Source organism: Chromobacterium sp. Rain0013 (assembly GCF_015291765.1).
GTDB classification, from domain to species: Bacteria; Pseudomonadota; Gammaproteobacteria; order Burkholderiales; family Chromobacteriaceae; genus Chromobacterium; species Chromobacterium haemolyticum.
On record NZ_CP031514.1, the window covers coordinates 3,974,620 to 4,032,290 of the forward strand.

Below are 57,671 nucleotides of genomic sequence, written 5' to 3' on the forward strand. Positions count from 1 at the left end.
CAAATCCCATTATGAAAATGTTGTTTGACCCCTGTGGGCGTGTCCAGACGGAAGTGGTAGCCATAGGAAAGCGATACCAGCAGGAAGATCAACAGCCCCAACAATGCGCGAATCAATCTGTTCACTGCGGATGCGTAGCACAACAAGATCGTCACTAGTTCTACCGCCGTTAGGTTGATCATATAACCCCATTTGGAAGCTTCAATGTCGTCAGGCATGACGATGCTGATCATCACAAAAAACAGAAAAGCCGTGCATAGGTTTGAAACAAATGTGCTGGTTTCACGCAGGGTTTTCCTCTGTTGCTCTGTCAAGGTTTCCATTTTTGCTCCCGTTCAAGCTAGTCGGCGCCAAATCTCAGGGCCTCACCTCATTCAGGCGTCTGCGCTAAATTTTCGCTAACGCAAGCAAAGCAGCTTACATCACATGCGGTGTAGTTAGCTGCACTCAGCGGGATGCAACAAGAGTCCTGGTACCGCGAGAAGCATGGATGTACATGTCAAGCGCTAGCATGCGCGCGTGCTCTGCTTACCGCGTGCCATGCGCTTCTGCTCGCAGCAATCACAATAGTACAAATAATCAGAATCGAAATTTTTCTATATCAAACATATTGATTTGTAATGAAAATTTGCCTGCCGCCTCCTAGGCAGGGCTTTGCATTGCCTTGATCTTCGGGATGAGCTGTTGCTTTCTTCAATCTCGCTTTAGCCAGAGGAAATTTACAAGGCAGCCAGAAGTAGAGACAGCGCGGCATTCTTACGATAAATGCATTGCGGAGTACTAAATGAACAAGATTTACCGAGTGATATGGAGTGCAGTCAGCCAGCAGTGGGTGACAGTTTCTGAACTGGCCACCGCTCGCGGAAAATCCGGTGGTCGATCAGCCGTCGTGGCGGGCATGCTAATGCTGCCTATTCTCGCGATGGCGCAGGACTTTACACTGGGGAGCTTCGACCCGCACACCAACGACCACCAGGTTGGGGCCGTTGTTGTCAATGGAGGAGCTACCGCCAACCTTACAGGTTCACTAGGAACAGTCCTCAGCGGAAGCAATGGGGATCATACGTATACGACTTTACAGGCACTGATTGATGAAGGAAAGGTTAGTGGCGAGCTCGATGCTATCGGAGCGATGCGCCTTAGCACCTTTACGCCAGATTTGAACATCACCGTTGAGGACCCGGCGACAGGTAGCAAGCGCACTGTGTCTGTGATCGACAACAAGAAAATTGTTGAACTCCCACCTCTTCTTGGTAACCAACTGATTTCACTGGGTCAATCGAATGTCGCGCAGTACGTTGATCTACGATTAGGTTCTGTCGACAGTACCGGTGGTACGTTGAATATTAATCTGGTTAACGACTCCACGAGCAAGACCGTGGTTGCAAAGCAGACCGCGCTTGTCCTCGCCGATGGAAGCGGTCAGAACGTCAGCAGTGTCAACTGGAATTCGAAGAATACATTCAACTTTGATGCCAGTATGGTGGCAAATGCACCTGAAGGCCAAATTGCAGTCACCCGGGTGGCGAAATTTCCTGAGGATGGCAAGTTAACAGCGTACAACGGAACGCAGTTTCAGATGCAGAGCATCGCCGATCTTAAGGCGTACAACTCGTGGCTCATTGCCGAACTCGAGGCAGGACGCCTGGATCAGGCGAAATATACAAATGAGTTTTACAAATCCTTCAATACGACGACCGAATACATAAAGTACGAACTGCCTCCAGGCTCAGCCTCTGGTGAAATTACTGAAAATCGCGGTTATGTCAATGTGATTCGCGCAAGTGGAGCCAACGCCACTGGTACGTTGACGTCTAGCGGTGCTCTAACCGTGGATCGGGGAGGGGGGAGCCTAGGCGGCGTCATGCGCGCAGACAAGGGAGGAAAGATTGTCAATAATGGAATAGTTTCCCTAGTTAGGACGACGGGGGGACAATACGATGGGGATGCTTTTGTTATTAGTGATGCGGGTAGCCAGGGCATCAACAACGGGGTCATCAACATTGGCTTGACACTAAATGATGACGGTAGCATTGGTGCAACCGGTATCGCCTATGCTGTCGGCGCTCGAACGTCAAATAACGCGAAGTTTGAGAATGGCGCCGAAGGGATCATCAATGTTGCAGTGAATACGCGTGGGGATGGCGGCCTAGTCGAAGGCCTCCGAGTTGAATCCAATGCGAAGGCTTCAAACAGTGGTGCAATTAACGTGGGTGTCAACGGAACCACGGGTAACTTGTCTGGCGTGGTCGGAGCGAGAGTCCTAGGTGGAGGGGAGTTTGTCAATGAGCAAGGTGGGCTCATCTTTATTGGGCGTGGTCCTCAAACCCATATTGCGGATGAAACTTCTGATGTTTCGTTGACTACCGCAGCTAATGGCGTTGTCGCAGGTATATCGGTGGAGACCAATGGTATCGCCGAGAACATTGGCGAGATTGTTATCGGAACGCAGACTCAGCGGGGGACTGCCATGCGGTCCATGGGTACGGGCAACCGAGGCTCCTTGACCAACAGTGGCACCATCGAGATTCTGGGGGCCGTGCAGAGCGCAGCACCGGCTGAGAACATCGGGATGGCCGCAATCAACGCGATGAACGTGACTAACACCGGAACGATCAATGTAGGCAAGGCTGGTGAACTCGTCGTTAATTCCATCGCGATGAAGGCTTATGATCCTGGCGGCGGAGCGAGTAGGATCATTTCGACCGGGCAGGTCAACATGAATGGCGATGCTGCGCTTGATCGTCGCAACTATGGTGCTTGGGCTCAGGGTGATAAAGCAGAAATCGCTCTCAACGGCGGCTCTGTCAATCTCAACGGCGACGGTGCGATAGGGGTGCACGCACGCGAGGCTGGCAAGATAGTGGTCGACGGCGGGACGGTTAACTTCTCGCAAGGCGAAAGTCAAATCGGATTCTTCGCGTATGGCACGAACGCCAACGGCAAGGCCTCCACTATTGACATCAAGTCCTCGCCAGCCACCGGCCTGGAAGTTGCCACGGCTGGTTCGACGCTGTTTCGTATTGAGGATGGAGCCAAGATCATCAATTCTGTGGGAGCTAGGCTGATCGCCTCAGGTGAGCGTTCGACTGCGCTACAGGTGACGGGTGTGGGCTCAACGATCAATCTGGATGGTGCGGATATCACCGTATCGGGCGAAGGTGCTACGGCTCTAAAGCTTGAAGGCGGCGCGACAGGACAGATGAGTGGGGCGGCTAGGCTTGTGCTGAAGGATGGGAGTACCGCCGTAGTTGTGGATAACACCAAGCACGATCTTACTGGAAAGGCGGTAGGTGCGGCTCAGTCTATCTTCACTAACTACGCCAACGTGGAAGTCACTAACGCCACGGATGTAACGGCCTTCGTGGTCAGGAACGGTGGGCAACTGATCAATGCGGGCGACATTCATCTGTCGCATGGCACTGCCATCGAAGTGGTGGGCAAGGGCTCGACGGTGGTAGCCGGAGCCAAGGCAGGCAAGATCACTGTGGATGATGGCGTGGCGGGTATCCATGTGCATGGGGGCGCTTCTCTTAGCACGGCTGACACCATCACGGTAGATGGTGGTGCTTCCGGCATTCTGGTGGGGGCGGACGCCGGGAGTGTTGTGGTAACCGAAGGCGCGAGCATCACGGGCTTGGGGGCGGGTTACGGCAACCTGATCACTAATAAGGCAACGGCGGCGACTACCCTGGTGGATGGCGCGGTGCTGGAGATGCGGGGGTCGGGTGCGGCGCTGTTGACCGAGAATAACCTCGATGAGACCTCGCACGGCACTATCGTTGTAAGCAGCCTGCGCGGAGGCAAGGGCATTGCTTTGTCCATCGAGGATGGTGGTGTGACCAATGGCAGCCTGACGGTGGGCGATGCTTGGAAGATAGACGTGACGGGCAACGGCGCAGGGGTATACGCCAACACCACGGGCGACCTGATGGTCAACAGTCAGTCGCTGACTCTGTCAGGAGACGGCGGCAATGCCATCAGGATTGATGCGGCCAAGCAGGTCACGGTGGGGGCCGGTGCGCGTTTGTCGACCGAGAACGCGAACGCGGTGCTGATTGAGGGTAATCCTCAGACGCTGCGCAACAATGGGCAGATCGCCGCGGCCTCGGCCAGCGCGGTGGCGGTAGCGCTTGACGACCAGGGTCATACCTTTATCAACGGTGGTACGGGTAAGGTTACCGGCATCGTATCACTGGGCAATGGCCGCAATGCGGCTACCTTGGAGGCGGGATCTCAGTTGGAGGGCACGCTGTTGGGTGGTAGTGGTGATGATACTGTCACGGTAGAGGGCGACGCTAAGTTTACGCAGGTAGATGGGGGCGCTGAGGGAGACAATCTGCTGGTTTTCGATGGTGCGCACTACTCCTACGCTGATGCAGATGCGATCCACAACTTCGACCGTGTGCAACTGACTGGTAACTCGACAGTGGCTCTTGAGCGCGCTATGACTGTTGCCAAGGATGGCTCGGACAACGCGGCGGTGGAGATCGATGCAGGCAGCACGCTGGCAGTAGTCACGGGCGAGGCGTTTGTACTAAACAATCCGTTGTCGGGCAAGGGAACGGTGAGCACTTCTACTGGTGGTCAGAGGTTCGATTTTGGCGCGGCGAATGGGACAAGCTTAGGAGCAGACTTCTCGGGCAAGCTGTCTGTGGGGCATAGCACCTTTGATTTGTCAGGTACCAACACTAGGGCATTGGGCAGCGCGACTTTGGAAGCGGGCCAGGACAGCCTGATTTCCGTCGGGGACGGTACCCAGCAAATTGGTGGCTTGGCCTTCGCGGGTGGCACAGTAGTATTCAATGCCAGTATACCGGAACAGACCGTGGCCAGCAGTGTGATCAAGGTGGATGTGCTCGACGCGAGTGGAGAGGGTCAGATTAGAGTTACGGTGCCGGCACCGTATGTACCGAGTGTGCCGGATACGCCAAACACCGCTAATCTGCTGGAGCAGGATGATGGCATGATTGGCGTTAAGTTAGTCGAAGCACAGTCCATCATCGGTTCGGGAGGTGGGCTGGAGTTGCAGGATCAGAATGGTCAGAAGATCAGCGACAAACGTGAGGTGGATATTAGCCAGGGCAGTGAAATTGTGGCTAAGGGGACTTACGATTTCCGACTGACCTCGGCGCCTGGCGATGGCCTGTACGTGAATTATGGTCTGACTGAAATGGATCTGCAGGCGGGCAAGACGCTCTCGTTGGCTCAGGACCATGACAAGAAGGGTGCCGCAGCAGACATGAGTGCGAAGCTGACTGGTGAGGGCAATCTGGCTATCGATGCGGGCAACGGTACGCTCTCGGTGTCCAACACGCGAAATGACTACGCTGGTGAAACTACCGTGCGTAGCGGTACGCTCAGGTTGGATGCGGACGGTGCGTTAGGACAGACCAGTGCGCTGTACATTTCCGACAATGCAACGACCAACTTGAACGGTCGCACTCAGACCATTGGCTTGCTTAATAGCCACGCTGGCTCGACCTTGGACGTCAATAACGGCACGCTGACCATCGCCAATGGCGGCCTCTCAGCAGGAAGTCTCACGGGCGCTGGCCAGATAAACGTGGCTGGTGGTTTGCTCGAAGTGCAGGGTGCTAATGCGGACCTGTCATCCAGAACGAACATTGCCCAGAGCGCCACGGTGCAGATAAACGATACGCTAGGCCTTGGCACGGGCGTGATTGCCAACGACGGTACGCTGGACCTCAACGGTGCCACTGGCGCGCTGACTAATGTGATCAGCGGTCGAGGTGCAGTGAACCTGATCAGTGGCGCCAACGTGAGCGTTACCGGTGATAACAGCGTCTTCTCGGGGCAGTTTGCGACGGCGGAGAGCGCCTCTCTGACAGTGGCCGAGGCCAAACATCTGGGCGAAGCCAAGTTAGTTAATGAGGGCCAGCTAGTGGTGGATACCGCCACCGACTGGATCCTGGCCAACACGGTTTCCGGCAACGGAGATCTGATCAAGCAGGGTGCTGGTACGCTCACCGCGGGTGATGCTCTGACCTATGCCGGCAAAACAGCTATCAACGCAGGCGCGGTGATCGTGGGTGACGTGAGCCAGCCCAACATTAACTTGGGTGGTGTCGGTGCCGGAGAAGTGGCAGTGAAGCAAGGTGCAATCCTTGCGGGCCAGGGCACTGTTCAGGGGGTGGTGAGCAATGCCGGTACAATCAGTGCATTGAATACACTGCTGGGTTATGAGACGGCAGCAGCGAGTACTTTTACTTTGGCTGGAGGTCTGATCAATAGCGGCATCATCAATTTGGCCGGTGGTCAAGTGGGTAACCGTTTGCTGGTAAAGAGCGACTACGTGGGCCAGAACGGCACGGTGGTGCTGAACACCTATATGGGCGACGACAGCTCGGCAACAGACAAACTGATCTTTGATGGTGGCGCGGTTACGGGTAACACCAACTTGGTGTTCAAGCATGCGGGCGGCGATGGCGCACAAACGCAACAAGGCATCCGCGTGGTGGAAACGCAAAACGGCGCGACGACGACCGCGGAGGCTTTTGTGCTGGACGCGCGTTCGGATGGTTACCGCCAAGGCGTGGGCACGCTGGCGCACGGCGCGTATGACTACACGCTGGCGCGTGGCGGCAATGGTGGAGAGACCGAGGATTGGTATCTGGTGTCGGCCATAGCACCGGCTAATCCGCCGGAAGAGCAGCCTGGGCCGCCGGAAGAGGAGATCGCTCCGCCTGCGCCGCGGCAGCCGCCTAGCGTGAGCGAACCGGTCTATCGTCCAGAAGTGGGCGGCTATCTGGCCAACCGCCAGGCTGCACTGAACATGCAAGTGCATACGCTGCGCGAACGCCAGGCGCAAGCGCCGGGTGTGGGCGGTAACGGTGGCGAGCCGAGCAATAACAGCTGGTTCCGCATAGCGGGCTCGCAAACCGATTGGGATGCCAATGGTCTGACGGGCAATGGCACGGAGCAAGTGGTGCACTTTGGCAGCGATGTTGCCCGTTTCAGCGCTGGCGCGAATGGCAAAGTCCACCTGGGTGTGATGGGTCAGTACTCGCGTCATACCGGCTCGGTGGACAATGGCTGGTTGAGCGCCAGCCACAAGGCGGATGGCGTCAGCGGCGGCGTCTATGGCACGTGGTATGGTCATCAAGACGAGCTCTCGGGTCCGTACATTGACACCTGGCTGATGTATGGCCGGTTCAATAACCAGGTTCAGGGCCAGGGTCTGAGCGGGGAAAGCTACCACTCGCAGGTGTTCACCGGTTCGGTGGAAGGGGGTTACTCCTTCAAGATCGACGAGCGCCCGGGGGCGCAGGTTTATCTGCAGCCGCAGGTACAACTGATCTACTCGGATTACCGGGCGGATGATCATAAAGAATCGACCGGCACGATGATTTCTGGCCAATCGATGGGCACGGTTCTGGCGCGGCTGGGTGTGAGGTTGCAAGGAGACTTCCAGAATGAGGCGAAGCAAACGCGGATGCGTCCGTTTGCGGAGCTGAACTGGTGGTACAACAACCGTGGCTCGCAAGGGATGAATTTCGATGCTCAGCAGGTGAGCCTGGATCTGCCATCGCAATACGGCGAATTCAAGGTGGGCTTGCAGGGCAACCTGTCGAAGCGGCTGGAAGTCTGGGGCAGCGCGGGGGTGAAGACGGACATGTCTTCGTTCACGAAGGGCAGCCTGCAGGGCGGTGTGAAATACAACTGGTAAGGTAGTTTGCCAAATCAACCCGGGGTTCGCCCCGGGTTTTTTATTGGGTAGTCGTTTATGTTAGAAATATCTAAATCTTTCTATAGACTATTGGGCGGACGAAACTATATCTTTATTTATTTTGGTAATTTAGCAATGATATTGAGTAAAAACAAAATAACAAGCAGCACAACAAACATCGCAGTAAGATTTCTGGTATATTTTGTTCCAATTGCGTATTTGCTATATTATATTATATTGTTTTACATATGGTGCATCGATGGCATTGATATCTACGTTGCTCTTGTTAGCTTCACTTTGATAATTATTGAAATTGCCACCATCGCCCTGCTGGAGTGGATCGACAGGGGCCGCTAAACAACGGAAAATAAAAATGCCAATGCCAATGCCAATGCCAATGCCAATGCCAATGCCAATGCCAATGCCAATGCCAATGATAACTATTATAATCTAAACTGAGAGGGATTGTAGAGTTTATTACTAGCGCTACCCGCGTGATTAAATCTATAGGTGATAGTATGTGGCATTCCATTTTTTTATATTCGCCATAATTCTTTCAAATAATACTGTTGCAAAACAGTTGTTTTTTGTTGCGGAGGATTTACCTCCTTTTTCATATGCTACTAGTGGAAACCCAGATTCGCCACTTGGTGCCTTGCATGATATTTTTAAGTTAGCGTGTCAGAGCGCAAAAATAAGTTGCAAAGTGCAAGTATTTCCATGGCGGCGAACGTACCATATGGCATTAAGTGGAGAAGCTGATGGAGTTGTTTTCATGTTGCCAACTGCCGAACGAGGGAAAAATTTTTTATTTTCTTCCCCAATTGTAACTTCTGGATACTCTTTTTTTGCTGATAAAAATAATATATTTAGTTATAAAAACGGAAGGGATTTGGACAAAAAGCTAATTGTGGTTTATGGGCCATCTGGAATTTCAAATGCAGTAGCTGACCTGGCGGACAAGAACAACGCTACCGTTCTGATTGAGGTTTCAAACGACATAATTTTGAAGAAATTTAAGGCAGGCCGATACCCGGATGGTACGATACTAGCGATGAATTCTGATGTGGGGAATAGATTGATTGATGAAATAAAAATACCGGAATTAAAGAATGCTGGCACTTTCCAATCAGTAAAGTACTCAATAGCTTTTTCAAAAAAATCAAAGAATCTATCAGTCAAAGACAGCCTTTTTAAGATAGTTGATGAAATGAATAAAAATGGAGAAACCAGTAAAATATTGAGTAAATACGGCTTAAAGCAATATTGAGAATTGCGTACATTTTATCTGGCAGTGCGTTAAATTTTTTATTTCGTCGATCATAGAAGTTCAGATCTGATCTAACGGAATGGACTCTCCCCCCTGCCAGCATAGATGTGCCAAAGCTGTAGTGACAAAGCACCGTTTACCCAAGAGGCATTCATCATGAAGATTCCGATTATCGACGCTCAACAGTCACGAGCGTACTCCGAAGCGATCGGCATACCTGGTTCTCATTGTAAATAGTGTTGATTATATGGGCCAAGCGAAATCACTGCGATGCCTAGCAAATAGCCGGGACAACATGTAGTGTCTTTGATGATTGCGAAGACCATTTTACCTAATGTTGATATGGGAAAATTTTTTCAACATGGATGATCGTGGAGAATTTGTGCGGATTGAGGTGGATTTGTTAAGTTTTCATAGCCATTTGCTGAATACTTATCACCATGGGTTGTGTATCTCATGCAAAGCCTTAGCATCCCAAGACTGATTGATGTGACTTCACACTCAATGAAACATTAAACATCATATCTGTCATCTTCAGTGATTCTACTGCTTTAGAATTCGCTTTCTACTGAATTAACTACAATGGACTACCACTAGTCTTAAAGACTCATTCGATACAGAGTTAACTCGCGACCGGGGCGGGTATTCAAGTTAGTTATTGGTTCTATGCACGTTGATCTCTTTGTGGTGCAACGTTAAATTGAGCTAGCTTTAGGAGTGTAAGTCAGTGAAATTAACAAAAAAAAGGACGCTGAGGTTTATGGCTATTTTATCAATGAGTTCATTTTACTTCAGTATTTTTGTACTATTAGCTTTCAGCTTAGCTTTCAGCAGCTTGATTATGTATTTTCCTTTGGCGTTTCCAGTGATTGCATACGGCGTCATTGATTTTATATTGATGATAATAATTGTTTTGAAATTGAAAATTTACGGCTTTGACAGATGGGCAAAAAGTAAAATGTTACTGCCGCAGTGCTTGTGTGCAACTGGTCATTTATGGCTAATACTAAGCGCTTTGATATTAAAGGAAGCAAATAATACGCCCTTATCTCATTATCCTCCAACATTTATTGCGGCCCCACTTGTTTTTATGTTTTGTGCGCATTACTTTGTTGGTGTTGTGCTTGGTATTAATAATTTACAAGGACAGAAAAAGTTTTTGTAAAGAAAATTTTAGGCTGTTAATGCTAACTAACAAAACCTATTGATGCCTATACCTATTTCTTGGGGAAATAAAACGTAAAGTCGTTAGTCAGAAGCTCTGGAAGTCGTTGCAGCTGTACCCCAGTATCAAGCTCCCGTCAGGGAAGGAAGCCGCAGCTGGATGATTTTGCAGCCTCAATGGCATCTTTTCCGTTCTCACTACCGGCATTCCTTGGGAGGTCCAATGTCCCCCGGTATTGAATTGCACGTGGCTTTAGAGTTCAATAAAATAGCCACTCTACCTCTCGGCAAGGTCTGATGATCAGATCAAATCGGAACTTCTCCAGCTAAGCGCAGGATAACCGGAGTATCCGGTCATCCTGACAATAGGGTGCCTGAGATAGCTCAGCTGATTGGAAAAAACTTATCAAGGAATTTGTATTTCCATCACCGATAGTTGCTAATTCAGGTCTTCCCTGAGCTTACATAAATATACCATTCCCAGTGTATAAGCCTACACCAATACCTCCTCCGCTGAACTCCCCAAAATAAAGGTTGGGACCACCATCAAACTTGATTTTAGAATAAAAAAGCCAACCTTGAAAACCATATTTCGTTGGTTTTCCTTTAATATAAGAAGCTGAGTATTTAGACGAGAAATTCCCTTTAAACACCCCAACGCGAAACGCTAGCCCTGAATCAGAGGTGCTCGTGAACACAATCTGAGGAGTAGACTTAATGGCACAGATAAGCACTTTGTGCCCTGTAACTCCTGCCGCAGCAAACTCACACACTGTAGGCCAGGAATTTGTTGCGTCCGGAGACAATGCATAGACTTCCGCCCTGCGATTAACACCTAACTTCTTATAGTTTAAACCACTTCCCGAACCAGTTGAATTATATTCAATGACTGCGTTCTCATCTTGCTTTTCATTTCTCAGGGAATTGACTTTAAACTCAATAACATCATCGCCTTTTTCTTTGGAAAAGTGAGAAACAAACTTCTGATTCCCCAAGCCTTCCAACCAAAGAGTCCCATCCTCACCATCAACATCAGCGTGAATATTAAATTTATTCATGCCAGAATAAACAGGACCGAGATTAATCCAATCCGAGCCGCTAGCCAATCTTATTTTAGCAGTGTAAGTTATTGATTTATTTTGAGTGTCGCTATCTATATTTATGTAGACAGGCTTTGCCATAGCTGCTGCGGAAAATACAAGTGGAAACATGATAAATTTAATTTTCATTCTTCATCCTTTGCTTTGCAAATGTTAAGGTTTGGTTTGGCTTTGCTGACTTTCTTTACCCCTCCTTTGCGCGCCAAACATTAATCTGTGTTTTATAACCATAAAGGCAGGCTTTGATATTTAAAAATTTTGATTGAATTGCAAATCGCTTTGGCGTGGTAAATTTTACATTTCGGCAAAGTTTTACAGACTAACAGAGAAAATGCCTTCGCTTTTAATTCTCATCAAATACTTTGAATAACCAACGGCGTTTGATATAGCCATTTTGAAAATAGACATCATCAATTTATCTTTGTTCCGCATTTTTTGACTCTCTAGCTGAGATATTTATTTCAATATAAAAATATACGAAACATACTCATACGCTTGACCGTAGAACATGCGTTGAATGGAGAGCCACCACACAGCCCAAATCGTTTGGCACTGAAGCAAGCGGAATTGGGTGCCTCTGGAGCACAGAACGACCTTCAGGAAGAGGGTATGGCTTACAGAAGCGGGTGGCAAACCACCATGAGCGGTTTGGGTCAACAGCCCCGGTCGTGAGCGTCATGGAAAAGGCTTCGTAAAGACGTCAGATATGGGTCATGGAAGACGAACAACCGAGAACTGCCTTTCAAGTACCGATAGTACTCATATGACATCAAAACCGGGGAGTGATCTTGCCCCGCGATCAGTAGGGATTAATACCTGCTTACGGTCCCGTCGGTGTCCAACATAGAGGCAACGTCAGCCTGATTCGGGCTCTTACGTTGAACTGCAGGAACCTTCGATGGCGATGCCAAGCGAAAGGCACAAGCAAGACCGATAAAAACGATGCGCCATCATGGTACGAGGCAAATCGTAGCAGTGTTGAAGCCTCTGTAATGGCGAGAGACCGAAGGGGTTGCGTCATCCTAGTCAGCTGTGGTGTCAACTGCATAAACAGGAAAAGCACGACCTCATTGAGTATTCGCATGAATTTCACTAGTAATTCTTACTTCAACACCAGCATACCTTCCTACTTGAAAGCCATCATCACCTCGCATTTCAAATCCGCAGCGCATTCGCGCGGTGATTCCATCACCCGGCTCTGAATCACCGCCAGTTTTTTGCTGAGCGCTCTTCGACCTAAGCAGTCGCTTAAGCCCACAATGAGTAATAGCTGCTTTCACATCGGGAAAGCAGCTATTCGCGTATCTAGTAAATGAGAGGCAATTCAGGCCATCAGAACTCGTACTTCTCTTTGCGCTGAATGAAGGCATCGCGCCCGCCTTCCAGAATGCTTGCCACCTGATCTCGAATCACAGGAACGTCAATCGAGCCTTGTGCTTCCAGTCCGAGACACCCTTGATTCTCAGCGGCTGTGAACACGCCAATCCACTCGGCATCTCCAAACACGGGGATGTTCGCGTTGTGTGTCGCGAACAAAAACTGTCGGCCAGTCTTGGCCTCCCTGAGTTCGCTGACGATTCGATCCGCGATGAAGGCGTTGTCTAGGTTATCCTCAGGCTGATCCATCAGAAGGGGATCGACATTCTCAAGCAGCAGCATGTGCAGGATTGCCGTGCACTGCTGGCCTGTTGAGAGCTTGTTGAGCGGCCGGAATACCGGATCGGCTTGGCCGTGAGCGACATTCAAAAAGATGTCCACGCGATGCTTCAGCTCCAAGGCCTCCAACTCCATCAGCTGAGACAAATGGAGCTTGGTGAGTGCGTCCGCCACAATCTGCGTGACGCCGCAATCGAGTTGCACGTCGGCAGACCCTTTCTGAATCGACTGGGCCAGCGACAACGGGGTGATCGTCTCGGCGTTCTCAATGAACGCAAGCCGCTTTTCGCCCACACCGTCCAGCCTACAACCAAGCAGGAACGTCATCAATGGCGTGCGGTCAGCCTCCGGCACAATTTCAACCTTGAGCTTGCCTTCAAGCCGCCTGTTCAGCTTCTTCGCAGCCTTCTGCAACACTTGTATGCGCTGTCCACGTAAATTGGACTGCTCGGCCAACAAGTTGCGCCGCTCCTGACGCAAGACGTCGCGCTGGGACTCGTGGTTAGTTGCCCGCGACTTCATGGGCTTGATGCGCTCGACCTCCCCCATCAACTTCTGATAGGCAACACCGACCTCCTGCCCGCTCTTTCCCGCAGTGGCGGGCAACGTCCGCAGCGCCTTCTCCAACTCGGCCTCGTGCTCCTGAATCGCCTGCTGCCATGCACCATGCTGGGTGGTGAACTGTCCTGCCCTGTCATCAAGGAAGGCCTGCATAGTGGTCAGATGGTCGGTGAACCCCTGCTTGAGTCCATCCAGCGTAGCGCGCATAGCGAGCAACTGGACAGCATCAGGCAACCCCTCAAGGGCCTCATCGTTGATGAAGTCAAGGTCAGGCAAGCAGTCACGCAGGTCTGAAAGCGCGTCACGAAAGCTCTGCACGCCATCGGTCGCGGTCTTGGCAATCTCTCGTTCGCGTGCAAGCAATGAGGTCTTCGCCAGCTTCTCCTTGATCCCCAGCTCATCAAACCCGCGAAGCTGCTCTTCCAGCTTCGGCAAGAGCTCAACCTGTGCATTCAGCTCGTCAAGATCGGTCAGGGACTTCATGAGCTTCTGCTGGTTGTCCTTCAAGCGCCTATGCACGTCGGCGCTCTTCGCCTCGTACTCCCCGTCTTGAGGAAGAAAGCGATCCAGCAACTGCACTCGGCTGGTTTCATCTTGGGCCAGCTCGTAAATCTCGTTCTGCCCATAAATGTCGATGCCCGGCAGCAAGTCGCGCGGAAGCAGGGTGGAGACATTGCCATCAATGTCACGCACCATCGGCGGCTCACCATGACGGCGCGAGATGGTGTACTGCTTACCGTTCTGGGCAGAGGACACTACTGTCAACTCAACCCGACCGGCCGAGCGACCAAGGTTCTCCTTGATGATCTCTTGATGGAGCTTCTGAGCCTGCTTGCCTTTGGGTGGCAAGTCCAAGGCGAAGCGCAGGCATTCGAGCAAGGTTGACTTGCCCGTTCCACGGCCGCCGATCACCGTGTTGAGATGGTCTGAAAAATCCACCCGGACGCCATCAAGGTAGCCACCGGCCACCGTCATGCGTACCACCTTGCCAATTGGGCTTTGGGCCTGCTGCGAGTTGAGCCGGACTCGCGACCCTGGATCAAGGAAGGCGACCTTGAACGCAGCGAAAGTAGGCCGTGTCATCTTGATGAAGCACGTTGCGCTCGGCTGATCCAAGTCATCAGGCTTGGCTACATCCTTGGCATTGATCGCTGCCACAGAGCGCTCACGCCGGTAGCTGTCGTCCTTGTTCAAAAACACCTTGCGATAGAAGTCCCCCTCGATGCTCGTCAGGTCGTCTATCGACCCCGGAATCTGGGCCGCGCGCAGCTTGGAGTGCTTCCATACGTGGTTCAGGCGGTTTTTCAGCAGCCCATTGTCCTGCGTGCAATGTGCGGCGTAGATGAACCCGCCCAATAGATCGACCTCTTCGATCAGTTCTTCCGAACTCAGCCGAGAAGGCCGGATGCCATTCGCTGGATCATGCAGCTTGAGGTTGCCAAGGTAGCGATCAAGCTGCTGCACTGTGGTGTCCTCGGGGAAGAGGCAGACATAATGTGTCTTGTCGTTTGAGGCGATCTCGAAGCCGGGAAACACCACGATCCCGTGCGGCTGTAGCACCTGACGCAAAGCATCGACGCTGGCCACGCTGCCGTGGTCGGCTAAACCGACAACCTTGATACCCAGCTCAAGGCACTTTTGAAGCAGAGCTTGATTGTAGCCGCCCTCATCCAGTCCGTGATCCGCTCCCCGGTAGGTACCGTTGTAGCCGACAGGATTAACCTGTAGCGCGCAGCGCCAAAACCTCGCGTAGGTGTGTTGATCGCTCATGAGAGATTCTGCTAGTTAGCTAACATCAGTTACAATAGCACAATGGCATATGCTTTGACTTTGGCCGAACTCCAGACTAGTTCTCTTAATCAAGGATGGCCACCATCGGCACTTGGGGTTAGAAATGGCCAGCTACAACCGGTACCCTTTCTTGGCTAGCGGGCTTCGGCAAGCTGCGCATACGCTTTGTTCAAGCTGGCTTTCTCATTGATCTGCCTACGATTTATCGACAGGTTTTGTTAGCGGGCCTAAGGCCTGCCATGAGGCGATTGCTACGCGAGATGCGATCGGGTGTATTCTGCCCCGCAAGAATGCGAAGCCATGAAAAGGTTTGCTGGGCGTGCTGGCTCGGAGCGAGATTCTGCGGACCACCAAGCGTCTAGGGTAGAGCGATCTGGAGGCGCTGGAGCAGCTATCATCGCCGCAGCCTGGTGGAAACCAAGATTCATTGCTTCAAACTGCTGGGTGAAGGATGACCGCCTAGTGCTTCTATGGTCAAGTGGCTGAGCTGCAGGACGCTCTGTCATCTGAAACCGCTTCAGCATGCTGGGCCGTCCTCGAACAGTGGCTGCGGCGTAAATCTGATTGGGGAAAGGGAGCACTCGCCCTGCCTGTGGTTTGTGTAACAGAGCCGGTAGGCAGCGAACAGGTCATTCTTGATGGCTCATCGGACACGGCCGAACGAGGTTCAGGACGATGTAATTATACCAGTTGGCTGGTGCATCGAGGTTTTGAGTTGCCCTAGGGTCTGTGCAATTCATGGATTTACGTAACAAAGCATACAATATCTCCACTATCTCACGATATCACATCATCTGATATTAGGTCGGCGTGCCGCGGAAGCGGCTTATCCCGGCACAGAAAAGATGGCTGATTTACCTCCCTATAGTGCAAAATCTCACGCATCCAAGTGGTATTGTTATAATTGGGGTTTTTTATTTTTGATTCGATTAATCCCAATATATACTTCGCTCTTGGCTCGCCATGTAATGCGGCTCGTCTATACCAACGAATAGCCATAGAATAATCAATGCCTACGCCTTCCCCCTTATGATAAAAGGTACCTAAATCATACATTGCATGTGGCTCTCCCTGCTCGGCAAGCATTCGTACATCCTGGACTCTAAATCTCAGTCCCTTTATGGCTTGCAAACACATTAGATTAAGTGCTGCAGGTGCTAACCCCTTATCTGCAGCGCTAGTATACCATTTTAAAGAGCTATCCAATGCCCCCCCCATTTTTCCTACTTCATACCATATACCAAGCTCATTCTGAGCAAATTTATCGCCAGCATTAGCTGCATCCAATATATATCGATTGCCAATCTGCTCATTGCCAGAGGCTATTTCAATCAGGCCTTTTAGATATAAGTATTTTGATCCAATGATCTCATTAGCCTTCTCTAAATATGCTTTCGCAATATTTAAATCTTTTGGCACTCCGCGTCCAATCAGATAAAGATATGCGAGTGCAAAATCAGCATTACTGTCACCTACATCTGCAAAATTTCTCCATATAGCTGCTGCCCGTTGGAAGTGGTGCTCCGCTTCATGTCTATTTGACTTCAAGCCTAGACGATAAGCGACAAGAGCCTCATTCTCAATTACTTTTTTTTCAGCAGCTTTTTCCCTGTCGCGCAAAATACTTTCAACACGGAGAACGGGTTCAACCCCACCTGGGTTATCTCCCGTAATAATTACAGGCTCCTTTTTTTCTTTCCCTCCCCCCAAGTCAGGCATCTTTTCTTCGTGCAACACAAAGATTGCAGCTTGACAATTTAAGATCCAACCTAGAATACATAACTGCGCACCAATGTTATAAAGAATCTTCATTTCTTACCTTTATTACTTTTTGAACCAGCAGGAGAAATACCTATTTGTATTTCTACATGACTAAGGCTACCAGCCTTTAATGCAACCATACTGTCATTGATAGATTCCATACTATGACCGCCAGGAAGTGGCTCTAATCCAGCACCTAGCAGTGGTGCCGGCAATAAGTCAAAAACGCCAGCGTTCGCTGCATAACAAGATACTCTTTCCTTACCTGCCCGTTCTGCGCGAATTTGGAATCCAGCATCCTGATCTGGGATATAAATACTCGTCCTTGCGCGCACATCGCTAGCAGGCTGCATTGGATTAGGAAATATTTGAGAAACTACACCAGATGCATCTTGATAATAACAACGTAAAGCCGCACTGCGCCCTAAACTGATTTCCAGCTGAATTTGGTCGTTCACTAAAATAGTGTTTCCATTTTTAGAGCGCAAATCCATTGAAATAGGCCCCTGAGCGGGGGCATAGCCCGCAACTACAGAACTACTAATATCTGCTTTTGTATTTGAAAATTTATGAATATTATTAATAGGCGCGGCGGCACCAAATACATCGACAGGCACTTGAGCTGCAATCATACGCTCATAAGTTGGAAAACCCAACAGTCCAGTAGCAGGCAAGTTATTATCCATTTGATATTGTGCAATCGCTTTTTTTAGGTCAATACTTGAGCGACCATCAATCTCTTTTTCAAAATATGCCTGACGACGCAATATAGTCTGCGCAAATCGAAGCAGTTCTTCTGGCGAGGTTGACCGATACCAAGAATGCAGCTCTCGTTGGAACTCAGGCGCAGACTCTCCTAATGCAAGACATTTCCAATATGGCAATTTTAACCACTTCCCAACCAATTCAATCATTCCTAAATCTACCAGCCCACGAATTGCGATTCCAGTTCCTTGACTATGATCTTTAGAAAAAGAAAATTGAACACCTGTCTTTAAAATAGAACCGCCACCATCAAATGCCCCTCCACCTTTAGCGACAATTGCAGAATTAGCAGAATACAGCCCTGGAATTAGAGTACGCGTTTGCATTTCCCCAAGGTGCAGCTCCAAAGCTATTACAGATGCATTAACATCTGAATCCGTCGCAAAATCTGAATTTATTTCTTTACCCTTGATTAAACTATCAACTGATAGGCCTAGGCTATTTCTTTTGGCAATTATATTTTGATCTACATAACTGATTGCACCAGAAACATATACACTGGGAGGGGTTATGGATAATGCATTCATTCCCAGCAATAAGCTGCTCAAATACTGAACAGTATCCTGATGTGTGAAACTCACCTCATAGTCTACAAACTTAAACGCCCCACTACGCTGTGACATTTGGGATAAAGACGTGATAACAATATCTTTAACCGAAGCACCCGCCTTCCCTGAAGAATCAGCAATAGATTTACTGGTAATAAGAAACGGGCCTTGTTTCGACTCTGCTAACATATCATCCATACAAGCCAATGATTGACTAAATGAACTAATCGAACGAATAGGTTCTACTACTGGACTTCCCTCTGAATACGCTGATTTTAAAAACTCTTTATTATCTCGCGGTGACAACGTACACCCCGCGACAGATATAGCGACAATGGATGAAAGCAAACGACTTAGTACCTGACTGGACATTTTATGATACCGGCTCCGTCTATCCAAAATTTCTTTCCTACGTAATTTCTTAACATTCATTAACTACAACCCCCTTTATAATGACTATATTTTCTTTTGGGGTACGCCCGCCTGCACGCATATCACCTGTATTTATATTCCCAATTGATGTAGAACAATTTTTACGCCTAAAGCCATTGTCATTTTTTTTCTCAATAGTTAGCTCGCTATTACCAGTTCCTCCGTCAGAAGCTCGCAACACTCTATTTCTCGCCAATGCAGATGTGACCTTCGCATTTTGTGCTGGATCTACTCCTTTTCGAGTTGCAATCTCTTCTGCAAAAACAGCCCCCTTAAACACTAAGAAATTAATTAGAAAACATGATGCGAAAGTAATTATTATTTTCATGACATCCTCACATGCGGCGGCCATCAATAATATCCTTGGCCGCCGCAACAATTAATAACTACATGCACTATTTGCCAGTGACTGTTCCAACACTCAACTCAGCCTCGCTCCCAGGCATAGCCATATTTAAAAGAGCACCATTATTCACATCCAGCGTTTGAGTATTGTTCCCACCAATTTTTACATTACCCTCAACTGATGCCGCACTCAATTTCGCCTTAGATACCATGCCACTAGACATGTTAAGAATTGCACCATTTTTAACCTTTACTGCCTGCGTGTTATTTCCTTTTATTTCTACTTTCGCATATGCTGCGCTAGTGAAGCCCGCCATAATAGCAATTGCAATTAGCTTTTTCACAACAACCCCCTAAGTAAGTTTAATCGAACCTTGCCAATATAATGGCACAACCTTTAGATAACACACATGATCCTCAATATGAAAATACATGCAACAAAAGACTATCAATTTGGATCAAATCAATCTATCGAAATAAATAGAAATCCACCATGCAAGCAGCACGCTGCTGTCTTTAACCAAAATTTCATATTGATGGAGGGGCGTGTACTGGCTTTGGTGTAAACGGACATTTAGCAGGAAACTGCCACCTAATCTGGTACACAATAAGCTCGAAATTTCCTCCATCACCGACGCTGTCAGCAAAAAGGTAAAAGCTTGGCAGGCTCCCTCCCTGGATTCGTTCTATCCGGTCACCTACCTCGGCTGTATCCACGTGGAGGTGGGTTAAGGGGCTGTACGCGTGAAGGCCACCTATCTCGCCATCGGCGTTACCCTAGCTGGAGAGAAGTAGGTGCTGGGGATGTGGTTGGCTCAGACGGAGGAAGCCAAGTTCTTGCTTCTGGTCGTGACCGAGCTGCGTAACCGGGACGTACAGGACATCTTTATTTCCTGCGCCGATGGCCTGAAGGGTTTCCTGGAGGCTATCGAAGCTGCCTTCCAGAAAGCAGCTGTGCATCGTGCTCATGGTGCGGCACAGCTTGAACTACATGTTGTGGAAGCGTCGTCCGGAAGTAACCTCCGACTTGAAGCGAATCTACCAATCGTCCACGCTCGACGAAGCAGAGCAACGGCTAGCCGAATTCGAGGCAAAGTGGGATGGGGAGTATCTGCTAATTGGCCAGTCCTGGCGGCGTAACTGGACCGGGTTGACGCCATTCTTCGACGTCCCGCCGGAAATCAGGAAGGTGATCTACACCACCAACACCTATGCTATGAGCGCTGGTTACAAGCATTTCTCGGCAGTAAAACACCGTGTAATAGATGAAATAAGGCATGCAATACGGGCCATACGATACAATGTAGATAACAAGCACAACAGACCCATAATAGATATTGCGGACTCCAGCGCGTCTGGCCAGTCGTGCCAATAGTGGCTGTCCATTACTAGCTGCTAACGCTGGAGGTGACGGCATTGAATGCTAACCTGCTCCCCATAAACAGGGCCATCCGAAACTTAGTAAAGTTCGTCTTGTACTAGGAGAACGAACTTGAAGAAGCGGTCACGGAGGAACAAATTATCGAGTTTCTGAAGCAGGCCGAAGCCGGCGTGCTGGTGAAGGAGTTGTGCCGGCAGCATGGCTTTAGCGATGCCTCGTTCTACAACTGGCGGGCCAAGTTCGGCGGCATGGAGGTTTCAGATGCCAAGAGGCTGAAGGAGCTCGAAACCGAGAATGCCCGGCTGAAGCGCTTGCTGGCCGAGGCTATCTTGGACGCCGAGGCACTCAAAGTCGCACTAGGGGTAAAGCGTTAACCCCGCAACAGAAGCGTGAGGCGGTGCAGCGGATGCGCGAGATGACCCCTATCTCGAAGCGACGGGCCTGTCGGCTGGTGGGGTTGTCACGCAGTGTCCATGTCTATCAAGCACGAACGATGGTCAGGAATGCGCAGTCGAAGACACGACTAATCGAGTTGGCCCAGAAGCGGCACCGGTTTGGCTATCGCCGCTTGCACATCCTTCTGAGTGCGGGTCAACCACAAGCGGGTCTACCGGCTGTATCGTGAAGCGGGCTTGATGGTTAGGCGACGGAAGCGGCGTCATGGCGTTGCCGTGGAACGAGAGTCCTTAGAACGGCCAGATCGGTCCAATGCGGTGTGGTCAATGGACTTTGTCTCAGATGCGCTGGCCAATGGTCGACGCATCAAGGATGCTCACTATCGTGGATGATTTCAGCAAGGAATGCATCGCCGTGGTCGCAGATTATGGGATCTCGAGGCTCAACGTGGTCCGAATGCTGGAGCGGGCAGCCTGATTCCGGGGATAGCGGCCATTTTTCATTGGTCACACAGAAGTCAGCTTTGGCCGAGGAACATCCCCTAGGTTACGTCGAGCGTCAGCAGTGAACCTCTCTACTAGATGGCCACTACTAGCCGAAAGACTAAGTACTTTACACAAGCGATCTTTACTACTCCGTCTTCCCATGACGATTTTCCCCAAATAAATCATCAGCATGATGAACAATTTGCTGATATATAGTTCCGGTTACCGTTCTGACTTACACCTGAGAGTTATTTGTAAAGTACTCCTCCCAAACCCCCGCCCTGCGGGGGTTTATGCATTTGAGTTACGCAAAAATTGTTGATCATAAAAAGCTAAGTTGTACATCATTCAAATCTGTCAAGTTTGCCGGGGCTGTTGGGAGCCTGTCCCGAACAGGAGCTCAACATGCGTGCATCCACATTGGATGCCTAAACTTGGCTGATCAGCCCAGATCGACAGCTTGGATCACATCCACATAAGAACTACGGGGCACCTCGAATAACCCGAGATTTTCAGTGAGCCCAGCAGCAACATGATTGCCGCAATCACATTCGGCGCAACTTCCGAGATGAACTGCCGTTTTTTGGGGCGCGTCACGCGATTTTTTGCTCGGTTCTCCGCTCAAACCCGGCAATCCAGGCGAGTTCGAGCATCAGAAGGCTTGGATTCCCGCCTTGCGGAGAAATACTAATCGCTTCAGGTTGTAGCAGGTCGCCATCATCGTCAGCGCGAAGTTCGCACGCGCTTGGCCAATCGTGCGGACTAACTAGCCGCCCATTTGCTCGATCACGGCGAACACATGCTCGACACGAGCACGCACCTTGGCAATGCGCTGGTTACGTCGCTGCTGGCAGTCGGACAGCGGCTTATTGGTGTACCCCCGGCGCTGAATCTGGTTCCGGAATCCGTCCTGCGCAAGCTGAGCTTCACGCGCTTCAGACGGGTAGCCGCGGTCGGCGTAAATGTCCCGGCTTGTGTTGTCGGTATCGAAGACCTTGTCGAAATGCTGGCTGTCGTGCGTGCTAGCGGTATCGGTCTCGAACTTGCGAATCAGCTTGTATTTGTTGTCGACGTTCACCGACAGCTTGTAGCCGAAATAGGATTTGCCGTGCTTCTTGGTCCAGCTTGCATCCTGGTCCTTCTGGCGCCGCTTGGCCGGTTTCCAATCGGCCGGCGTCGCGACCTGATCGAGCAGTTCTTTCTCGCCGCGACTGTGGTGCTGCTTCGGCGCCGGCACCAGCGTCGCGTCAATGATCTAACCGCCGCGTGCGATATAGCCCTGCTTGAGCAACTGGGCTGACACACCGTCGAACAGCACATGAGCGCCGGTCTTGCCGATCCGGTTCTCGAAGGTCCAGATCGTGGTGCGGTCGGGGATATTAACGGCGTGGCTCAAACCGCAGAAACGCTGGTAACTCATACGGTCGAGCAGTTGATACTCCATCTGCTCGTCGGGCAGGTTGTAAAGCCGCTTGAGCACCAGAATCCACACCATCGTTTCGGTCGGAAACGGTGGCCGACCGCCCTGCGGGCTGACCGGTCTCGGTGCCACCCGGTCGATCTCAGCAGCTAAAGCAGCAAAGTCGATGTGCTGCTCGATCTCGGAGAGCGGATCGCCCAGCCGGTCGATCTTCGTGGCGGTGATGATCGGCGGCGAACAGGTCGTTCTTGATGACGTTACGCTGTTTCATCGGGCTCAAGCTCGGCAAGGTTCAGGACAGCGTAATTTTAACAGCAGGTGGGCTCGTCTAGGTTTTTCGAGGTGCCCTCTCATAGGAGTATCCCTAATGTCCCAAGCACTTCCCCGCGCCGTCATTACCGGCCCAAGCCTCACGAAACCCAGGCCACACAACTACCCTTCGTCCGCTACCTGCCGCAACGCGGTCAGCCCCACCATTGGCAGATGCCGCCCGCCGACGACTACGTGGACGCCTGCGCCTACGGCCGCGAATGCGCCGCCCACCTGGCCCAGTACCTGAAAGACAATCCGGACCGCCACAGCAAGGGCCTGCTCGGCAAGATCGCCATGGTACTGGGCGCGCTGCGCTGCGACGTCTTCCAGCACGTGGACAGCGTGCACGCGCTGCAACGCGCGTTAATCGCCAAAACCGAACTGGAAGGCAAAACGCCCGGCCGCAATAGCTAAGGCGTAAAAAAGCGGCGCGCCGGATTGGCGCGCCGCCATCAAGAACCAACCGAGCTATTCACTTCACTTTATTCAAATGCGCTTGATTAAAAGCCCAGTAAATATCACTTAAAAAATAACAAGCACCACCGAGCCCCCTCCTCTCACCCCTATTAATTCCCCACCCATCAATACATTGTACTTTTAAAACTCAAATTACATCGAAAAAGCCAATCAAAGCCACCAAAATCGCCTTGAAAACGAGTAACCCTCCGCCCCCACTTTAACCACCTTCCTTCTATTCAGCCTCCGCTCTACCACCCTGACATACCGAAAAAATTTACTTACCACACACAAAGCAGACAACACACAAATAGGATCACCATACATATGACGCCAAGCGGTTAACTCTGGCCTTACAAGAGGGGATTCCGAACAAAGAAACCACCCGGTAAATCCGCAAGCACTCTTGTGCCAATAATATCCATTATCAATATAAAAATATATAAAAATAGGCCACATTAAGCCGACCAGAACATCTCTTAACCGTTTAGGAAAACACAACTTCGCAACCGCCCAAAAAACAGGCTGCAACAAAGGCCACACGACAACAACATAGACCTTCTCAACAACAACCATCACCTGCCCTTTAATACCCACACTCATTTTTCTACTCCATCCTTTCCTTTACCTCGTCCTACTTGAGCTTCAGCCGACACTGAAGGCAATGGAATAAAAGATGGAACATTAGAAATCACATTCCCCAGACTATTTCCCGAAAAAGCAGATCCAGACCATATTGTCGCGGCATGCCCAATCGAAGTGCCCAACACCCCAAAAGCGCCCCCTAAGCCTGCTGCAAACCTTGCATCATCATTACTACCATTAAAGAAGTTATTAAATACTGTATTAGCATAAGCAACTCCTCCACCAACCACTCCTGATGCAACTGCCGTATTCACCGTCTTAGAAGAGTTAGTAACACGACTACCCCACTGCCCCAAAGCCCCAGGCAAAGGGGATGTCAACATAGCAGTGTTTGCTGCAAACAATGACTGCTCTGGAACGACACTATCAATATCGCAACGCCCTTTCCCACAACTCTGAGCATACTGTCCTGCAAAATCAAACCCACCAGCCACCGCTCCTGATATCAGCATGGCATCCCCCGCAGCCTTGCCAAGCCCAACGTAGCCAGTAACAGGAATAGTAATCGCGCCAGTCATTACTAGAAATCTTGCCTTATCTTGATCTTCGTAATGAGCATAATCTTTAATTGGAACATCCCGAACCGTCAAGATAGCACTTACTCCAGTATTCCACCCCGGGGCACGTCCACCTTTAAATTCACTAGCTCTGTTCACTGCTTGCAAATAGTCCAACCTCGCGGCATCCGCTTCGACCAGATATAGCTTGCTCCGGTCCATATCCTTACTATTGGCAAATGCATTTCCAACATCCCGGAACCAGTTCTGGTTTTCTTTCAGCTCTTTCGCCAGCATGGTACATTCAGCTTCGCTTTGACAATTCCTGGCTCGCTGCGACAATTCGTCAGACTCTTTTTTATGCTGAACCAATAGCTTGACTCGTTGCGCTTCGGATAAAGCATGGAAACGTTCCACCCAACCTGCCCCGGTTTGTTTTTGTAAAGAGTTGTTATCCATCTCCGTCTTCGCCGCGTTCACCGTGGTCGCGGCGGTGCTGCCACCACCAGTGGCGGTAGACAAACCAGCCAGCAGACCACTGACCAGGTTCTCGCGTTGCAGTTTCTCCGCTGCCGTCATTTTGCTGGCATCGGTTTTCTGCAGCTGATCCAAAGCACTGTTCAGCGCCACCGCAGCTGCGGCCCCAGCAGCACCCGCGCCGCAGCTCTGCCCGCTGGCGCTGGCTCCTCCGCAGGCCAGCGCGGCATGCAATACCGCGCGGACGGTTTCGCCTTCCGGCGTTTTGGCGCCGCCCTCCATCCCGTCAACCAGTGCTTTCACCTGCTGAGCGCCCAAGCCTTGCAGATAGGCGATGCCGGCGTTTTGCGCCATGCCGCCAAGACCGTTGGCCAGATTGCCGCCGATGCCGGCGGTGACCGCGGTCAGAATTTGGCCATAGGCGCCGCCTGGCGCCCATTTGTCGGCGTCGGCCTTGGTGTCCGCCGCGGCGCGCTCCAGCCGCTCTAGATCGCTGACCGAGGCGGCCGGATCTTTGCGCGCGGCGTCCAACGCGTCCTGAGTGGCCTTGGCCGCCTGCGCCTTGTTGGAGAGGAAGGTGCCCACTTGTTCGTGCAGCGCGGCGGCGGCATCGAACAGCGCTTGCACCTGCTCCTTGTCGAAGTTGTTGGCCAGCTTGCCGCTGCCATCGGTGGCGCTATCCACATTACGGTTGAGCTTGGCGACGGCATCCGCCGCGCTTTGACCGGTCAGCGCTTGTTGCAGCGCCGGGTTGCGGATCTCCAGCTTGCCGCCGCTGATGCCGCTGCGCGTGGTGCTGGCATCGTGATCCGATGCCGCCATCGCCATGCCGGTGACGCCGCCAGAACCTGCGGTGACGGTCACGCTGCTGGCGGTGAAGTCGGCATGATTGTCGATGTCCTTGGTGACCAGCGCGCCGGTGCTCAGGCTGTTCTTGCCTTGCTGGATGGATGCCGCGCTGCCGGCGATGACCGCGCCGGTGAGTTGGGTGCTGCCCTTGACGCTGATCTGGAAACCGCCATCGCCGGCCTTGATGCCGGACTGCTGCTGCACGCTGGCGTAATCCGCGTCCATTTTTTGCTGGCTGAGCGACACCGAACCTCCACTCATGCTGGCATTGCCACTCACGCTCTGGTTCAGGCTGTGATAGCTGCTGGTATCTTGCAGGCTCTCCAGCCTGAGATCGCCTGCGACCACGCCCACCACTTGCTGACCGCGGGCTTCGCCTTGCAGCGTGAAGTCGCCGCCGGACTGAATATCCAGCTTGCCGCCGGCATTCAGTTGACTGAGTTGGTTTTGGGTGCTGTTGCCATCCGTCTTGCCGCGGCTGGCGCTACCGTTGGCAGTAAAACCCACTGTCGCCTTATTGTCCTGCAGACCAATCGCCATCCCTACCCCGCCACTACTAGACGTGGAGGTGGTGTGTTCGCTGCTGCGGCTTTGCGCCGCCAGCAGGCTGATTGCGCCTTCGGCCTTGATCGTCAGGTCCTTGCCGGCCAGCAGCTGCGCGCCGTGACCGGTGATGGTGCTGTCCTGGCCCGCACCCGCCGCCTGGGTGAACAGATTGCCGCCGGCCTTGAGCAGGCTGCCGCTTTCGGTATGGCTGTCGCTGACGGTGGTGCTTTCGCTCTGGCTGCCGCCCACGCTGATGCTGAGCTTGACCCCATAGCCATTCTTGGACGGGTCCGCGCCAGCCATCGCTTGCTGGTAGGCGGTGTAGCTGTTGTAGCCGGCCAGGCCGGCGGTGGCGGCGGACAAGGCTTTCACCCTATCGTCCTTGCTGCTGAGAAGAGTGTCGGTTGCCGCGGCAGCGGCCTGCAGGCCGCTGAGCAGCGGGCTGGTGATCTGCACGGTGAGGCCGCTGGATTTGCTGGTGGTTTTCTGCACGCTGTGCCAGGTGTCCACCGCCGCGTCCAGTTGTTGTTTCTTGGCATCCACCAACAGGTTGCCGCCGGCGGTGACGTCACTGCCTTGCAAGGTGAGCACGCCGCCTGCTTTCAATTGCAGGTCGCCGTTGATGCTGCCCACCAGGCTGCGGTTCTGGCTCTGGGTACTGCCCGCGCCGTTCATTTCCTGGGTCAGCTCCTTGCTGCCCACCGTGAAGCCGATGCCGCCACCGGAGAAGAAGCCGGAGGTTTTTTCCTGGTGGAACTGGAACACGCGCTGGGTATCAGTGCCGGAACGGATGCTAAGGTCGCGACCCGCCATCAGGCTAACCGTGCCGCTGCCGGCCACCTGGCTAGCCTGGATATTGAGGTCCTGTCCGCTTTGCATTGCAATCTTGTCGGCGGAGACGGTGGAGCCGATTTGGGTGGTATTGTCATGCGCGCTGATATCCACCGTGGTTTTACGGCTGAACGCGCCACCGGAGCTGCGCACGGTTTTGTGGTAATCGCTGTGACGGTTTTCCGCGCTGCCCAGCGTGATGTCGCGGCCGGCCAGCAACGTGGCCTGACCATCACTGCCAAGGCTGGCGGCCTGGGTCGTGATGTCACGGCCGGCATTAAGGGTCAGCCCGCTGGCGCCGGACAGCGCGCTGCCGTGCTGGCTAAGGTCGTAGTTGTTGTGGATATCGCCATTGGTGTAGTAGTTGTCACTACGGCTTTGAGTGGCCACCGCGCCCAAGCGGATATCCTGGCCGGCGCTGAGCGTCAAAGTGCTGTGACTGCCCAGGCTGGCGCCGTTCAACACCGCGTCGCCACCGGCTTGCAGTTGCAGATTGCCCTGACTGGCCAGGCCCGCCACGGTGAGGCCGTCCGTTTGCCAGCTGTGACCATAGCCCTTGGAACCCATCTGCACATTAAGACGATCTTGCCGGCTATTGACTTCGCTTTGCACGGTCAACTGCTTGCCGGCCAGTGCCAGTAGGTTGCCTCCTGCCTGGGCTTGGGAGCCGTTGAGAGCTAGATTGCCGCCGGCTTGCAACAGCATGTCGCCACCGGCCTGCAACTGGGTGGCATGGCGGGTCTGATCCAATGTCGAGTACGCGCCCCAACCCCAACCATTCCAGCTACCCTGACCTTGCTTGCTATCCAATGTGGATTGCAGGGTCAGTTCATTGCCGGCCACGGCCAGCAGCTTGCCGCCGGCCTTGACCTCCGCGCCACTAAACGTGAGGTCGTGACCGGCGTTGAAGCCGAGGCTGCCGCCCACTTGCAGCGTGCTGCCGACATGGTCGACCTGCTGGTAACTGTACTGGCTGCGGCCGGTGTTGGCCGCATGGCTGTAACGGTTTTCGCGGCTGGCGATGTCCAGATCGCGGCCGGCCTGCAATTGCGCGTCGCCGCTGACCTGCAACTGCACTGCTTGCAGCTTCAGATCATTGCCGGCCTGCAGTTGCAGGTTACCCGCCTGGATCAAGCTGCCGGCCTGGCTGTGTTGCTTGTCGTCGCTAATAAGCAGATCGTGGCGAGCGCCAAGACCCAGATCTCCGCCGGCCAGTACTTTGCCGCCTTCGATGCGGATATCCCCCGCCTGCGCCAACAGGCTGTTGTCTGCTTTCAATGTGCCGCTGTTGATCAGCGAGCCATCGGCCAGCAGCTCCATATGGCTGCCGGCCAGCACCGCGCCCTGGCCGCGCAGCGATTGTTCCTGCGCCTTGGCCAGGTACACCACCGGCACCAATACGTCGTGGCCGTCGACATTCTGCTTGACCAGCCACACCATATCCGCGGTAAGGCGAGACATCTGCTCCGCGGACAGCGCCACGCCCGGCGTCAATTGGAACTGCTTGGCGTATTCCGCGCCCTGGCTCATCAATTGTTGGTACTGCTGCGTGGCGTTGGCGTTGCCGCCGATGAAGCGCTTGCCGGTCAGCTCGGTCACCGCGCGGCTGACCAGTTGCTGCTCGTAGAAACCGTCGCCCAGCCGTTTTTCCACGCGGCTGGGGTCGTAGCCCAATTGTTTGAGCAGGTAATCCGAGGAAATGAAATTGCCGTATTGAGTAAAGCGCGGATCGGTTTCCACCAAATAAGGCTGTTGCGGCGCCGGGCGCGTCTGGAACAGGCCGTTATTGGGCAAGCTGTAGCCGTCGGCCACCGGGTTGGCCGCCTTGGTTCCGGCGGATTCCAGCAACACCTGCTGCGGCAGCACCGCGGCTTTGGTTCCACTCCAAGCCGTGGCAGTAATATGCGAAATATCGCCAGTGGATAATGTCCGCCCCGATGCGACATCCCCATGCGCGTTGCCACTGAGAACCTGGCCATGGGCGGTATCTAGCCCCCCGCTCAACCCCGCACCACTAGCCGTGGTGACTTCGCCTTGCAGGGTTTTGCCTTGGGCCGGTGCAGGAGCGCTCTTGCTCAGCCCATCTCCCGCTACCGCTTGCACTTCTCCACGCAAGACCTCACCCGAAGCGACGGTTGCAGCAGCCTCCGAGGGTAGTGCCTGACCGGAAACGCCATCCGCGTGGGTGCCGACAAGTTGGCGGGCGCCTGAAACCGGCTTCAATGCTTGGCCGCCCACCCCGCTTGCGGCAAGCTCCACTGCAGGAGCGGCCTTGCTCAGCCCATCTCCCGCTACCGCTTGCGCTTCTCCACGCAAGACTCCGCCCGAAGCGACGGTTGCTGCGGCCTCCGAGGGTAGCACCTGGCCGGAAGCACTATCCGCATGGGTGCCGGCAAGCTGGCGGGCGCCTGAAACCGGCTTCAGCGCTTGGCTGCCCACCCCACTTGCAGCAAGCTCTACCGCTTTGGCGGCATCAGGATCCACCACTAACGTTTGGCCTGAAACACGGCTTGTCGCTGCAACAGTTGAATGACTAGAACCAGAGGCAGTGGCAATATCCAACTGTCCGACCTTGCCATTGGAAATAGTGGGAGCTTGTAGCGTGAGTTTTTGGCCGGAACTTACTGTAGCATCAATGGATCCCAATTCCTCTATAATTGTCTTGGATGGCAGCGGCTTAGATTGACAAGTCTCCCGCCCCCAAACTACCGCACATCCAGGAGTAGATTCTCTTGAAACAATATTAGAAAATTTTCCAACCGAGTCCACCTTTGTCGTTCTTTCTAATTTCTGTCCAACATTCTGCACCCCCCCTCCCTTCACCTCAACACTTCCACCAACTGCTATTTCACCGTACTTATTCAGCACCTCCATTGACTTCACAAAAAAATCTTTGCCAACCAGAACTCGACCTTGCGCCCCCACACCTTCAACATGGTCCGTTACTACTGAAACCGTAGAGACCCTTTGAACCTCACCACTTTCAGCAATAAAATCCCGACCAGAGACGGCCTTCTCAGCAATACCTTTAATATCATTAGGAAGCAAATTCAGCTTGGGGTCAAATCCAATAATTGCACTATAAACACCATCTCTCTTATCAAAATAGTATATTTTTTCCTCTTTCAGAGTAGATGCACCGAATAACCCACCCCAACGAGGATTTGCAGTTGGCTCTCTACGGCTACTTGCCCCAATAGTTTTTACCGTCAATACCTTATTAACAGGATCATCAGAAACAACCTCTCGCTTAAGATAATTGTAAACCGCAACATCATGGCAACTAGTCCCTCTTGTAATGCAACTATTCGACTCAAGTTCTGTTGTCATCCACTCAACAACATTCACCCCAGACGAAAAATTAAAATACTCAATCCCCCTATAACCTGGAAGTAGCTTACGACTCTCGACGTACTGCTCCGACTTCTGAGTCACTGTCAACAAACTGGACTCATTACTAACCTTCCCTGCATCAATAAACATATTGCCATCGGACTGCAATGTCGCCACATGGTTAATCACCTGCCCTGTAGCCGCCCCCGCCTTGCCAATGCGCATATCCCCCTGGCTATACAACCAGCTGCCGCCGTGATTATTCAGCGTCTGGCTAATATCCAGCGCCATATTGCCGGCAGAGGCGATCAGGCCCTGGCTGCCGCCGTTGTCCAGGCTAGCAGCCTGGATGGAGATATCGCCGCCAGTAATGGAGTGAGTGTTCAACACGCTGGCTGCATTCAGTTGCAATGTGCCGGCGCTGAGCTTGCCGCTATTGCTAAGTGCCTGGCTCAATTCAGTGCTGAGTTTGCCGCCAGCGTTGACCTCGCCGCTATTGGTCCAGCTAACGCCATTCAAAGCCAAGTCGCCACCGGCCTGAAGCTGGCCACTGTTGATCAAATTGCCGCTGCTGCTGATGCTGAGCTTGCCATTGGCCTGCAGCTTGCTACCCGCCGTGTGGATGAAGTCGCTGACGAGGGTCAGGTTCAAGTCCTTGCCAGCCAGGAAAGAGCCGGAATTGCCCAGCGTCACGGCGTCTATGCCCAGGTTGCCAACGCTCAGCAGGCTGCCGCCGGCATTGTCCAACCCTTGCGCCTTGATCCTCCAATCGCCGTTACCTGCGATCTGACCGCCGTTGTTCAATTGCCCGCCGAGGGTCACGCGGCTGTCGCCGCTGCCCAAGGCCAACAGCTTGCCGCCCTGGTTAAGCAGGCTGCCGCTGTCCAGCGACAGCAAACTGCCCGCCTGGATCAGGCCGCCGGCATTGTCCACGCTGGCGCTATCCAACTTCAACACGCCGTTGCTGCCCAAAGCGCCCTGGCGGTTGTCCAGAGCCCCGCTCGCGCTGAACTGCAAATCGCCCTGACTGCTGAACGTGCCGCCGGCATTCAGCAAGCCCGCCGCCGTCACCTGCAGTTGGCCGTTGGATAGCACCTTGCCCTGCTGGCTGTTGTCTAGCTGGCCACTTAACTCCAGCTTGGCCACACCATCCCCAGCCTGACTGAGCAGACCTTGCTGATTGTTCAACTCGGCAGCTTTCAGCTGCAGCTGCCCGGCCTGAATCTTGCCGCCCTGGTTCTGCGCCAGTTGGACCACTTGCACGTCCAGCTTAGCCGCGCTTTGCAAAGTACCCTGGCGGTTGTCCAAGGCCGCTGCGCTCACCTCCAACTGTCCATTGCCGGCCAGCACGCCCTGCGCGGAGTTGTCCAGCGCCCCACCGATGTTGACGCTACTCCCACCGCTCCCCAGCGCCTTGATGCTACCGCCCTGGTTCCCCAGACTGGCCGCGTGCAACTGTAAGGACTCGGCTTGCACCGTGCCGCCTTGGTTATTCAATGCCGCACCCAACTGCAGTTGCAGCCCCTGTCCGCTGACCAAGGCGCCTCCCTGGTTGTCCAAACCTTGGGCCAATTGCAATGATTGCGTGCCCAGGCTACTCAGTGAGCCCTGCTGGTTGTTCAGCGATTGAGCCGCAAGCGTCAGGCCGCCGTTGCTGAACAAGGTACCTTGCTGGTTGTCGAGCCGCTGGCGCACCTGCCATTGCGCCATGGTCTGCCCCAGGTGGCGGATTTCGCCGCCCTTATTGCTAAGCGTTTCCGCTTTCAGGTTCAGATCCTTGGCGACGATATGGCCGCCGTCGTTGTTCAGGCTGGTTTGTTTGTTCAGGTTCAGTTGCGCTGCCGACTGCAAGCTGCCGCCATGGTTGTCGATGTCGGCGGCGTTGACGTCCAACCTGGCATTGCCGGCAATCTTGCCCTGGTTGTTCAGTTGGCCGCTGATCTCCAGGCTGCTGGCGGCGTCCTTGCCCAGCGCCAAGATTTGCCCTTTGTCGGCGTTGCTGACGCTGGCGGCCGTCAGTTGCAAATCCTTGCCGGCCTGGATCAGACCCGCACCATTCTCCAGTTGCCCGGCCGTCAGCTTGAACTGGCCATCGCTACCCAGCAGGCCGTCGTTGTGCAGCGAGGCACTCGCAGTAAGGTTCAGCTTCTGCGAACCGATCAGGCTGCCCTTGGCGTTGTTCAGCTGCTGTAGCTCGGCGTCCAACGCTTGCTGGGCGAACACTTCGCCACCCAGGTTGCTGAGCGTGTCCGCTTTCAGGTTCAGGTCCTTGGCGACGATGTGGCCGCCGTCGTTGTTCAAGCTGGCTTGTTTGTTCAGGTTCAGTTGCCCAGCCGACTGCAAGCTGCCGCCGTGGTTGTCGATGTCGGCGGCGTTGACGTCCAACCCGGCATTGCCGGCAATCTTGCCCTGGTTGTTCAGCTGGCCGCTGATTTCCAGGCTGCTGGCGGCATCCTTGCCCAGCGCCAAGATTTGCCCTTTGTCGGCGTTGCTGACGCTGGCGGCCGTCAGTTGCAAATCCTTGCCGGCCTGGATCAGACCCGCACCATTCTCCAGTTGCCCGGCCGTCAGCTTGAACTGGCCGTCACTACCGAGCAGGCCATCATTACGTAAGATATTGCTGGCACTGAGCGTCAGTCCTTGCGAACCGATCAAGCTACCCTTGGCGTTGTTCAGCTGCTGTAGCTCGGCGTCCAACGCTTGCTGGGCGAACACTTCGCCACCCAGGTTGCTGAGCGTGTCCGCTTTCAGGTTCAGGTCCTTGGCGACGATGTGGCCACCGTCGTTGTTCAAGCTGGCTTGTTTGTTCAGGTTCAGTTGCCCAGCCGACTGCAAGCTGCCGCCATGGTTGTCGATGTCGGCGGCGTTGACGTCCAACCTGGCATTGCCGGCAATCTTGCCCTGGTTGTTCAGCTGGCCGCTGATCTCCAGGCTGCTGGCCGTATCCTTGCCCAGCGCCAAGATTTGCCCTTTGTCGGCGTTGCTGACGCTGGCGGCCGTCAGTTGCAAATCCTTGCCGGCCTGGATCAGACCCGCACCATTCTCCAGTTGCCCGGCCGTCAGCTTGAACTGGCCATCGCTACCCAGCAGGCCGTCGTTGTGCAGCGAGGCACTCGCAGTAAGGTTCAGCTTCTGCGAACCGATCAGGCTGCCCTTGGCGTTGTTCAGCTGCTGTAGCTCGGCGTCCAACGCTTGCTGGGCGAACACTTCGCCACCCAGGTTGCTGAGCGTGTCCGCTTTCAGGTTCAGGTCCTTGGCGACGATGTGGCCGCCGTCGTTGTTCAAGCTGGCTTGTTTGTTCAGGTTCAGTTGCCCAGCCGACTGCAAGCTGCCGCCGTGGTTGTCGATGTCGGCGGCGTTGACGTCCAACCCGGCATTGCCGGCAATCTTGCCCTGGTTGTTCAGCTGGCCGCTGATTTCCAGGCTGCTGGCGGCATCCTTGCCCAGCGCCAAGATTTGCCCTTTGTCGGCGTTGCTGACGCTGGCGGCCGTCAGTTGCAAATCCTTGCCGGCCTGGATCAGACCCGCACCATTCTCCAGTTGCCCGGCCGTCAGCTTGAACTGGCCGTCACTACCGAGCAGGCCATCATTACGTAAGATATTGCTGGCACTGAGCGTCAGTCCTTGCGAACCGATCAAGCTACCCTTGGCGTTGTTCAGCTGCTGTAGCTCGGCGTCCAACGCTTGCTGGGCGAACACTTCGCCACCCAGGTTGCTGAGCGTGTCCGCTTTCAGGTTCAGGTCCTTGGCGACGATGTGGCCACCGTCGTTGTTCAAGCTGGCTTGTTTGTTCAGGTTCAGTTGCCCAGCCGACTGCAAGCTGCCGCCATGGTTGTCGATGTCGGCGGCGTTGACGTCCAACCTGGCATTGCCGGCAATCTTGCCCTGGTTGTTCAGCTGGCCGCTGATTTCCAGGCTGCTGGCGGCATCCTTGCCCAGCGCCAAGATTTGCCCTTTGTCGGCGTTGCTGACGCTGGCGGCCGTCAGTTGCAAATCCTTGCCGGCCTGGATCAGACCCGCACCATTCTCCAGTTGCCCGGCCGTCAGCTTGAACTGGCCATCGCTACCCAGCAGGCCGTCGTTGTGCAGCGAGGCACTCGCAGTAAGGTTCAGCTTCTGCGAACCGATCAGGCTGCCCTTGGCGTTGTTCAGCTGCTGTAGCTCGGCGTCCAACGCTTGCTGGGCGAACACTTCGCCACCCAGGTTGCTGAGCGTGTCCGCTTTCAGGTTCAGGTCCTTGGCGACGATGTGGCCACCGTCGTTGTTCAAGCTGGCTTGTTTGTTCAGGTTCAGTTGCCCAGCCGACTGCAAGCTGCCGCCATGGTTGTCGATGTCGGCGGCGTTGACGTCCAACCTGGCATTGCCGGCAATCTTGCCCTGGTTGTTCAGCTGGCCGCTGATTTCCAGGCTGCTGGCGGCATCCTTGCCCAGCGCCAAGATTTGCCCTTTGTCGGCGTTGCTGACGCTGGCGGCCGTCAGTTGCAAATCCTTGCCGGCCTGGATCAGACCCGCACCATTCTCCAGTTGCCCGGCCGTCAGCTTGAACTGGCCATCGCTACCCAGCAGGCCGTCGTTGTGCAGCGAGGCACTCGCAGTAAGGTTCAGCTTCTGCGAACCGATCAGGCTGCCCTTGGCGTTGTTCAGCTGCTGTAGCTCGGCGTCCAACGCTTGCTGGGCGAACACTTCGCCACCCAGGTTGCTGAGCGTGTCCGCTTTCAGGTTCAGGTCCTTGGCGACGATGTGGCCACCGTCGTTGTTCAAGCTGGCTTGTTTGTTCAGGTTCAGTTGCCCAGCCGACTGCAAGCTGCCGCCATGGTTGTCGATGTCGGCGGCGTTGACGTCCAACCTGGCATTGCCGGCAATCTTGCCCTGGTTGTTCAGCTGGCCGCTGATTTCCAGGCTGCTGGCGGCATCCTTGCCCAGCGCCAAGATTTGCCCTTTGTCGGCGTTGCTGACGCTGGCGGCCGTCAGTTGCAAATCCTTGCCGGCCTGGATCAGACCCGCACCATTCTCCAGTTGCCCGGCCGTCAGCTTGAACTGGCCATCGCTACCCAGCAGGCCGTCGTTGTGCAGCGAGGCACTCGCAGTAAGGTTCAGCTTCTGCGAACCGATCAGGCTGCCCTTGGCGTTGTTCAGCTGCTGTAGCTCGGCGTCCAACGCTTGCTGGGCGAACACTTCGCCACCCAGGTTGCTGAGCGTGTCCGCTTTCAGGTTCAGGTCCTTGGCGACGATGTGGCCGCCGTCGTTGTTCAAGCTGGCTTGTTTGTTCAGGTTCAGTTGCCCAGCCGACTGCAAGCTGCCGCCGTGGTTGTCGATGTCGGCGGCGTTGACGTCCAACCCGGCATTGCCGGCAATCTTGCCCTGGTTGTTCAGCTGGCCGCTGATTTCCAGGCTGCTGGCGGCATCCTTGCCCAGCGCCAAGATTTGCCCTTTGTCGGCGTTGCTGACGCTGGCGGCCGTCAGTTGCAAATCCTTGCCGGCCTGGATTAGGCCCGCGCCGTTCTCCAGTTGCCCGGCCGTCAGCTTGAGCTGACCGTCGCTACCGAGCAGGCCATCATTACGTAAGATATTGCTGGCACTGAGCGTCAGTCCTTGCGAACCGATCAAGCTACCCTTGGCGTTGTTCAGCTGCTGTAGCTCGGCGTCCAACGCTTGCTGGGCGAACACTTCGCCACCCAGGTTGCTGAGCGTGTCCGCTTTCAGGTTCAGGTCCTTGGCGACGATGTGGCCGCCGTCGTTGTTCAAGCTGGCTTGTTTGTTCAGGTTCAGTTGCCCAGCCGACTGCAAGCTGCCGCCGTGGTTGTCGATGTCGGCGGCGTTGACGTCCAACCCGGCATTGCCGGCAATCTTGCCCTGGTTGTTCAGCTGGCCGCTGATTTCCAGGCTGCTGGCGGCATCCTTGCCCAGCGCCAAGATTTGCCCTTTGTCGGCGTTGCTGACGCTGGCGGCCGTCAGTTGCAAATCCTTGCCGGCCTGGATTAGGCCCGCGCCGTTCTCCAGTTGCCCGGCCGTCAGCTTGAGCTGACCGTCGCTACCGAGCAGGCCATCATTACGTAAGATATTGCTGGCACTGAGCGTCAGTCCTTGCGAACCGATCAAGCTACCCTTGGCGTTGTTCAGCTGCTGTAGCTCGGCGTCCAACGCTTGCTGGGCGAACACTTCGCCACCCAGGTTGCTGAGCGTGTCCGCTTTCAGGTTCAGGTCCTTGGCGACGATGTGGCCACCGTCGTTGTTCAAGCTGGCTTGTTTGTTCAGGTTCAGTTGCCCAGCCGACTGCAAGCTGCCGCCGTGGTTGTCGATGTCGGCGGCGTTGACGTCCAACCCGGCATTGCCGGCAATCTTGCCCTGGTTGTTCAGCTGGCCGCTGATTTCCAGGCTGCTGGCGGCATCCTTGCCCAGCGCCAAGATTTGCCCTTTGTCGGCGTTGCTGACGCTGGCGGCCGTCAGTTGCAAATCCTTGCCGGCCTGGATCAGACCCGCACCATTCTCCAGTTGCCCGGCCGTCAGCTTGAACTGGCCGTCACTACCGAGCAGGCCATCATTACGTAAGATATTGCTGGCACTGAGCGTCAGTCCTTGCGAACCGATCAAGCTACCCTTGGCGTTGTTCAGCTGCTGTAGCTCGGCGTCCAACGCTTGCTGGGCGAACACTTCGCCACCCAGGTTGCTGAGCGTGTCCGCTTTCAGGTTCAGGTCCTTGGCGACGATGTGGCCGCCGTCGTTGTTCAAGCTGGCTTGTTTGTTCAGGTTCAGTTGCCCAGCCGACTGCAAGCTGCCGCCGTGGTTGTCGATGTCGGCGGCGTTGACGTCCAACCCGGCATTGCCGGCAATCTTGCCCTGGTTGTTCAGCTGGCCGCTGATTTCCAGGCTGCTGGCGGCATCCTTGCCCAGCGCCAAGATTTGCCCTTTGTCGGCGTTGCTGACGCTGGCGGCCGTCAGTTGCAAATCCTTGCCGGCCTGGATTAGGCCCGCGCCGTTCTCCAGTTGCCCGGCCGTCAGCTTGAGCTGACCGTCGCTACCGAGCAGGCCATCATTACGTAAGATATTGCTGGCACTGAGCGTCAGTCCTTGCGAACCGATCAAGCTACCCTTGGCGTTGTTCAGCTGCTGTAGCTCGGCGTCCAACGCTTGCTGGGCGAACACTTCGCCACCCAGGTTGCTGAGCGTGTCCGCTTTCAGGTTCAGGTCCTTGGCGACGATGTGGCCACCGTCGTTGTTCAAGCTGGCTTGTTTGTTCAGGTTCAGTTGCCCAGCCGACTGCAAGCTGCCGCCGTGGTTGTCGATGTCGGCGGCGTTGACGTCCAACCCGGCATTGCCGGCAATCTTGCCCTGGTTGTTCAGCTGGCCGCTGATTTCCAGGCTGCTGGCGGCATCCTTGCCCAGCGCCAAGATTTGCCCTTTGTCGGCGTTGCTGACGCTGGCGGCCGTCAGTTGCAAATCCTTGCCGGCCTGGATCAGACCCGCACCATTCTCCAGTTGCCCGGCCGTCAGCTTGAACTGGCCGTCACTACCGAGCAGGCCATCATTACGTAAGATATTGCTGGCACTGAGCGTCAGTCCTTGCGAACCGATCAAGCTACCCTTGGCGTTGTTCAGCTGCTGTAGCTCGGCGTCCAACGCTTGCTGGGCGAACACTTCGCCACCCAGGTTGCTGAGCGTGTCCGCTTTCAGGTTCAGGTCCTTGGCGACGATGTGGCCACCGTCGTTGTTCAAGCTGGCTTGTTTGTTCAGGTTCAGTTGCCCAGCCGACTGCAAGCTGCCGCCATGGTTGTCGATGTCGGCGGCGTTGACGTCCAACCCGGCATTGCCGGCAATCTTGCCCTGGTTGTTCAGCTGGCCGCTGATTTCCAGGCTGCTGGCGGCATCCTTGCCCAGCGCCAAGATTTGCCCTTTGTCGGCGTTGCTGACGCTGGCGGCCGTCAGTTGCAAATCCTTGCCGGCCTGGATTAGGCCCGCGCCGTTCTCCAGTTGCCCGGCCGTCAGCTTGAGCTGACCGTCGCTGCCCAGCAGGCCGTCGTTGCGCAGCGCGCCGCTGGCTTTCAATTCCAGGCCCTGTAAGGCGGTCAACCGCCCTTGCGCGTTGTCGACCTCGGCCGCCTTGATCTCGGCTTTGGCGTCGCTGTGCAGCTTGCCTTGCTCGCGGTTGTCGATTTTGTCCGCGGTGACTCGCAGGGTTTCCTCGCCGGCGTGGCTGATCTCGCCATGTCGGTTGTCGATGGCCGCCGCGTCCACCGTCAGCGTTTTGCCCAGGCTGGCGATCACACCGTCGCGGTTGTCCAACACGCCTTGCAAACGTACGGCGCCGGTGGCCGCGCCGCTTTGCGCGATCAGGCCGCCTCGGTTGTCCAGCGCCTTCGCCTGCAGTTCTAACTGTCCCGCGCTCAACGCGCCTTGTTGCAGCTTGATGTCCCCGCCGGCTTGCAAGCGAGCCAGGCCCTTAGCGCACAGCTTTGCTTGAGAAGCGTTCAACTCACCGTCCGCCGTCACTCGCAAATCGCCGTGACTGGCACCTATCACCGCGCCCTGCAACTGGGCGTTGTCCGCTTGAATGCCCACATCTGCGCCGGCCAGCAATTCGCCATGGAAATTCAGGCCCGCGCGGCTGCGCAGCGTCAACGCTCCGGCCTCGCCCAATTTGCCGTCGGCTTGCGCGCCAGCGACCACGCTGCCCTTACCCGCCACCGCAGCCGCTTCAACGCCGAGCGCGCCGCCCGCCGTCAGACTGCCGTCCAGTTGGGCCGCGTCGGCGGCGGCCACTTGCAGCGTACCCTGGCTGCGGGTCTGGCCGCTGTGTTCCAATTTGCCGCCGCTGTTGAGCGTCATGTCCTGCTGGCTGAAGGTCTTGCCCTTCAGCAACAGGTCGCCGGCGCTGGTCAACTGCAGATCGCCGGCGCGCGCCGCCATCTCGCCTTGCTGGTTGACCCCCACCCCGGCCTCGGTTCCCACCAGGCGGATGGCGTTGGCGTACATGCCGCCCAGTTGCGACACGTCCAGCGCAAAGGCCGGCGCGGCTGAACCGTCGGCCGCCAGCGGCCTCGCCTGCAAGGTGTCGGCGTCCACCTGGTTGCGGCCCAGCACCAAATCCAGTTGCTTGGCGTGCAGCTCGGCGTTGAGCTGCAACGCGCGGCTGATGATGGCGAATTTATCGACATTGCCGGCGTTCAGGCCGGCACCGCTGATGTTGACGGCGCCGCCGTTGACCTGGAAACCGGTCAGCGCGCCCTGAGCGTTGAGCTGCGGCGTGCCAGTAGTCAGCATCGCTTGCTGAGTGTTGATGAAGCCGCAGCCGCTGCAACTGATGCCCCATGGATTGGCCACCACCACTTGCGCGCGCTGGCCGGCTACTTCCAGATAGCCGTTCAGCTGCGAGGGGTTGGCGTGGGTGACTTCGTTGAGGATGATGCGGGCGCTGCCGCCGGCTAGATTGGGATTGCCGCCGACATAGCCGGCCAGCTGGGTATTGACGACTTGCGCGCTGTTGTTGAGCACCGCCCCTTTGGAGCCGACGTTGAACTGCTGGTACTGGTTGTGGGACACGCCGGCGGCGGTGGGGGCGGCGATCTGCACCACCGGCAGCCCGTTGTTGGCCTGAATCACCGTCGGCCGTTTGCCGGCCGCCGCGCCGGGGTCTGCCGCGATGTCCGCCGCCAGCGCTACGCTGCCCAGGCTGACGCCCACCCACAACGCGCATAGTTTGAAGCCGAAGCCGCGCGCGGCGGCGAACCTCGCCGCCGCCGCATTCTGGCCGCGGCCACTGCTCTTGCCCTGTCCGGTTGCGGTTTCCTGCACCGCCATCAGTTGGCCGCGCGCTTGGTTGAAAATGATGCGATAGAGTGTTTTGTTCATGATGGCGTCGTCGAAACGGGACAGGGCCCGGCCTTGAACGCACGCTCAAGGCCGGGAGCTCGGCAAAACGGGCTTATTGCCAGAGCAGAGTCAGATTGAAATGGGTGATGGCTGGCCGATTCCAGCCTTGCGGCTGGCGCATCGCGCGTTCGTGGCTGAGCTCGGCGCTGAGTTTGCCCGCCAACTGCGCGCGCAGGCCGGCGGCCCAGCCGGAAAGGCTGCGGCTGGTATCGTCGGCGTAAGCCGGATGCGACACCCTGCCGGCGTCCAGGCCCAGATAGCCTTCCAGCTGCGCGCCGGCCAAGACCGGTAGCGGCGCGCTCAGTTCATTGCGCCAATACAGGCCGCCGCGGCCGCTGAGGCTGTTGCTGTTGAAGCCGCGCACGGTGTAACGGCTGCCGATGGAGAACTGTTCCGAGGGCAGCAGCGGATCGGCGCTGTACTGGCCGCGCAGCTCGCTGCTCCAACGCCAGGTTTGGCTGCCCAAGCGCAGCGGCAGCTGCAAGGCCAGACGGCTTTGAAACAGCTCATGGCGGGCGGTGAAGCCGGAGGCGGCCGTTTGCTCTTCGTTTTGCGCGCCCCAGCCGCCGATGCCGCGCTGATAGCTAAACGAGGCGTCCAGCACCGCTTCGCCCAGATAGCGGCGATGGCTGAGCTCCAGCCCGGCGATGGTCAGATCGCGGCGTTGCTGCGCGATTTCCGCATCCTCGATAAAACTGCGCGAAGCTTTGCGGGTCAGGCTGGCCTTGAGTTCGGTTTTGCTGCTCTGGTCACGGTGCAGCAAACGCGCCAGCGACAACAGGGTATTGCGGCTGTGGCCGCTGGAAGAGAAGGACTGGTTGACGCCCTGCACCGTTTGCCGGTACGCGAACGCGCTATAGCTGGCGAAAGCGGTCCAGTCGCCCCAGGGCAACAGCCAGGACACGGTATGCGCCTGGCTCAGCGGATGGGCTATATGTTCAGCGTCCTGACTCCAGGACAGGGACAGCAAGTCGTTGAAGCCGGCGCCGCCGCCCAACAGCAGGCTAGCGTTGCTCTGCAGCCTGCCAGTGGCGGGCTGACCGCTGTCGTCCAGGCTCAGCTGCCCGGTCAGCTGGCGCGCGCGACTGCGGCTGACCGCCACATCGCTTTCGCCAGGCTGTTGGCCAGGAACGATTTCCATCGTCGCCTGCTGGGTGGGCACCCGCCCCAGTTGTTCCAGGCCCTGCTCCAGCGCGCGCACATTGAGAATGTCGCCACCGCCAAGCGGAAAGGCGGACGCCAGACCGCGATCGCCCGGCCCGTCCTTGAGCCGGATTTGATGGATGCGCCCCGGCACCACCGCCAGCCGCAAGCGGCCCTGCTTCAGGTTCTGCTCCGGCAGATACACCCGGCTGGTGACATAGCCGCGCTCCACCATTGCATTGCTCAACTCCGCCACCACTTGATCCAGTTGGGCCAAGCCCAGGCATTGTCCTTGCCAGTGAGCCGCCACCGAAGGCAGCCAGCCGCGCCAGGCGTCGGGCATGCCCTCCAGCGCGATTTGCTTCACAGTGAAACACGCGTCTTCATGAGACTCCGCAGCGGCAGGCGAAGCGACAGGACTGGGCGCGGAGGGAGATTGGAGCACATCAGGCCGCCGTTGCAGCTCTTCGCGCTGCAACTCCAGTTGTTGTTGCTGATGCCGAAGAATTTGTTCGTCCAGCGCGGACGCTCCGGCTGCGGGGACAAGAAAGCCGCCCAAAACGGCGGCCTGAATGAGTGTATGGTTCACGGAAGCTTAGAGTGATTATTTTAAATTATTTAAATGGTATTTATGTTCCCATTTTAAATAATGACACTCGCAAGGTAACTACGTGAAAATACGTAACACATAAAAAAACCGGAAGCTTCGCCTCCGGTTATTTGTCTGTCTCGCCTTGTCGCGCTCAAGCCGCAACAATGCTCTCCAACTCCGGCAAGGCGATCTGGTGATCCTTGCTGTATTGGTAGTCGTGAAACACGTGCTCGGCGCTGAGCAGTTGATAGCTGCCGTCTTCACGCTGGACTGTGGTGGGCACCTCGAAAAACCTAGACGAGCCCACCTGCTGTTAAAATTACGATGTCCTGAACCTTGCCGAGCTTGAGCCCGATGAAACAGCGCAACGCCATCAAGAACGACCTGTTCGCCGCCGATCATCACCGCCACGAAGATCGACCGGCTGGGCGATCCGCTCTCCGAGATCGAGCAGCATATCGACTTTGCTGCTTTAGCTGCCCAGATCGACCGGGTGGCACCGAGACCGGTCAGCCCGCAGGGCGGTCGGCCGCCGTTTCCGACCGAAACGATGCTGCGGATTCTGGTGCTCAAGCGGCTTTACAACCTGTCCGACGAGTAGATGGAGTATCAACTGCTCGACCGTATGAGTTAGCAGCGTTTCTGTGGTCTGAGCCACGCCGTTAATATCCCCGACCGCACCACGATCTGGACCTTCGAGAACCGGATCGGTGAGACATGGCGCTCATGTGCTGTTCGACGGTGTGTCAGCCCAGTTGCTCAAGCAGGGCTATATCGCACGCGGTGGTCAGATCATTGACGCGACGCTGGTACCGGCGCCGAAGCAGCACAACAGTCGCGGCGAGCAAGAACGTCTCGATCAGGGCGCGACGCCGGCCGATTGGAAACCGGCCAAGCGGCGCCAGAAGGACCAGGATGCAAGCTGGACCAAGAAGCACGGCAAATCCTATTTCGGCTACAAGCTGTCGGTGAACGTCGACAACAAATACAAGCTGATTCGCAAGTTCGAGACCGATACCGCTAGCACGCACGACAGCCAGCATTTCGACGTTGCGCCAAATGTGGTCGCGGCAATCATGTTGCTGCCGGGTTCACTGAAAATCTCGGGTTATTCGAGGTGTCCTTAACAAGGGAAATTTGTGCAATGGCCTACTCTTTCCTGCCCTGTGAGGTGTTAACAACAGTTCTGATCCTCCCGGGTCAACTGTCGCACAAGACCGAAATGCATGGCGCCCTCAGCAGAGGGCGTCGGAATTTCGGTCTTTTTCTTTGCGCATTAAATTCAACTCAACGCAGGCGTCAACTGGATGGGATTGAGCAGCCCATGCGCCTTTCTTGCCCGCCCGTCACACCTCCTCCCTTTTGTCGCGCCGCGGCATGACCGCCCCGCCCGCCTTTCCAGCCCGCAGCAATTTTGCTGCGATGCACCGTTTGCCACAGAGCTGCCACAGCCTTTAAAAGCGTGCATTGAGCAAGGTTAATGTTTTATCAGCCGTCTCAAAATGTGCGTTTGCACAAATGAGACAAATCCCTCTTGCCGACATATGTCGAGTGAATTTTACTGTGTAAATTTCATGCCGCATTGATATAATTGCCCCGTATTATCAAAACGACATATTCGACCTGTCTTATACGACATGTGCAGGGCAACCATGAAAAACGCCATAACGCGCACCTACCACACCCGCCCACGCCAATCCACGGCGTCGCCGACAGATCCCCCCTTCCCCGCGCCCATCTGCCGCCAGTAAACCGAGCCATGTACTAAGGCGGCTAACAAACCCCTGATGCTGCGTTGCGCCGACTTGCCGTACTCAAGTACTGCCTGCGTCGGCGCGCCTTGCCCCAGCCGTAAAACTGATTTTGTTAGCCGCTCTAGAGAGCCTGTTCAAAGCCTGCTGCGCTTCGTGGAGCGTTGCACGGTGAGTACAAGCTCAACATGCTCATGTACCACTCGACTATTCCGCTTTTTCGCTCGTTTTCGCCTTGTCTCGCTCTTGCTCGCGAGACTTTGAACAGGCTCTAAACCCGCCGCAATAGCGAAACGCGCGCTTTTTCTGTCTTTGTAGCCACACCCGTATCTGCCATTGACTTAATTTTAAACACATTAAATTAACTGTAAATACAATATATTGGAAATGTCATGCTAGAAGATAAATCAATCTGCCCGCTGAGCGCCGCTCAGCAAGAAGTCTGCCTGGCCATCGGTCAAGAAGGCCGCAACCTTCATTACCACCTGTGCGATGTGATCGAATTCAACGGCGATTTGCAAACGCCCTTGCTGGAACAAGCCATCAGAACCGTGTGCCAACAGGTGGACACCTTGCGCGCCACTTTCGAAACGGACCCGTCCACCGGGCAATACCGGCAACGCCTCCGCCCCCAATTGCACGACGACTATTTTTCCTGGCACGACCTGTCCGCCAAACCGGATCCGGAGCAGGCCTACTCGGCCATGCTGGAAGAACTGCTGGCCGACGATATGGACCTGGCCGGGCAACCGCTGATCCGCTATCTGATCGTCAAGCTGGCCGATCGTCGTCATCGCATGATAGAGCTGGGCTCTCACCTGGTGGTGGACGGTTTCGGCCACGCCATCTTGTTCAAACACATTACCGACTGCTATGTCCGGCTGGCGCGCGGAGAAGCCATCGAGCCGCTGCCGGCGCAGCCGCTAAGTCAGGTGTTCGAAGCGGAGCAGGCCTATCGCCAGAGCGAGTCCTATCTCAAGGACCAATCCTATTGGCGCCAGTACTGTCTGGATCTTCCCGACCCCACCCAGCTGGTGCCGGGCGAAGCTCCCCTACGCAAGCTGAACCGGCTACGCAAGGTCTTCTCCGGCGCGGCGGTGGACGGGCTGCGGGAAACCGCTTCCCTGCGTCGGCTCCGCCTGTCCAGCGTGCTGCTGGCGGCCTGCGCCACCTATCTTCACAGAATGACCGGACAAAGCGAGCTGGCGGTGGGCATGCCGGTGGCCGCCCGCCAATTGAAAGCCTTGCGCGAGATTCCGGCCATGGTGGCCAACATCCTGCCGCTGCGCATCTCGTTTACGCCGGAATCCACGGTGTTGTCCGTCGCGGCGGACATCCAACGCCAGTTGCGGCGTCATCTGTTGCATCAGGGCTACCGCTCGGAAGCCATGATCCGCGACCTGTACGCGGAGCGCGGCCACAAGCCGCTGTTCAACACTCTGCTCAATATCGTGGCCTATGACCAGGAAGTGGACTTCGACGGCTGCGAAGCCACGGTTCAGAACGTCGCCAACGGCCCCGCCGACCATCTCGGCATAGACATCTTCGACCGCAACGCCGACGGCCGGCTGGAGATAGGCTTCAACGCCAACGCCGATCTTTACCCGCTCGAGGCGCTGGAGCTGCATTACGCGCGGATGACTTTGTTGCTGGAGCGTTTCGTCGACGCGCCGGAAACTTTCGCCTCAGACTACCAACTGCTGCTGCCCGACGAACTCGAGCGCTGCTATCCGCTGCCGGCGCGCGCCGACGCGCCGCCAGTCTTCGCCGACGCCTTCGCCGCCTCCGCGCGGAGCCACGGCCACCTGCCGGCCCTGCGCCAGGGCGAACGCGAACTCAGCTACGCCGAGCTGGACGACCGCGCCAACCGTCTGGCCAGCCTGCTGCTGACGCGCGGCGTGCGACCCGGCGACGACGTCGCCGTCATCGTATCGCGCAGCATCGAATGGGCGGTTGCGGCGGTGGCGCTGTTCAAACTCGGCGCCGGTTATGTGCCGGTTGACCCCGATCTGCCGGAAGCCCGCATCGAATACATTCTGGCCGACGCCTCGCCGGCCGCGGTCATCGTCACCGCCGGCGGCGCCGTCAAAACCGAGCTTGCGCCGGAGAAACTGCTCTATCTGGGCGCCGAGGCGCTGGACGCGCTGCCGCCTGCCGCTCTCCCGCTCCCTCGCGTGCTCCCCTCCGCGCCGGGCTATCTGATCTACACATCGGGCTCCACCGGCAAGCCCAAGGGCGTGGAAGTGACTCACCGCAACCTGGTGCCCATCGCGGATACCGCCATCCGGGCGGCGGGGTTGCAAGCCGGCCAGCGCGTGCTGCAATTCATCGCGGCCGGTTTCGACATGTCGGTTCTGGAAATCATGATGACGCTGCTGGCCGGGGCCACCCTGGTCCTCTGCGATAAAGTCTCCAGCGCGCCCGGCAAGCCGCTAGCCGCGCTGGTGAAACGGGAAAACATCAAACTGCTGGTGATGACGCCCAGCCTGCTGGCCTATCACCAGACCGAGGACTTCCCTCGGGACACCGTCCTGATGCTAGGCGGAGAACCTTGCACCCCGGCGCTGCTGGCGCGCTTCTCCCACTGCCGTCTGCTCAATGTCTATGGTCCGACCGAAACCTCCTTCGCCACCTCGATCAACGCCGACTACGGCGACGGCGACCTGTCCATCGGCCCCGCCACAGCCAACACCCGGCTCTACGTGGTGGACCCGCGGCAACGGCTGCTGCCGCCCGGCGCCTGGGGAGACTTGTTCATCGGCGGACCCGGCGTGGCCCGCGGTTACCGCAACAGCCCGGAGCTGACGGCCAAAGGCTTCGTCCCCGATCTGCTGGACCCCGCCGACACCATGTACCGAGCCGGCGACCGCGTATTCTTTGACCACGCTGGCCGCATTCACTATCAGGGCCGCCAGGACAACCAGATCAAGCTGCGCGGGCTGCGCATCGAGCTGGACGAGATCAAAAACGCCTTGCTAGGCTGCGGCGGCGTAGAGGACGCCGTGGCCTTGCTGCGCGATCTGCCGCACGGCCCGGCCATCGTAGGCTATGTGGCCAACCAGCAGTTGGAGCTGGACAGCGAGGGGCTGAAACAGGCGCTAAGCCGTCAATTGCCCCATCACATGATCCCCAGCGTCATCATGGTGGTGCCAGCCTTTCCGCTCACGCCCAACGGCAAGCTGGCCACCAACGAACTACCCACGCCGACGCTGCAGGACGACGGCGAGCAAGCGCCGCCGCGCACCCCGGAAGAAGAAATCATGTGCCGGCTGTTCGCGACAGCGCTGGAATGCGGGGAGGTCTACGCCAATCAGAATTTCTTCGCGCTGGGCGGGCATTCGCTGCTGGGTCTGCAGCTGATCAACACTATCAGGGAAACCTTCGGCGTCTCTCTGGGCATCGCCGACTTCCTGGCAGCCCCCACTCCGCGCCAACTGGCTCAGCGGCTGGAGCGGCCAGCCGCTTTCAGCGATCCCTTCGACGCCATGTTGCCGCTGCGCGTTCAGGGCGGCCGGCCCCCGCTGTTCTGCATCCATCCGGGCGGCGGCATCGCCTGGCCCTATGCCGGCCTGCTGCCCTTCCTGCCGGAGGATCAGCCGCTGTACGCCATCCAGTCTCCGATACTGCGCGACCCGGACCGCGTCATTGAATCGCTGGATGAGTTGGCGGAGGAATACCGGCAGCGCATCCAGGCGGTGCAGCCGCGCGGGCCGTACCAACTGGCCGGCTGGTCGGTGGGCGGCAACCTGGCGCTGCGCCTGGCCGCCATGCTGCAGGCCGACGGCCATGAGGTCAGCTTCCTGTGCATGTTCGACAGCTACCCGCTGCAAGGCGGGCCGGCTTCTCTGAAGCTGGACGACGCCACCATCATCACCCGGATGACGCGCGCCATCGTCGGCGCGCCGCGCGCCGGCATCAAGGGGCTGAAGAGCGCCATGGAGGAAGTGCTGGGCGGCAGCCAGGTTGGCGATGAGTTTCTGACCCGCCTGGTGAACGACTCCAAGCTGATGCTGGAGCTGCTCGCCCGCTGCCGCTATCAACGCTACGACGGCGACTTGATCTTCATCCGCGCCACCACCGACATCCTGCGCCCCGAGGATCAGCAGCCGTCGCTGTGGCAGCCTTACATCTCCGGCAAGCTGATCGAGTATGAAGTGAGCGCGCCGCATGAATGTCTGCTGCAGCGCCAGTATCTGGAACAGTTCGGCGCTCAATTCGCCGCCGAACTACAACGGCGGGCCTCGCTCAGCGTCGGCCAGGCTCAGGCGCAGCCGGCGTAGTCCCCCAGTATCAGCCTTGGCCCGCGGCTTGCCGCGGGCTTTTTCATTCCGACGAGGGCAGAGCGTCGCGGGCGGGGAACGGCTGCTAGCCGCCTGCGCGCTTCACCGTCCAGCCGCGCTGCTTGAGCAGCCCAACCACCTGTTCGCAGTGATCGCCCTGGATCTCGATCACACCGTCCTTGACCGTGCCGCCGCTGCCGCAGGCGTTTTTCAGCTGCTTGCCCAGTTGCGCCAACTCCAGCGCGTTCAGCGGCGCGCCCTGGATCACGGTGACCGCCTTGCCGTTGCGGCCCTTGGTTTCTCTGCGCACCCGCACCACGCCGTCGCCGGCCGGCGTCTCTTGCTTGCCGCATTGGCATTGGACAACGGCGAAGCCGCACTGCGGACACATGCGGCCGTGTTCGGTGGAGTACACCAAGCCGCCGGAAACATTGCGCGATTTCATGATTTCAAACCCTGGGCCATTGACGAAACGGCCTGCATCGTCGCGGTTTTGCCCGGTTTTGGCAAGCCCGTGCCGCTACCCCCTGCATCAAAAGCGCTGGCAAACGCATCAGTCTTTTGGCATATTTAAAATTCACCCCAGCCCCTCCCAGACCATGGACCAACTCTACCGCGACCCGGCGCCGGAACGCGCCCAACTGGATGCCCAGCCCGGCGTCACCGTGCTGGAATTCGGCGCGCCCTGGTGCGGCCATTGCCAGGCGGCCCAGCCCTTGATTCAACAAGCGTTGGCGGAATGCCCCGGCGTCCGTCATCTGCAAATCGAAGACGGGCCGGGCCGCCGCTTGGGGCGCAGCTACCGCGTCAAGCTGTGGCCTACGCTGATTTTCCTGCGCCACGGCCAGGAAGCCGCCCGGTTGACCCGGCCCGCCACCGCGGCGGCCGTCAGCGACGCGCTGCGGCAATGCTTGCCGCCCGAAGCGCCTGTTTACGATATCGCGAGCTAAGAGCCTGTTCAAAGTCTCGCGAACAAGGGCGAGACAAGGCGAAAACGGCTGAGAAAGCAGAGTGTATATGAGCATTTCAAAGATACGGTTCAACGCCGTATCGCCGACGCGCAGCAGATCGTGAACAGGTTCTGCAGCAAAGCCGGCCTCTCCCCCACCACCAGGAGTCTCTCTGATGAAAACCCTGCTGCCCTACATCAACTTCCACGGCCAGTGCGAACAGGCGCTGGCCTTCTACCGCCAATGCTTCAACGGCGAGATTGTGGCGCTGATGCGCTTCGGCGACGCGGACTTCCCCAGCCCGGACGAAGCCAAGAACAAGATTCTTCACGCGGAGTTCAAAGCCGAAGGCGTTCATTTCATGGCCTCCGACGGCATGCCGGGCCGCACGCCCGTTCTGGGAGAAAACATCACGCTGAACTTCATGCTGGACAGCGAAGCGGAGCAGACGGCGATCTTCGAAGCCCTGGCTCAAGGCGGCCAGATCAACGAACCGCTGCACGACGCCTTCTGGGGGGCCCGCTTCGGCATGCTGGTCGACCGCTTCGGCATACGCTGGATGAGCAACTGTCCGAAGCCGAGTTAAGCCTCCGCTCAATGCGGGCCGCGAGGCGGTAAGCGCGGCGCTTCGAACGTGTTTACGATCTCGCGAGCCAGAGCGAGACAAGGAGAAAACGGCTGAGAAAGCGGAGTGTACGCACGGTACATGAGCATTTCGAAGCGGGACTCACCCTGTCACGTCTCACAACGCGCAGCAGATCGTAAACAGGTTCTTAAGCCGCTCGGCAACCATCCTCGCGCCGCTCCTTCCACATTTATCTATATAAACATAGCTATGCTAAAATAGCGGAATGCCACACCTGACCGTCACACCGGAAGCCGCTTCCCGGCTGCGCCTGCAACTGATGGCCTTGACGCGCCGGCTGCGCCTGGAAGCGCAGGACGACGAACTGCCGTTCGCCCAACTCTCATTGCTCGCCTGCATCGAACGTGCCGACGGCGCAGCAACGCCGTCGGCGCTGGCTCGCGCGGAAAAGCTGCGCAGCTCCAATCTGGCCAGCCTGCTGCGCGAGCTCGAGACCGGGGGGCTAATTCTGCGCGCGGCCGATCCCGAAGACGGCCGCAAGGTCCGGATCCGTCTGAGCGAAGCCGGCCACAGCGTCCTTGAGGCTCACCGCCTGCGCAAAGACGATTGGCTGCGCGCCGCGCTGGCTGGGCTGCCGCCGCAACGCCTGGAGCTGCTGCTTGCCGCCGGCGAGGTACTGGCGGAGTTGGCCGCCGCTGAACCGCCGGCCGCGCGCCAGCCTTGATCAATACGTAATTAGAGCCGCTAACAAAACCTCACAGAGAACCTGAGCCAAGGCGCGCCGACGCAGAAAACGAAGTTTCTGCGAAGCTACAGTACAAGTGGTACGACCAGGAGGCGCAACGCAGGATCAGGGGTTTTGTTAGCGGGTCTTAAGGAGCTCAGCGATGAACACCGCTTTTATTGGTTTGGACTACATCCACGACATCATGGTAGACGGCGGCAAGGTTGCCCGCTGCGCCGAGCACGCACGCCAACGCGGCGTCATCGCCGCCGCCAACCAGGCCATTGCCGAGGCGCGCCGCCGCGGCTGGCTGGTGGTACAGGTGAAAGTGGGCTTCTCGCCCTCCTATGTGGAGCAAGCCAAAAACTCGCCGCTGTTTGGCCGCGCGCACGAATTCGGCGCGCTGGACCTGTCCGGCCCCGGCACCGCCTTCCATCCGGATCTGGACGTGAGGCCGGAAGACGCCATCGTGATCAAGCCCCGCGTCAGCGCGTTTTACGCCACCTCGCTGGAAGCCGTGCTGCGCGCGCACCGCATTGAACGCCTGATCCTGTCCGGGGTCAGCAGCACCTGGGCGGTGCAGGCCGCCGCGCGCGACGCTCACGACCGCGATTATCAGGTACTAGTGCTGGAAGACGGCTGCGCCGCCGCCAGCGAAGAAGAGCATCGAACCTCGATGCGTCAGTTGGAAACGATAGCGCGCATCATTCGCCTGGATGAGCTGGCCGCGCTATAAGAGCCTGTTCAAAGTCCCGCGAGCCAGAGCGAGACAAGGCGAAAACGAGCGAAAAAGCGGAATGGTCAAGGGGTAGATAAGCATTGTGAGGGAGTACTCACCGTGTAACGCTCCACAACGCGCAGCAGATCGTAAACAGGCTCCAAGTCCCGCTCAATACAAATAAATGCCCTGCTGCTCCGGCGCCGGCGCGGCCACGTCCTCGCCCTGCATCTCGCGCAGCGAGGCCTCAATGCCGTGGCACAGCGCGGACAACGGCAGGTCGTTGCCCTCCTTGCCAAACGGCTCTTCCAGCTCCTCGCCTATCACTTCCAAGGCCAGATAGGTGTAGGCGATGAAGACGGCGATCGCCGGCGTCAGCCAGCCTATGCTGGTGACCAGGCCGGCCGGCAGCAACAAGCTGTACACGGTGACGGTGCGGTTGAGCAACACCCGGTAAGTGAAAGGGATGGGCGTGGAGGCGATGCGCTCGCAGCCGCCCAGCACTTCGGACAAGGAGTTCAGATTGCGGTCCAGCGCATGCCATTGCATATCGCTCAACGCGCCGTCGCGGCGCATGCGCGCGGTCAATTGTCCCAACCAGGCCAGGATCAACGCCGGCTTGAAGCGTCCCGCCAACGCCTTGTCCAGGATCTCCTCCGGCAGCAGCCGCCGCAAATGCGCGTCGGCGTCGTCGCCGCGCAGCTGCGCCTTCAGCGCGTAAGCGAAGGCGCAACAGCCGTCTATCAAGTGCCGCGCGTCGGCGTTGTCCGGCGCCAGCGACAAGGCCTGCCGCGCCAGCGAGCGGTTGACGATCAGCAAGCTGCCCCATAGCTTGCGCGCTTCCCAGAAACGTTCGTAGCTGACCGAGTTGCGAAAGCCCAGGAAGATGGCCAGCGACACCCCCATCAAGGTGAAGGCGGGAATGCTGAGCGCCGAATCCGCGTGCTCGCTCAACCACCAGCCGCGCACAGCGGCGGCGGCGATGGAAATGAAGAAAACCAGCAATAGGCGCGGCATGATGCGCGGCAACACCGAACCGTGCCAGACAAACAGCAAGCGCAGCCAGGAAGAGGTGGATCTAACAATCATGGTGGGAATATGACGAAGTAAGAACGTGTTTACGATCTCGCGAGCTAAGGCGAGACAAGGCGAAAACCGCTGAGAAAGCGGAATGTACACACGGTACATGAGCATTTCGAAGGGGTTTTCAACGCCGTATCGCCAACGCGCAGCTGATCGTAAACAGGTTCTAAAATGGTTGACCGGCCTACATGATAGGGCAGCTTGCCCCTGCGCCGCCATGTTTGCGCCGGATTCAGAGCAAGTGGGGCGCCAGCGCCTCCGCCAGCCAATCCATGAATACCCGCGCGCGGCGCGGCAGGTTGCGTCGATGGGCATACAGCAAGGTCACCGGCATCGGCGCGGCGCGGAATTCCGGCAAGACTTCCACCAGTTCGCCTCTGTCCAGCAAATGACGCACGCCGGACTCCGGCGCCTGGATCAGTCCCAAGCCGGCCAGGCAGGCCGCCTGGTAGGCGTCGGCGTTGTTGACGATGACGCTGCCGTTCATGGCCAGCCAATGGCTGCCGCTTTCGTCCCGCCACTCCCAGCCGGCCGGGCGCGCCCCCAGGGTGGAGACATAATGGACCAACCGGTGCCGCGCCAGGTCCTCCAGGCCGGCCGGCGTGCCATGGCGCGCCAGATAAGCCGGGCTGGCGCAATTGAGCTGCCGGAAGCGTCCCAGCGGCCGCGCCACCAGGCTGGAGTCGCTAAGCTCCCCCACCCGCAACACGCAATCGAAGCCCTCGCGCACGATGTCCACCTTGCGATCGGTGCTGCTCAACTCCAGCTCCAGCCTCGGGTGGCGTTGCAGAAACTCGTCCAGGCGCGGCAACACCTGGTAACGCGCCACGCCGCTGGGCATATCCACCCTCAGCCGCCCGCTCAGCGCCTCTTCGCCGCGCTGAAACATGCCCTGCAGCTCGTCCATCTCCGCCAGCACATCCTTGCAGCGTTCGTAAAAAGCCTGGCCGTCCTGGGTCATCTGCACTTTGCGCGTGGTCCGATGCAACAAGCGCGCGCCCAGCCAGGCTTCAGTCTGTTTAACCGCCACCGAGATGCTGGCCTTAGGCAGGCCCAGGCTGTCCGCCGCCTGGGTGAAGCTGGATAGCTCGGCTACCCGGACAAAAATCTGCATTGCTTCCAGCTTGTTCATCTCCACCGCCAATTGTTATGAATATACGAACACTATAATTAAATAACCCATATTTGTTTATCGAAAACCACACAATAAACTGAGCTCATCGGGTCCAAACCTGCACCCGCCCCTACAGGAGATTCCCATGAGCAAGAAGATCGCAGTCATCACCGGCGGCAGCCGCGGCCTGGGCAAAAGCGCGGCCCTGCACCTGGCGCGCCAGGGCGTGGACGTAGTCCTCACTTATCAAAGCCGCGCCGCCGACGCCGAGGCGGTGGTTGCCGAAATCCGGGCCTTGGGCGGCAAGGCCGCCGCGCTGCCGCTGGACGTCGGCCAGAGCGCAAGCTTCGGCGCCTTTGCCGCCCAGTTGCGTCAGACGCTGAGCGAACAATGGCAGCGCGCCGACTTCGACTTTCTGGTCAACAATGCCGGCATCGGCATTCACGCCGCCTTCGCCGACACCAGCGAGGCGCAGTTCGACCAATTGATGAACATCCAGCTCAAAGGACCGTTCTTCCTGACCCAGACACTGCTGCCGCTGATCGCCGACGGCGGCCGCATTCTCAACGTCTCCACCGGCCTGACCCGCTTCGCCCTGCCCGGCTACGCCGCCTACGCGGCGATGAAGGGCGGCGTGGAAGTGCTGACCCGCTACCTGGCCAAGGAACTGGGCCCTCGCGGCATCGCGGTCAACGTCATCGCCCCCGGCGCGATTGAAACCGATTTCGGCGGCGGCCTGGTGCGCGACAACGAGCAGGTCAATGCCCATATCGCCGCGCAAACCGCGCTGGGCCGCGTCGGCCGGCCAGACGACATCGGCGGCGCCATCGCCACCCTGCTCAGCGACGGCGCGGGCTGGGTCAACGGCCAACGCGTGGAAGCCTCCGGCGGCATGTTTCTGTAAAAGTCCGCCCCATATCGGCGCATGCCAAACGGCGGCGTCAGGTTTTGTCAGTCGGCCAAGTGGAAGTACTTAGCGCGCGATCCGTCCCCCCGCGCAAGCCTTGCCAGGCAAGGCTTGCGCGGGGGGACGCCGCGGCACGCCAACCCCGCATTACGCATTCGACATGGCGGCGGCTTGCCCCCTTCTCCGGCAGGAACTAATTTTCGATTATTCCCTGTCCCGGAAAGTAGCCGCCACATGCGCGCAGGCCTAAACCGCACTCTGTCCGCCGTCAGCGGGCTGGGCCTGCGAACTCAATTACTGCTGTTCGCACTGGCCTGCCTCCTTCCCGCCGCCGTGCTGATTGGCATCGGCGCCTATGAATCCGCCCGCGATCTGCGCGACGCCGCGCAAATGCAAACCCGCATCGTGGCCAACCAAGTGGATCAAACCCTGGCGGACAAGATCGTCGAACTGGAACGGCTGCTGGCGCAGCTTAGTCAACGGCCGCCGTTGCGCCGGCTCAACCCCGCCGAATGCGCCGACGCCTATCACGATCTCACGCTGAGTTTTCCCTCCATCACCCAGCTAACGCTCAGCAACGCCGCGGGGCAGCCGGTCTGCCGCCATGCGCAAAACCCCGCCATGCACGCGCCCCCGCCCAACCATGGATGGTTCTCCCGCGCGCTGGACGCCCCAGGGCTGATGCTCAGCGAACCGCTGCAAGAGCCCGCTACCCGCCGCTGGATCATCATGCCCAGTTATCCAGTGCGCGATGAACAAGGCCGCCGCGTGGGGCTGCTGACACTGCAACTGGATCTGCTGGCGCTGCAGTCGCACGTGCTGCCGGCCACGCTGGACCGCAAACTGACCATCGCGGTGCTCAGTTCGCAAGCGGCCTTTTTGCTGCGCTATCCGGACCCCTCGCTCTGGCACGGCAAAACCTCGTCCAATGTCGTCCGCACCATCTCGCGCATCCGCGGCAACGCCTCCGGCTTCGAACTGGGCGTCGGCCGCGACGGCGTGTCGCGCCTCTACTCCTATCGCAAGTTCTCCCAAGCCGACTGGCTGATCATCGCCGCCTTGCCGGAACAGGATGTCTTCGCGTCTTACTACAACCGCCTGCGCTGGGGCGCCGCCAGCAGCATCGCCACCTTGCTGCTCTGCGGCTTGCTGGCGCAAAGCTTCAGCCGCGCGCTGACCCGCCCTGCAAGACAGCTGGCGGAGACGGCGCAAGCCGTGGCCAGCGGCGCCTCGCAGGCGCGGGCGCAGGAACTGGGGCCACGCGAACTGCGCACGGTGTCTCGCCAGTTCAATCACATGCTGGACCAGCTGCAAGCTCACGAAGCCGCCATCCGCCTCAGCGAAATGCAACGCGCCGGCATCATCGACACTGCGATGGACGCCATCGTCACCATCGACGCCGATTTGAACATCATCTTGTTCAATCCCGCCGCGGAACGAGCCTTCGGCTACCGAGCCGAGCAAGTGCTGGGTCAACGGGTCGACATGCTGGTGCCGGAATCCTTTCGTTCCCACCACGCGCGGCTGATTCGCGATTTCGGCTGGAACGGCCCGATCAGCCGCCGTCTTGCGCCGGCCGGCGGGGTACGCGGCCTGCGCGCTGACGGCAGCGAGTTCTATGCGGAAGCCTCGGTATCCCAGCTTGAGGTGGGCGGCCAGAAATACTACACCGCCATCATGCGCGACATCACCGAGCGCCTGAAAACGGAACAGAAACTCAAACGCCACAGCCAACAATTGGAGTCGCTGCGCGATATGGGGCTCACCCTGCTGTCCGCCGCCAGCCCGAAGCAAACCGCGCAGGAAGCGCTGCGCATGCTGGCGCAACTGGTGCCGTTCTGGGGCGCGTCAGCCACGGTGTTCGACTGGCGACACGAGGAAATCATCTTTTTGGCGCTGGAATGCGACGCCAAAGACGAAATCCCGATCGACAGCCGCTTCCCCTTCTCCAGCTTTGGTTTAAGCGACCTGGAGCAGCTCAAACGCGGCGAGCCCAGCTTCATGCACGACATCGCCACGCAGGCGCAACCGCCCGCGCTGGTCAAATGGCTGCGCAGCCACGGCGTGCGCGCCTATCTGCGGCTGCCGCTGATGGCGGAAGGACAGTTGCTGGGGTCCCTGAACCTCGCTTTTCAGACCATCGCCCGCCACGACTTTGAACATCTGGAGGTTTCGCGGGCCTTCGCCCAACAACTAGCCATCACCCTGCAGCACTCCTTGCTGCGGCTGCGCATAGAACGGCTCAACCGCGTCTACGCCATCCTCAGCGGCATCAATATGCTGATCGTGCGCTGCCACGACCGCCAGGAACTGTTCCAGGAAACCTGCCGCATCGCCACCCATAGCGGCGCGTTCAAAATGGTCTGGATCAGCTTGATGGACCAGAGCGACGGCCAACACCGCCTCGCCGCGCTGCAAGGGCAAGCGGAACCGTCACCCGACCCAGAGGCGCTGCTGCAGTTGTCCGCCGTCGCCATCAACAGCGGCGGCAACCTCGTCTGCAATCAGCTTGGCGCGCCGCTGCCCTACACGGCGCGCGAACAATTGCTGGCGCAAGGCATCCGTTCGCTGGCCTGCCTGCCCTTGCCGCTGCCCGGACAACACGCCGCCTCGTTGACGCTGTGCTCCAACGAGGCCAACGTCTTCGATCACGAAGAAATGCAGCTGCTATCCGAACTGGCCGGCGACATCGCTTTTGCGCTGGACCACATCGAAAAAGAGGAACGGCTGCATTTTCTGTCCTACTACGACGAATTGACTGGCCTGGCCAACCGCAGCCTGTTCCACGAGCGCCTGGCGCAGCAAATCAGCTCCAGCCATCATGAACAACGCCGTCTGGCGGTGATCTTCCTCGACATTGAGCACTTCAAATCCATCAATGACGTCTATGGCCGCTGGGCCGGCGACCAAGTGCTGCGCCTGCTGGCGGCGCGGCTGGAATCGTTTACCGAGGAAGCCCGGCTGCTGGCCTGCGTCAAGATAGACCGTTTCGCGCTGATGATCCCCGAGGTCAAAAGCGAGGAGGACATCGCGCGACAAGTCATGCAATTGCAAGAACGCTGCGTCGCCCAGCCCATCGCCATCCTGGACAAGCAGCTGCGCGTTTCCGCCAAATTCGGCATCGCCACCTTTCCGGAAGACGGCGACAACGCGGAAAGCCTGCTGGAGAAGGCGGAAGCCGCGCTCAAACTGGCGCAAAACACCAATGAGCGCTATCTGTTCTACCGCCAGGAGATGAGCGAACG

At 57.0% G+C, this 57,671-nt stretch carries 25 protein-coding genes and 5 pseudogenes (2 of these 30 only partly in view); 15 read left to right on the forward strand and 15 right to left on the reverse strand.

What is annotated here, in order from left to right; all coding sequences use genetic code 11:
• Positions 1-323, reverse strand: partial view of a hypothetical protein gene (locus tag DXT74_RS18175; protein WP_114155265.1) — the 5' portion only. 64 nt of this gene lie to the left of the window's left edge; only the first 323 of its 387 coding nucleotides appear in the window; it begins with the start codon at positions 321-323; its stop codon lies off the left edge, out of view.
• A 461-nt stretch (positions 324-784) separates the two neighbouring features.
• Between DXT74_RS18175 and DXT74_RS18180 the strand changes: the two genes are divergently transcribed.
• From DXT74_RS18180 to DXT74_RS18190, 3 genes are all read left to right on the forward strand, one after another.
• Complete coding sequence (locus tag DXT74_RS18180) at positions 785-7,690, forward strand: autotransporter outer membrane beta-barrel domain-containing protein (protein ID WP_194426684.1); 6,906 nt, start codon at positions 785-787, stop codon at positions 7,688-7,690.
• Positions 7,691-8,210: 520 nt separating this feature from the next.
• Positions 8,211-8,960 carry an ABC transporter substrate-binding protein gene (locus DXT74_RS18185; protein ID WP_194426685.1) on the forward strand — a complete coding sequence of 250 codons (750 nt, stop codon included), beginning with the start codon at positions 8,211-8,213 and terminating at the stop codon, positions 8,958-8,960.
• A 760-nt stretch (positions 8,961-9,720) separates the two neighbouring features.
• Complete coding sequence (locus DXT74_RS18190; protein WP_194426686.1) at positions 9,721-10,125, forward strand: hypothetical protein; 405 nt, start codon at positions 9,721-9,723, stop codon at positions 10,123-10,125.
• A 460-nt stretch (positions 10,126-10,585) separates the two neighbouring features.
• Here the strand turns inward: DXT74_RS18190 and DXT74_RS18195 are convergent, their stop codons facing one another.
• The gene (locus DXT74_RS18195; protein ID WP_194426687.1) at positions 10,586-11,353 is read right to left on the reverse strand and encodes a hypothetical protein; all 768 of its coding nucleotides are present in this window, start codon (positions 11,351-11,353) and stop codon (positions 10,586-10,588) included.
• Between the two features lie 1,203 nt (positions 11,354-12,556).
• Complete coding sequence (locus tag DXT74_RS18200) at positions 12,557-15,211, reverse strand: TrlF family AAA-like ATPase (RefSeq protein WP_194426688.1); 2,655 nt, start codon at positions 15,209-15,211, stop codon at positions 12,557-12,559.
• Positions 15,212-15,461: 250 nt separating this feature from the next.
• Between DXT74_RS18200 and DXT74_RS18205 the strand changes: the two are divergent.
• Positions 15,462-15,681: pseudogene (locus DXT74_RS18205) on the forward strand (IS5/IS1182 family transposase); the annotation flags it as partial.
• 328 nt (positions 15,682-16,009) lie between these two features.
• Here the strand turns inward: DXT74_RS18205 and DXT74_RS18210 are convergent.
• From DXT74_RS18210 to DXT74_RS18225, 4 genes are all read right to left on the reverse strand, one after another.
• Entirely contained in the window at positions 16,010-17,044 is a 1,035-nt protein-coding gene (locus DXT74_RS18210; protein ID WP_161523453.1) for a tetratricopeptide repeat protein, read from the reverse strand.
• Positions 17,041-18,738, reverse strand: coding sequence for a DUF4384 domain-containing protein (locus tag DXT74_RS18215; RefSeq protein WP_194426689.1), 1,698 nt, complete (start codon positions 18,736-18,738; stop codon positions 17,041-17,043). The genes DXT74_RS18210 and DXT74_RS18215 overlap by 4 nt, the downstream gene beginning before the upstream one ends.
• Positions 18,728-19,066 carry a hypothetical protein gene (locus DXT74_RS18220; protein ID WP_194426690.1) on the reverse strand — a complete coding sequence of 113 codons (339 nt, stop codon included), beginning with the start codon at positions 19,064-19,066 and terminating at the stop codon, positions 18,728-18,730. Before DXT74_RS18220 ends, DXT74_RS18215 begins: the two co-directional genes overlap by 11 nt.
• Before the next feature lie 67 nt (positions 19,067-19,133).
• A complete protein-coding gene (locus tag DXT74_RS18225; RefSeq protein WP_194426691.1) occupies positions 19,134-19,427 on the reverse strand; it encodes a hypothetical protein in 294 nt (97 codons plus the stop codon).
• A 274-nt stretch (positions 19,428-19,701) separates the two neighbouring features.
• Here DXT74_RS18225 and DXT74_RS18230 point away from each other — a divergent pair.
• Both DXT74_RS18230 and DXT74_RS22935 read left to right on the forward strand, forming a co-directional pair.
• Positions 19,702-20,290 (forward strand): annotated as a pseudogene (locus tag DXT74_RS18230) (transposase); the annotation flags it as partial.
• 311 nt (positions 20,291-20,601) lie between these two features.
• Positions 20,602-21,334, forward strand: a pseudogene (locus DXT74_RS22935) (IS3 family transposase); the annotation flags it as partial.
• Between the two features lie 663 nt (positions 21,335-21,997).
• Here DXT74_RS22935 and DXT74_RS18240 read toward each other — a convergent pair.
• Positions 21,998-23,036, reverse strand: a pseudogene (locus DXT74_RS18240) (IS5 family transposase).
• 212 nt (positions 23,037-23,248) lie between these two features.
• Here DXT74_RS18240 and DXT74_RS18245 point away from each other — a divergent pair.
• On the forward strand, positions 23,249-23,491 hold the full coding sequence (locus DXT74_RS18245) for a hypothetical protein (RefSeq protein ID WP_194426692.1): 243 nt from the start codon (positions 23,249-23,251) through the stop codon (positions 23,489-23,491).
• A 213-nt stretch (positions 23,492-23,704) separates the two neighbouring features.
• On the opposite strand, the gene DXT74_RS18250 is transcribed toward DXT74_RS18245, so the two are convergent.
• The 4 genes from DXT74_RS18250 to DXT74_RS23070 form a co-directional block, all read right to left on the reverse strand.
• Positions 23,705-24,136, reverse strand: a complete 432-nt coding sequence (locus DXT74_RS18250) for a hypothetical protein (protein ID WP_194426693.1) — start codon at positions 24,134-24,136, stop codon at positions 23,705-23,707.
• Complete coding sequence (locus DXT74_RS18255) at positions 24,133-40,557, reverse strand: hemagglutinin repeat-containing protein (RefSeq protein ID WP_194426694.1); 16,425 nt, start codon at positions 40,555-40,557, stop codon at positions 24,133-24,135. Before DXT74_RS18255 ends, DXT74_RS18250 begins: the two co-directional genes overlap by 4 nt.
• A 73-nt stretch (positions 40,558-40,630) precedes the next feature.
• A complete protein-coding gene (locus tag DXT74_RS18260) occupies positions 40,631-42,088 on the reverse strand; it encodes a ShlB/FhaC/HecB family hemolysin secretion/activation protein (protein WP_194426695.1) in 1,458 nt (485 codons plus the stop codon).
• Between the two features lie 376 nt (positions 42,089-42,464).
• Positions 42,465-42,596 carry a hypothetical protein gene (locus tag DXT74_RS23070; protein WP_255524771.1) on the reverse strand — a complete coding sequence of 44 codons (132 nt, stop codon included), beginning with the start codon at positions 42,594-42,596 and terminating at the stop codon, positions 42,465-42,467.
• A gap of 71 nt (positions 42,597-42,667) precedes the next feature.
• On the opposite strand from DXT74_RS23070, the pseudogene DXT74_RS18270 reads away from it, so the two are divergent.
• Positions 42,668-43,362 (forward strand): annotated as a pseudogene (locus tag DXT74_RS18270) (IS5 family transposase); the annotation flags it as partial.
• Between the two features lie 1,094 nt (positions 43,363-44,456).
• Positions 44,457-48,344 carry a non-ribosomal peptide synthetase gene (locus DXT74_RS18275; RefSeq protein WP_194426696.1) on the forward strand — a complete coding sequence of 1,296 codons (3,888 nt, stop codon included), beginning with the start codon at positions 44,457-44,459 and terminating at the stop codon, positions 48,342-48,344.
• Between the two features lie 85 nt (positions 48,345-48,429).
• Here the strand turns inward: DXT74_RS18275 and DXT74_RS18280 are convergent, their stop codons facing one another.
• Positions 48,430-48,789: a translation initiation factor Sui1 gene (locus DXT74_RS18280; RefSeq protein ID WP_194426697.1), complete on the reverse strand. Its 360-nt coding sequence runs from the start codon at positions 48,787-48,789 to the stop codon at positions 48,430-48,432.
• 154 nt (positions 48,790-48,943) lie between these two features.
• On the opposite strand from DXT74_RS18280, the gene DXT74_RS18285 reads away from it, so the two are divergent.
• From DXT74_RS18285 to DXT74_RS18300, 4 genes are all read left to right on the forward strand, one after another.
• Complete coding sequence (locus DXT74_RS18285) at positions 48,944-49,294, forward strand: thioredoxin family protein (RefSeq protein WP_114151977.1); 351 nt, start codon at positions 48,944-48,946, stop codon at positions 49,292-49,294.
• Between the two features lie 175 nt (positions 49,295-49,469).
• Positions 49,470-49,880, forward strand: a complete 411-nt coding sequence (locus DXT74_RS18290) for a VOC family protein (RefSeq protein ID WP_019102151.1) — start codon at positions 49,470-49,472, stop codon at positions 49,878-49,880.
• Between the two features lie 265 nt (positions 49,881-50,145).
• The gene (locus DXT74_RS18295) at positions 50,146-50,604 is read left to right on the forward strand and encodes a MarR family winged helix-turn-helix transcriptional regulator (RefSeq protein ID WP_194426698.1); all 459 of its coding nucleotides are present in this window, start codon (positions 50,146-50,148) and stop codon (positions 50,602-50,604) included.
• 163 nt (positions 50,605-50,767) lie between these two features.
• Positions 50,768-51,340 carry a cysteine hydrolase family protein gene (locus tag DXT74_RS18300; protein ID WP_043633712.1) on the forward strand — a complete coding sequence of 191 codons (573 nt, stop codon included), beginning with the start codon at positions 50,768-50,770 and terminating at the stop codon, positions 51,338-51,340.
• A 153-nt stretch (positions 51,341-51,493) separates the two neighbouring features.
• On the opposite strand, the gene DXT74_RS18305 is transcribed toward DXT74_RS18300, so the two are convergent.
• Both DXT74_RS18305 and DXT74_RS18310 read right to left on the reverse strand, forming a co-directional pair.
• The gene (locus tag DXT74_RS18305; protein WP_043591580.1) at positions 51,494-52,411 is read right to left on the reverse strand and encodes a bestrophin family protein; all 918 of its coding nucleotides are present in this window, start codon (positions 52,409-52,411) and stop codon (positions 51,494-51,496) included.
• 226 nt (positions 52,412-52,637) lie between these two features.
• The gene (locus tag DXT74_RS18310; protein WP_194426699.1) at positions 52,638-53,537 is read right to left on the reverse strand and encodes a LysR family transcriptional regulator; all 900 of its coding nucleotides are present in this window, start codon (positions 53,535-53,537) and stop codon (positions 52,638-52,640) included.
• 127 nt (positions 53,538-53,664) lie between these two features.
• Here DXT74_RS18310 and DXT74_RS18315 point away from each other — a divergent pair, with 127 nt between their 5' ends.
• Both DXT74_RS18315 and DXT74_RS18320 read left to right on the forward strand, forming a co-directional pair.
• Complete coding sequence (locus DXT74_RS18315; RefSeq protein ID WP_081556147.1) at positions 53,665-54,423, forward strand: SDR family NAD(P)-dependent oxidoreductase; 759 nt, start codon at positions 53,665-53,667, stop codon at positions 54,421-54,423.
• A gap of 237 nt (positions 54,424-54,660) precedes the next feature.
• Positions 54,661-57,671, forward strand: the 5' portion of a protein-coding gene (locus DXT74_RS18320; RefSeq protein ID WP_194426700.1) for an EAL domain-containing protein. The gene runs 838 nt beyond the window's last position; the window shows 3,011 of its 3,849 coding nt (coding positions 1-3,011); its start codon is at positions 54,661-54,663; its stop codon lies beyond the right edge, outside the window.

Excerpts from the sequence above, each read along its gene's own strand:
- DXT74_RS18180 (WP_194426684.1), top strand. The coding sequence starts at position 785 with ATGAACAAGATTTACCGAGTGATATGGAGTGCAGTCAGCCAGCAGTGG.
- DXT74_RS18190 (WP_194426686.1), top strand. The coding sequence starts at position 9,721 with ATGGCTATTTTATCAATGAGTTCATTTTACTTCAGTATTTTTGTACTA.
- DXT74_RS18195 (WP_194426687.1), bottom strand. The coding sequence starts at position 11,353 with ATGAAAATTAAATTTATCATGTTTCCACTTGTATTTTCCGCAGCAGCT.
- DXT74_RS18200 (WP_194426688.1), bottom strand. The coding sequence starts at position 15,211 with ATGAGCGATCAACACACCTACGCGAGGTTTTGGCGCTGCGCGCTACAG.
- DXT74_RS18210 (WP_161523453.1), bottom strand. The coding sequence starts at position 17,044 with ATGAAGATTCTTTATAACATTGGTGCGCAGTTATGTATTCTAGGTTGG.
- DXT74_RS18215 (WP_194426689.1), bottom strand. The coding sequence starts at position 18,738 with ATGAATGTTAAGAAATTACGTAGGAAAGAAATTTTGGATAGACGGAGC.
- DXT74_RS18220 (WP_194426690.1), bottom strand. The coding sequence starts at position 19,066 with ATGAAAATAATAATTACTTTCGCATCATGTTTTCTAATTAATTTCTTA.
- DXT74_RS18245 (WP_194426692.1), top strand. The coding sequence starts at position 23,249 with ATGCCGCCCGCCGACGACTACGTGGACGCCTGCGCCTACGGCCGCGAA.
- DXT74_RS18250 (WP_194426693.1), bottom strand. The coding sequence starts at position 24,136 with ATGAGTGTGGGTATTAAAGGGCAGGTGATGGTTGTTGTTGAGAAGGTC.
- DXT74_RS18255 (WP_194426694.1), bottom strand. The coding sequence starts at position 40,557 with ATGAACAAAACACTCTATCGCATCATTTTCAACCAAGCGCGCGGCCAA.
- DXT74_RS18275 (WP_194426696.1), top strand. The coding sequence starts at position 44,457 with ATGCTAGAAGATAAATCAATCTGCCCGCTGAGCGCCGCTCAGCAAGAA.
- DXT74_RS18280 (WP_194426697.1), bottom strand. The coding sequence starts at position 48,789 with ATGAAATCGCGCAATGTTTCCGGCGGCTTGGTGTACTCCACCGAACAC.
- DXT74_RS18285 (WP_114151977.1), top strand. The coding sequence starts at position 48,944 with ATGGACCAACTCTACCGCGACCCGGCGCCGGAACGCGCCCAACTGGAT.
- DXT74_RS18290 (WP_019102151.1), top strand. The coding sequence starts at position 49,470 with ATGAAAACCCTGCTGCCCTACATCAACTTCCACGGCCAGTGCGAACAG.
- DXT74_RS18295 (WP_194426698.1), top strand. The coding sequence starts at position 50,146 with ATGCCACACCTGACCGTCACACCGGAAGCCGCTTCCCGGCTGCGCCTG.
- DXT74_RS18300 (WP_043633712.1), top strand. The coding sequence starts at position 50,768 with ATGAACACCGCTTTTATTGGTTTGGACTACATCCACGACATCATGGTA.
- DXT74_RS18305 (WP_043591580.1), bottom strand. The coding sequence starts at position 52,411 with ATGATTGTTAGATCCACCTCTTCCTGGCTGCGCTTGCTGTTTGTCTGG.
- DXT74_RS18310 (WP_194426699.1), bottom strand. The coding sequence starts at position 53,537 with ATGAACAAGCTGGAAGCAATGCAGATTTTTGTCCGGGTAGCCGAGCTA.
- DXT74_RS18315 (WP_081556147.1), top strand. The coding sequence starts at position 53,665 with ATGAGCAAGAAGATCGCAGTCATCACCGGCGGCAGCCGCGGCCTGGGC.